The sequence below is a fragment of the Sporomusa acidovorans genome (assembly GCF_900101845.1).
Taxonomy (GTDB): domain Bacteria; phylum Bacillota; class Negativicutes; order Sporomusales; family Sporomusaceae; genus Sporomusa; species Sporomusa acidovorans.
Genome location: NZ_FNAM01000020.1, coordinates 1 through 57,671 on the forward strand (window position 1 = coordinate 1; position 57,671 = coordinate 57,671).

Annotated in this window: 68 protein-coding genes (1 of these 68 running past the window's edge); 6 read left to right on the top strand and 62 right to left on the bottom strand. The window is 45.0% G+C overall.

The annotated features are described in order from the left end of the window. Positions 1–463 precede the first annotated feature (463 nt). The 3 genes from BLR65_RS14410 (at position 464) to BLR65_RS14420 (ending at position 3,536) form a co-directional block, all read left to right on the top strand. Entirely contained in the window at positions 464–1,051 is a 588-nt protein-coding gene (locus BLR65_RS14410; protein ID WP_245692795.1) for a YqaA family protein, read from the top strand. Between the two features lie 175 nt (positions 1,052–1,226). Beyond that, positions 1,227–2,561, top strand: a complete 1,335-nt coding sequence (locus BLR65_RS14415) for a hemolysin family protein (protein ID WP_093794893.1) — start codon at positions 1,227–1,229, stop codon at positions 2,559–2,561. A 102-nt stretch (positions 2,562–2,663) separates the two neighbouring features. Beyond that, positions 2,664–3,536 (top strand): DMT family transporter, encoded by an 873-nt coding sequence (locus BLR65_RS14420; protein WP_093794983.1) that lies wholly within the window; start codon positions 2,664–2,666, stop codon positions 3,534–3,536. 50 nt (positions 3,537–3,586) lie between these two features. Here the strand turns inward: BLR65_RS14420 and BLR65_RS14425 are convergent, their stop codons facing one another. Further along, a complete protein-coding gene (locus BLR65_RS14425) occupies positions 3,587–3,775 on the bottom strand; it encodes a hypothetical protein (protein WP_093794894.1) in 189 nt (62 codons plus the stop codon). A 143-nt stretch (positions 3,776–3,918) separates the two neighbouring features. Here BLR65_RS14425 and BLR65_RS14430 point away from each other — a divergent pair, with 143 nt between their 5' ends. Both BLR65_RS14430 and BLR65_RS31445 read left to right on the top strand, forming a co-directional pair. Next, positions 3,919–4,119 carry a hypothetical protein gene (locus BLR65_RS14430; protein ID WP_093794895.1) on the top strand — a complete coding sequence of 67 codons (201 nt, stop codon included), beginning with the start codon at positions 3,919–3,921 and terminating at the stop codon, positions 4,117–4,119. Positions 4,120–4,175: 56 nt separating this feature from the next. After that, positions 4,176–4,310: a hypothetical protein gene (locus tag BLR65_RS31445; protein ID WP_281241543.1), complete on the top strand. Its 135-nt coding sequence runs from the start codon at positions 4,176–4,178 to the stop codon at positions 4,308–4,310. A gap of 23 nt (positions 4,311–4,333) precedes the next feature. On the opposite strand, the gene BLR65_RS14435 is transcribed toward BLR65_RS31445, so the two are convergent. The 24 genes from BLR65_RS14435 to minC all read right to left on the bottom strand — a co-directional run bounded on the left by BLR65_RS14435 (position 4,334) and on the right by minC (position 23,330). Then, complete coding sequence (locus BLR65_RS14435; protein ID WP_093794896.1) at positions 4,334–5,215, bottom strand: CvfB family protein; 882 nt, start codon at positions 5,213–5,215, stop codon at positions 4,334–4,336. Positions 5,216–5,223: 8 nt separating this feature from the next. Then, positions 5,224–5,574, bottom strand: a complete 351-nt coding sequence (rsfS, locus tag BLR65_RS14440; RefSeq protein WP_093794897.1) for a ribosome silencing factor — start codon at positions 5,572–5,574, stop codon at positions 5,224–5,226. Positions 5,575–5,700: 126 nt separating this feature from the next. After that, complete coding sequence (locus tag BLR65_RS14445) at positions 5,701–6,708, bottom strand: LCP family protein (RefSeq protein WP_093794898.1); 1,008 nt, start codon at positions 6,706–6,708, stop codon at positions 5,701–5,703. 48 nt (positions 6,709–6,756) lie between these two features. Continuing rightward, complete coding sequence (yqeK, locus tag BLR65_RS14450) at positions 6,757–7,326, bottom strand: bis(5'-nucleosyl)-tetraphosphatase (symmetrical) YqeK (protein ID WP_093794899.1); 570 nt, start codon at positions 7,324–7,326, stop codon at positions 6,757–6,759. A gap of 151 nt (positions 7,327–7,477) precedes the next feature. After that, positions 7,478–7,729, bottom strand: a complete 252-nt coding sequence (locus BLR65_RS14455) for an RNA recognition motif domain-containing protein (RefSeq protein WP_093794900.1) — start codon at positions 7,727–7,729, stop codon at positions 7,478–7,480. A 124-nt stretch (positions 7,730–7,853) separates the two neighbouring features. Continuing rightward, a complete protein-coding gene (gene nadD / locus BLR65_RS14460) occupies positions 7,854–8,468 on the bottom strand; it encodes a nicotinate-nucleotide adenylyltransferase (protein WP_093794901.1) in 615 nt (204 codons plus the stop codon). Positions 8,469–8,543: 75 nt separating this feature from the next. Continuing rightward, entirely contained in the window at positions 8,544–8,711 is a 168-nt protein-coding gene (locus BLR65_RS29835) for a hypothetical protein (protein ID WP_176772745.1), read from the bottom strand. 12 nt (positions 8,712–8,723) lie between these two features. Then, on the bottom strand, positions 8,724–9,977 hold the full coding sequence (locus BLR65_RS14465) for a glutamate-5-semialdehyde dehydrogenase (RefSeq protein ID WP_093794902.1): 1,254 nt from the start codon (positions 9,975–9,977) through the stop codon (positions 8,724–8,726). 14 nt (positions 9,978–9,991) lie between these two features. Beyond that, complete coding sequence (gene proB / locus BLR65_RS14470; RefSeq protein ID WP_093794903.1) at positions 9,992–11,119, bottom strand: glutamate 5-kinase; 1,128 nt, start codon at positions 11,117–11,119, stop codon at positions 9,992–9,994. A gap of 19 nt (positions 11,120–11,138) precedes the next feature. Next, entirely contained in the window at positions 11,139–11,450 is a 312-nt protein-coding gene (gene yhbY / locus BLR65_RS14475) for a ribosome assembly RNA-binding protein YhbY (protein WP_093794904.1), read from the bottom strand. Between the two features lie 9 nt (positions 11,451–11,459). Next, positions 11,460–12,731 (bottom strand): GTPase ObgE, encoded by a 1,272-nt coding sequence (gene obgE / locus BLR65_RS14480; RefSeq protein ID WP_093794905.1) that lies wholly within the window; start codon positions 12,729–12,731, stop codon positions 11,460–11,462. A 79-nt stretch (positions 12,732–12,810) separates the two neighbouring features. Beyond that, positions 12,811–13,026: a Spo0B domain-containing protein gene (locus BLR65_RS14485; protein ID WP_093794906.1), complete on the bottom strand. Its 216-nt coding sequence runs from the start codon at positions 13,024–13,026 to the stop codon at positions 12,811–12,813. A 230-nt stretch (positions 13,027–13,256) separates the two neighbouring features. Continuing rightward, positions 13,257–13,565, bottom strand: a complete 309-nt coding sequence (gene rpmA, locus BLR65_RS14490) for a 50S ribosomal protein L27 (RefSeq protein ID WP_373657670.1) — start codon at positions 13,563–13,565, stop codon at positions 13,257–13,259. Between the two features lie 7 nt (positions 13,566–13,572). Next, positions 13,573–13,893 carry a ribosomal-processing cysteine protease Prp gene (locus tag BLR65_RS14495; RefSeq protein ID WP_093794907.1) on the bottom strand — a complete coding sequence of 107 codons (321 nt, stop codon included), beginning with the start codon at positions 13,891–13,893 and terminating at the stop codon, positions 13,573–13,575. A gap of 8 nt (positions 13,894–13,901) precedes the next feature. Beyond that, positions 13,902–14,213: a 50S ribosomal protein L21 gene (gene rplU, locus BLR65_RS14500; RefSeq protein ID WP_093794908.1), complete on the bottom strand. Its 312-nt coding sequence runs from the start codon at positions 14,211–14,213 to the stop codon at positions 13,902–13,904. A 175-nt stretch (positions 14,214–14,388) separates the two neighbouring features. Beyond that, positions 14,389–15,825, bottom strand: coding sequence for an Rne/Rng family ribonuclease (locus BLR65_RS14505; protein WP_093794909.1), 1,437 nt, complete (start codon positions 15,823–15,825; stop codon positions 14,389–14,391). Positions 15,826–15,851: 26 nt separating this feature from the next. After that, positions 15,852–16,556 (bottom strand): TIGR03936 family radical SAM-associated protein, encoded by a 705-nt coding sequence (locus BLR65_RS14510; protein ID WP_093794910.1) that lies wholly within the window; start codon positions 16,554–16,556, stop codon positions 15,852–15,854. Further along, a complete protein-coding gene (locus tag BLR65_RS14515) occupies positions 16,556–18,406 on the bottom strand; it encodes a TIGR03960 family B12-binding radical SAM protein (RefSeq protein ID WP_093794985.1) in 1,851 nt (616 codons plus the stop codon). Before BLR65_RS14515 ends, BLR65_RS14510 begins: the two co-directional genes overlap by 1 nt. A 143-nt stretch (positions 18,407–18,549) precedes the next feature. Next, positions 18,550–19,422 carry a M50 family metallopeptidase gene (locus tag BLR65_RS14520; protein ID WP_093794911.1) on the bottom strand — a complete coding sequence of 291 codons (873 nt, stop codon included), beginning with the start codon at positions 19,420–19,422 and terminating at the stop codon, positions 18,550–18,552. 12 nt (positions 19,423–19,434) lie between these two features. Next, the gene (locus tag BLR65_RS14525; RefSeq protein ID WP_093794912.1) at positions 19,435–20,184 is read right to left on the bottom strand and encodes a M23 family metallopeptidase; all 750 of its coding nucleotides are present in this window, start codon (positions 20,182–20,184) and stop codon (positions 19,435–19,437) included. Between the two features lie 150 nt (positions 20,185–20,334). Further along, positions 20,335–21,441, bottom strand: coding sequence for a rod shape-determining protein RodA (gene rodA, locus BLR65_RS14530; protein WP_093794913.1), 1,107 nt, complete (start codon positions 21,439–21,441; stop codon positions 20,335–20,337). 117 nt (positions 21,442–21,558) lie between these two features. Next, a complete protein-coding gene (gene minE, locus BLR65_RS14535) occupies positions 21,559–21,837 on the bottom strand; it encodes a cell division topological specificity factor MinE (protein WP_093794914.1) in 279 nt (92 codons plus the stop codon). Positions 21,838–21,865: 28 nt separating this feature from the next. After that, positions 21,866–22,657 (bottom strand): septum site-determining protein MinD, encoded by a 792-nt coding sequence (gene minD / locus BLR65_RS14540; RefSeq protein WP_093794915.1) that lies wholly within the window; start codon positions 22,655–22,657, stop codon positions 21,866–21,868. Positions 22,658–22,679: 22 nt separating this feature from the next. Beyond that, positions 22,680–23,330: a septum site-determining protein MinC gene (gene minC / locus BLR65_RS14545; protein ID WP_093794916.1), complete on the bottom strand. Its 651-nt coding sequence runs from the start codon at positions 23,328–23,330 to the stop codon at positions 22,680–22,682. Between the two features lie 170 nt (positions 23,331–23,500). Here minC and BLR65_RS14550 point away from each other — a divergent pair, with 170 nt between their 5' ends. After that, complete coding sequence (locus BLR65_RS14550) at positions 23,501–24,463, top strand: bile acid:sodium symporter family protein (RefSeq protein WP_245692800.1); 963 nt, start codon at positions 23,501–23,503, stop codon at positions 24,461–24,463. A 68-nt stretch (positions 24,464–24,531) separates the two neighbouring features. Here BLR65_RS14550 and mrdA read toward each other — a convergent pair whose 3' ends face one another. From mrdA to BLR65_RS14730, 37 genes are all read right to left on the bottom strand, one after another. Next, the gene (gene mrdA, locus BLR65_RS14555) at positions 24,532–26,343 is read right to left on the bottom strand and encodes a penicillin-binding protein 2 (RefSeq protein WP_093794917.1); all 1,812 of its coding nucleotides are present in this window, start codon (positions 26,341–26,343) and stop codon (positions 24,532–24,534) included. Between the two features lie 33 nt (positions 26,344–26,376). Further along, the gene (mreD, locus tag BLR65_RS14560; RefSeq protein WP_093794918.1) at positions 26,377–26,871 is read right to left on the bottom strand and encodes a rod shape-determining protein MreD; all 495 of its coding nucleotides are present in this window, start codon (positions 26,869–26,871) and stop codon (positions 26,377–26,379) included. Then, positions 26,868–27,785, bottom strand: coding sequence for a rod shape-determining protein MreC (gene mreC / locus BLR65_RS14565; RefSeq protein ID WP_093794919.1), 918 nt, complete (start codon positions 27,783–27,785; stop codon positions 26,868–26,870). The genes mreD and mreC overlap by 4 nt, the downstream gene beginning before the upstream one ends. 21 nt (positions 27,786–27,806) lie before the next feature. After that, positions 27,807–28,841: a rod shape-determining protein gene (locus BLR65_RS14570; protein ID WP_093794920.1), complete on the bottom strand. Its 1,035-nt coding sequence runs from the start codon at positions 28,839–28,841 to the stop codon at positions 27,807–27,809. Between the two features lie 29 nt (positions 28,842–28,870). After that, a complete protein-coding gene (radC, locus tag BLR65_RS14575) occupies positions 28,871–29,560 on the bottom strand; it encodes a RadC family protein (RefSeq protein ID WP_093794921.1) in 690 nt (229 codons plus the stop codon). Further along, the gene (locus BLR65_RS14580; RefSeq protein WP_093794922.1) at positions 29,557–30,129 is read right to left on the bottom strand and encodes a Maf family protein; all 573 of its coding nucleotides are present in this window, start codon (positions 30,127–30,129) and stop codon (positions 29,557–29,559) included. Before BLR65_RS14580 ends, radC begins: the two co-directional genes overlap by 4 nt. A 15-nt stretch (positions 30,130–30,144) precedes the next feature. Further along, on the bottom strand, positions 30,145–30,435 hold the full coding sequence (locus tag BLR65_RS14585) for a DUF4321 domain-containing protein (protein ID WP_245692802.1): 291 nt from the start codon (positions 30,433–30,435) through the stop codon (positions 30,145–30,147). 89 nt (positions 30,436–30,524) lie between these two features. Next, a complete protein-coding gene (locus BLR65_RS14590) occupies positions 30,525–31,055 on the bottom strand; it encodes a Gx transporter family protein (RefSeq protein WP_093794923.1) in 531 nt (176 codons plus the stop codon). Positions 31,056–31,057: 2 nt separating this feature from the next. Beyond that, entirely contained in the window at positions 31,058–31,441 is a 384-nt protein-coding gene (locus BLR65_RS14595) for a NusG domain II-containing protein (protein ID WP_093794924.1), read from the bottom strand. Positions 31,442–31,582: 141 nt separating this feature from the next. Further along, positions 31,583–32,440 carry an RnfABCDGE type electron transport complex subunit B gene (rnfB, locus tag BLR65_RS14600; protein ID WP_093794925.1) on the bottom strand — a complete coding sequence of 286 codons (858 nt, stop codon included), beginning with the start codon at positions 32,438–32,440 and terminating at the stop codon, positions 31,583–31,585. Positions 32,441–32,470: 30 nt separating this feature from the next. Continuing rightward, on the bottom strand, positions 32,471–33,052 hold the full coding sequence (locus BLR65_RS14605) for an electron transport complex protein RnfA (protein ID WP_093794926.1): 582 nt from the start codon (positions 33,050–33,052) through the stop codon (positions 32,471–32,473). Beyond that, the gene (rsxE, locus tag BLR65_RS14610) at positions 33,049–33,729 is read right to left on the bottom strand and encodes an electron transport complex subunit RsxE (protein ID WP_093794927.1); all 681 of its coding nucleotides are present in this window, start codon (positions 33,727–33,729) and stop codon (positions 33,049–33,051) included. The genes BLR65_RS14605 and rsxE overlap by 4 nt, the downstream gene beginning before the upstream one ends. Before the next feature lie 11 nt (positions 33,730–33,740). Next, complete coding sequence (locus tag BLR65_RS14615; protein ID WP_093794928.1) at positions 33,741–34,316, bottom strand: RnfABCDGE type electron transport complex subunit G; 576 nt, start codon at positions 34,314–34,316, stop codon at positions 33,741–33,743. 5 nt (positions 34,317–34,321) lie between these two features. Next, positions 34,322–35,296, bottom strand: coding sequence for an RnfABCDGE type electron transport complex subunit D (locus tag BLR65_RS14620; RefSeq protein WP_093794929.1), 975 nt, complete (start codon positions 35,294–35,296; stop codon positions 34,322–34,324). 12 nt (positions 35,297–35,308) lie between these two features. After that, complete coding sequence (rsxC, locus tag BLR65_RS14625; RefSeq protein WP_093794930.1) at positions 35,309–36,634, bottom strand: electron transport complex subunit RsxC; 1,326 nt, start codon at positions 36,632–36,634, stop codon at positions 35,309–35,311. 48 nt (positions 36,635–36,682) lie between these two features. Further along, positions 36,683–37,108 (bottom strand): SoxR reducing system RseC family protein, encoded by a 426-nt coding sequence (locus BLR65_RS14630; RefSeq protein WP_245692804.1) that lies wholly within the window; start codon positions 37,106–37,108, stop codon positions 36,683–36,685. A gap of 347 nt (positions 37,109–37,455) precedes the next feature. Further along, a complete protein-coding gene (locus BLR65_RS14635; protein ID WP_093794932.1) occupies positions 37,456–38,010 on the bottom strand; it encodes a hypothetical protein in 555 nt (184 codons plus the stop codon). A gap of 217 nt (positions 38,011–38,227) precedes the next feature. Then, positions 38,228–39,583 carry an SLC13 family permease gene (locus tag BLR65_RS14640; RefSeq protein WP_093794933.1) on the bottom strand — a complete coding sequence of 452 codons (1,356 nt, stop codon included), beginning with the start codon at positions 39,581–39,583 and terminating at the stop codon, positions 38,228–38,230. Between the two features lie 323 nt (positions 39,584–39,906). Then, positions 39,907–41,208 carry an SLC13 family permease gene (locus BLR65_RS14645; RefSeq protein WP_093794934.1) on the bottom strand — a complete coding sequence of 434 codons (1,302 nt, stop codon included), beginning with the start codon at positions 41,206–41,208 and terminating at the stop codon, positions 39,907–39,909. Positions 41,209–41,327: 119 nt separating this feature from the next. Next, a complete protein-coding gene (locus BLR65_RS29840; RefSeq protein ID WP_169716765.1) occupies positions 41,328–41,486 on the bottom strand; it encodes a hypothetical protein in 159 nt (52 codons plus the stop codon). 15 nt (positions 41,487–41,501) lie between these two features. Then, positions 41,502–42,659, bottom strand: a complete 1,158-nt coding sequence (locus BLR65_RS14650) for a sodium ion-translocating decarboxylase subunit beta (RefSeq protein ID WP_093794935.1) — start codon at positions 42,657–42,659, stop codon at positions 41,502–41,504. 134 nt (positions 42,660–42,793) lie between these two features. Then, positions 42,794–43,192, bottom strand: a complete 399-nt coding sequence (locus tag BLR65_RS14655) for a biotin/lipoyl-containing protein (RefSeq protein ID WP_093794936.1) — start codon at positions 43,190–43,192, stop codon at positions 42,794–42,796. 40 nt (positions 43,193–43,232) lie between these two features. Next, positions 43,233–43,505, bottom strand: a complete 273-nt coding sequence (locus tag BLR65_RS14660) for an OadG family transporter subunit (protein WP_093794937.1) — start codon at positions 43,503–43,505, stop codon at positions 43,233–43,235. 46 nt (positions 43,506–43,551) lie between these two features. Beyond that, positions 43,552–45,081, bottom strand: a complete 1,530-nt coding sequence (mmdA, locus tag BLR65_RS14665; protein WP_093794938.1) for a methylmalonyl-CoA decarboxylase subunit alpha — start codon at positions 45,079–45,081, stop codon at positions 43,552–43,554. A 26-nt stretch (positions 45,082–45,107) separates the two neighbouring features. Continuing rightward, the gene (mce, locus tag BLR65_RS14670; RefSeq protein ID WP_093794939.1) at positions 45,108–45,533 is read right to left on the bottom strand and encodes a methylmalonyl-CoA epimerase; all 426 of its coding nucleotides are present in this window, start codon (positions 45,531–45,533) and stop codon (positions 45,108–45,110) included. Between the two features lie 102 nt (positions 45,534–45,635). Next, a complete protein-coding gene (gene meaB / locus BLR65_RS14675) occupies positions 45,636–46,574 on the bottom strand; it encodes a methylmalonyl Co-A mutase-associated GTPase MeaB (RefSeq protein ID WP_093794940.1) in 939 nt (312 codons plus the stop codon). Between the two features lie 33 nt (positions 46,575–46,607). Further along, a complete protein-coding gene (locus BLR65_RS14680; protein WP_093794941.1) occupies positions 46,608–47,000 on the bottom strand; it encodes a cobalamin B12-binding domain-containing protein in 393 nt (130 codons plus the stop codon). Positions 47,001–47,021: 21 nt separating this feature from the next. Then, entirely contained in the window at positions 47,022–48,662 is a 1,641-nt protein-coding gene (locus BLR65_RS14685) for an acyl-CoA mutase large subunit family protein (RefSeq protein ID WP_373657751.1), read from the bottom strand. A gap of 84 nt (positions 48,663–48,746) precedes the next feature. Then, positions 48,747–50,255 carry a succinyl-CoA:acetate CoA-transferase ScpC gene (gene scpC / locus BLR65_RS14690; RefSeq protein WP_093794943.1) on the bottom strand — a complete coding sequence of 503 codons (1,509 nt, stop codon included), beginning with the start codon at positions 50,253–50,255 and terminating at the stop codon, positions 48,747–48,749. A gap of 364 nt (positions 50,256–50,619) precedes the next feature. After that, complete coding sequence (locus BLR65_RS14695) at positions 50,620–51,264, bottom strand: redox-sensing transcriptional repressor Rex (RefSeq protein WP_093794944.1); 645 nt, start codon at positions 51,262–51,264, stop codon at positions 50,620–50,622. Between the two features lie 238 nt (positions 51,265–51,502). Then, a complete protein-coding gene (locus tag BLR65_RS14700; protein WP_093794945.1) occupies positions 51,503–53,230 on the bottom strand; it encodes an NADH-dependent [FeFe] hydrogenase, group A6 in 1,728 nt (575 codons plus the stop codon). A gap of 74 nt (positions 53,231–53,304) precedes the next feature. After that, positions 53,305–55,095 carry an NADH-quinone oxidoreductase subunit NuoF gene (nuoF, locus tag BLR65_RS14705; protein ID WP_093794946.1) on the bottom strand — a complete coding sequence of 597 codons (1,791 nt, stop codon included), beginning with the start codon at positions 55,093–55,095 and terminating at the stop codon, positions 53,305–53,307. Positions 55,096–55,123: 28 nt separating this feature from the next. Then, positions 55,124–55,489 carry a (2Fe-2S) ferredoxin domain-containing protein gene (locus BLR65_RS14710; protein WP_093794947.1) on the bottom strand — a complete coding sequence of 122 codons (366 nt, stop codon included), beginning with the start codon at positions 55,487–55,489 and terminating at the stop codon, positions 55,124–55,126. Further along, positions 55,476–56,039 carry an ATP-binding protein gene (locus BLR65_RS14715; protein WP_093794948.1) on the bottom strand — a complete coding sequence of 188 codons (564 nt, stop codon included), beginning with the start codon at positions 56,037–56,039 and terminating at the stop codon, positions 55,476–55,478. The genes BLR65_RS14710 and BLR65_RS14715 overlap by 14 nt, the downstream gene beginning before the upstream one ends. 9 nt (positions 56,040–56,048) lie before the next feature. Further along, complete coding sequence (nuoE, locus tag BLR65_RS14720) at positions 56,049–56,558, bottom strand: NADH-quinone oxidoreductase subunit NuoE (protein ID WP_093794949.1); 510 nt, start codon at positions 56,556–56,558, stop codon at positions 56,049–56,051. Positions 56,559–56,616: 58 nt separating this feature from the next. Then, positions 56,617–57,360: a PHP domain-containing protein gene (locus BLR65_RS14725; protein ID WP_245692805.1), complete on the bottom strand. Its 744-nt coding sequence runs from the start codon at positions 57,358–57,360 to the stop codon at positions 56,617–56,619. After that, on the bottom strand, positions 57,357–57,671 hold the 3' portion of the coding sequence (locus BLR65_RS14730; protein WP_093794951.1) for a DRTGG domain-containing protein. The gene runs 27 nt beyond the window's last position; only the last 315 of its 342 coding nucleotides appear in the window; its start codon lies off the right edge, out of view; its stop codon occupies positions 57,357–57,359. Before BLR65_RS14730 ends, BLR65_RS14725 begins: the two co-directional genes overlap by 4 nt.

The window sequence follows — 57,671 nt, forward strand, 5'->3', positions numbered from 1 at the left end:
TTGCGACAGCGGTAAAATGGGCGATTGGGTCATTATACTGTTTTTCCAACTCGTCAAGATAGCCGATGGATTGAATGGTCTTTGTTCTGGAAGAGCGGGTACTGGGATCATAGTAACCATGGACAATCGAAAGGTATGTACGTCCCGTTTTCTTATTAGTTGCTTTTCTGAGGAACATAGAAACAGTCCTTTTCCTTTTAGTATACACCAAAAAACAATAAAACGCAAGCAAAATATGACAAAAAATAAAATAAAAAAATGCTCAGAACGTTAGTAAACATCAATGATCTGAGCTCTAGATATTAAAAAGTGACTGCAAAACTATGGATGTTATCTTATAAGCGTTTATTTCTATTAACGATTCCTATTCGTTCTTGACTGAAACGCCGGATGTAAGATAAACTATTAGTACGGTTAATTGTAAATATACAGGGTTATATAAGCGAAGAGGGGAAGTGTGTTAGTGGAAGCACTGTTAGAAGTACTATTGGAGTGGGGGCTTGCCGGCCTCTTGCTTGCTGCTTTTACAGAGTCTTTTATCTCGCCAGTTCTGCCGGATATGATTCTCATACCTTTAGCACTGACTAACCCGCAAAACGCCGTCTACTATGGTTTAGCAACCACGTTTGCCTCTATTCTGGGTGGATTGGTCGGTTATCTGATTGGAATTAAAATCGGACTTCCGGCTACCCGCAAATTTATTCCTGCCAAATATTTAGATAAGATAACGCGTACGATCCAGGAAAACGCTGTATGGACAATATTTTTAGCCGCACTCTCACCGATTCCTTATAAGTTTATCAGCATTACGGCGGGAGCGCTGAAAATTAATATGCCTGTATTTTTAGTTATTTCCTTCCTGGGGCGGGCTAAGCGTTTTTTACTGGAGGGAATTTTGATTTACTACTTTGGACCACAAGCTGTGGAAATGTTTACACACCATAAACATGACACGTTGATTATTTCCCTGCTTGCTGTATTCGTCATAGGTATTGTTGCATATATAATAAAACGAAGCAAAAAAACAGATGCCGCACTGGATAAATTGTAAAAAATCCCGCCCGCTTGCTAACAGCCAGCGGGTACTTTCTTAGGAAGATTCCAAACGGTAAAAATTTTAGATATCATATCCGTTTGACACTAGTGACAAACGGATATGATATCATTGAAGCTAGGAAATCCAACAAAGATTAATTTTTAACCCAAAGGGAGCGTGCAATCACGATTTGGATACAGCCTCATTTAGTACTGAATTTATTATTATCTTAATTTTGATTTTAGCTAATGGATTATTTGCTATGACCGAAATGTCTATTGTCTCTTCCCGCAAAGCCCGGTTGGAAAATATGGCCGCCAGCGGCAGCAAAGGAGCTCAGGCCGCTTTAAAATTAGCGGAAGAACCTACTTCATTATTATCCGCTGTACAAATAGGTATTACGCTTATCGGCATCCTCACAGGCACTTTCGGCGGTGCCAAGCTATCCGGCTATCTTGCATCCTTTTTAAATACAATTCCTGTCTTGAAAGGGTATAGCGAAGCTATCAGCCTTACGCTGGTTGTAGGCGCCATTACTTATGTGTCACTTATTATTGGCGAACTTGTGCCCAAGAAACTGGCTCTCAATAACCCCGAGCCCATTGCGGCAGCTATTGCCAGACCGATGACCGCCTTTGTCCGTATCAACCGGCCACTCGTTCATTTGTTAAGTCTATCTACTGATATGGCTATGAGGCTTTTAGGTGTCAAACCACCGTCAGAACCACCTGTGACAGAAGAAGAGGTACGGGTACTTATCGGTCAGGGAGCCCAGCATGGCGTTTTTGAAAAAGCCGAACGGGAAATGCTGGAAAAAATTTTTATACTCGGCGACATGCGTGTAGGAGCGCTTATGACACCGCGTACTCAAATTAAATGGTTGGATCTTGAAGATAATGACCAATATAACCTGCGTATTATTCGCAATGCCAACCATTTGTTTTTTCCGGTAGCGCGTGGCAGCCTGGATGATATTGTGGGTGTGATCTACTCCAATGAAATCCTCGCTAATTATACTCCCGGCCGCCCTTTAGCCTTAGAAAAAGCTGCTCGTCAACCTTTGTTTATTCCTAAAAATACGCCGGCACTGACAGTCCTGGAAAATTTTAAAGATACCGGTAATTACGTCGCGCTGGTCGTTGATGAATATGGCGGTATGTCAGGTTTAATCAGCCTGTACGATATTGCTGAACACATTGTCGGCGATATGCCGTATCTAGGTGAAGATGAAGCTCCGGATGTAGTCGTCCGCGATGACGGATCCTGGCTCGTAGATGGTATGCTGCCGGCTGAAGAACTCAAGGATCTATTGGGTGTTGATCATTTTCCCAGTGAGGAAAGGGGCTATTTTCAGACATTGGGGGGATTTATTGTTTCCTATCTCGGACATATCCCGCATACCACCGAGAAATTTGAATGGAACGAATATATTTTTGAAATTGTTGATATGGATAAAGCGCGGGTGGACAAAGTCCTCATTACCCGTAAGACACCCCTGGTAGACGGTGATCACTCCCTCGACTAAAAATAAACCCTGCTACTTATGCAGGGTTTATTTCTTTACATAAAGCAAACTACTCCGACCCTTGAAGATCAAATTTATATTTATTATATTGAGGTGACTTATATGCGACAAGGTTTTAAAGGTGCATTCTATCTGTCTTTAGCCGCCAGTATCTGGGGCGGTCTGTATGTTGTCAGCAAATATGCTATGGAGATCGTTCCGCCGTTTACATTACTGTTTTTTCGTTATGTAGTTGCTTCAGCAACGCTTAGTATAGCCTGCCGGATTGTTAATGCTCCTATTTTTCCGGCTGTAAAACGCACTTCTTTACTTCAGGTCGGGTTCATTGGTTATTTCTTATCCATCAGTGCGCAGTTTATTGGTACCAATCTTTCATCAGCTCATATGGGAGCCGTGATTACTACTCTCTCGCCGATTTTCCAGTCAATATTCGCTATTCTGCTGCTCAAAGAGACAATGTCCCGCCGCGAAGGAATGGCAATGTTCATCGCCTTTGCCGGAGTATTAATCATTATCCTTACCGGAGGCGATAACAGCGACAGTACTTTATGGGGCAATCTTATACTACTGTTAGCTGCTGTTTTTTGGGGGTATCAGTCCGTTATTGCCCGCCAAGCCTCTTTTATCCATTCACCGCTTACAGTTACCACCGCCGGTGCCCTTGTGGCGGCATTTTTTACCGGCTTAGCCGCTTTGACCGAACTGGGACAGTGGAATTACCTGGCAATTACTACCTGGTCAATTGTCTTAAGTATTTTGTATATTGGTGTTGTATCTACAGCCGTAGCCTTTTTTGCCTGGAATAAGGGCCTGTCGCTCCTATCCACGCATCAGGCGGGCCCCTTCTTTTTCTTTCAGCCTGTAGTAGGCAGTCTGCTAGGTTGGGCAATGTTAGGTGAACAACTAACAATCGCTTTTTTTTGCGGTACAATACTCATTATTATTGGGGTCTATTATAGTTTTAAATGCAACTGAAATAAGAAAAACACTTGGCTTGTGCGTGAAAAAGCCACCTTACGGTGGCTCTAAAAAGTCCGCATCGACGGCGTACGTTTTTCATGAATTGTTTGGGCATAATCTTGAAGCTGAGTGTCTAAAGTACTGCTGGCTGTTATGATTTCCGCGTCAGCGGAGTTTGAATTCTGCATAAGTTCACTAAGCTGCTGTCTCAAAGCTTTAACCTGTAATGCTATCGTTTGCAATTGCTGATCCATACAATCCCTCCTTATTCTGTTTTTTAGTTTTTCCGGTAAATAAAAAATCATGTATGTAAATAATCGTTTACGACTAGCAATCATTGTCGCTCATGCTTATTCTTCGTACGGGAAAACTAATCACACTATAGGAGGTGAACATTTTGACAGGCAAAAAAACAGAATTCTGGAATGGCAAAAATTTTGCCGGTGAAACTCAGGTTGGTGCTAAGGGCTTACTTAGCGAAGGCCCGCGGACCAGTCTCACGCAGTCAAAATATCAGGTAAGCAATGACACGGTTTCCGCAGATGAACTCCAGTCTGATGCTCAATCCGCCAAAGAACTCACCAACCAAGGAGGCTGACCACCCCAAAAATAAGCAGTTGCTTGTCAGCACCAATATTTCTAGGAGGGATTGCTATGGCTACAAAAGATATGTTAGATTCCAATGCTGCTAAAAAAAGCAAAGCGGCGGCGACTATAACGAATACGAACGATCCAAACAAAGCAGAGCAAAAGAAACACATGCCCTGCAAAAATTCTTTGCCTACTTGATAGTAGTGGTAAAGAAGGTGGCTTTACTGGCCACCTTCCTTATTTTTTAAATAGGTCCAGCCCTCTTTTTGCTCAACAAGCTGTGTTTTAAGCAAACGCCCCATCGCGCGTTTAAACGCTGCTTTACTGATATTAAATTTTTCTTTAATGACTTCCGGGGGAGAAGCGTCGCTGTAAGGCATCTGACCACCGCGTCTGCGTAATACTTCCAGTATTTTTTCCGCATCAAGATCCATTGCATTTTCCTTAATCGGCCGCATGGAAACATTCAGGCGGCCGTCTTCTCTGATGTATGTGATCCGTGTGGTAAGTTCGGCGCCAACGCGAGGCCGTTCGGTCATTTCATCGTTATGCAGAAAAGCAATAAAACGGTCATTTGTAAAAATAAAAGCGCCCTGATCATTATAATTATATACGGAACCGGTAACCATATCGCCAACTTTTACCCCTTCAGCCGGGCGGGAAGCCTGTCTAAGTTCATCTTCGACTTCCATGGTGACAGCCGGGCGCCCTGACTTGTCCCGATACAATTTAACCCATACTTTTTCCCCGCGGCGCGGCATGCCTCTCCTGCCGGCGTGAGGCATGAATACTCCCCGTTCAGCGCCAATATTGACAAACGCTCCATCACGCGTCGTATTAATGACCTCCACTCGGGCCACTTGTCCTTCTTGCATTTGCGGTAAACGCATACTGGCCGTTAACCTGCCTTTAGGATCTTTATAAAGATACACCTTAACGGTCTGCCCGACCGCAATCTCCTCTGTCTGCTGGGCCTTATGCAATAAGATGTCATCATTGGTACGGCCTGTACCGGCATCTAAAAATACACCCAGGTCGCTTTTCCGGACAGCGGTTAATTCGACAACATCACCTGGTTTGTAATTATGTTTGGATTGATCCATGTTCGCACCTATCCTTGGTAAGATATTTGTTTGGCATCACCCCATAGACGTTCAAGGTTATAAAATTGGCGATCCTCATCTACAAAAATGTGGGCTACGCAATTGCCATAATCCATAAGGATCCAGCGGGCTTCGCGGTAGCCTTCCTTATGCAAGAGTTTAATGCCCTGCGCCTCGAGTTGTTCCTCCAGATGATCGGCTATTGCCTGAACCTGAGTCGTTGAATTAGCACTGCAAATAACAAAGTAATCCGTTACCGGGGAAATACCGGACAAATCCATTATAATAATATCATGTGCCTTTTTGTCGCTGGCGGCTTTGGCCATTATCTCGGCTAACTTGCTGTCGGTTTCGATCATCAATTAAAAATTACCTCCTGGGAACTCTTCAGTATAGCTTTTTCTTTCCGAATTTAATTTATTCGGACTATGTAGGCAAGTTTCCTGCAAAAAAGTAAAGCTTAATGAAAAGCTTTACTTTTCTAATCAATTTCGTTTAAGGTCTGTAGGCGCGTTTCCTTTAGAAACTCCCGTCACTTTCGTTGTCGATAAGAACATATTCTGGATTATCTGCTCAGTCTGCTCCTTATTAGGAACCCAGTAGCTTAACTGGTCAATTGTTGCAAAATCCCCAGGCAGCATCGCCGTGCTAAGGTTATTGGCATTAAAACTCTTGAGACTATTTCCTACCTTAATCATAGTCATTACTGACATATTTGTATCTATATACTGATTAAGCGCGCTGACCAGTGCAGGAACCTTAAAAATCGTGCTAACCTGCATCATTTCTTGGGCCATTGCTTTTAGAAAACGTTGCTGACGCTGCACCCTGCCGATATCCCCGAGTTCATCACTACGAAACCGTACATATTCGCCGGCTTTTTCTCCGTCCAGATGCTGATAGCCTTTATTAATGTGAATAGTAAGGTCTGCATAAGGGTCTTGATACTTCATATCATTTTCCACATAAAGATCCACACCGCCAAGGATATCAATGACCTTAATAAATGCCTGCCAGTCAATAACTACATAGTAATTGATTGGAATTTGCAAAAATTGTTCAACTGTGTTTTGCGCAAGCTGAGCTCCCCCATAAGCATAGGCGTGATTAATTTTGTCATAGCCCTTGCGCCCCGGAATAGCAACCCTGGTATCACGCGGAATCGACAATAAACTAACCGTGCCGTCCTCGGGGTTTATACTGGCCAGCATCATGGTATCAGATCGTCGTGCCAAATCAGCGGGATTCTCCCGGTCCCTGTCATCTATTCCCAAGAGGAGAATATTGACCCGATTTGTAAGAGTTTCCGGCGGACGCTCCTTAGTCTTAACAGTTTGTGCGGTCGCCGGAACCTGAACCATATTGAGGTAAGCATAAACAGTAGCTCCCGCTAAAGCCACTACTACAATCAGCAGCATAATAAGTAAAATGAAAACTCTGTCCCAACGAATTTTTCGCCGTCGTTGTCCGGCTTTATCTTGCACATTATTCATGGCATCATCTCCTCTCCCTAAAGAAAGATAATACCCTCCACTATAAAATTACTTGTTTATTTTCTGTAATAAATCATTGCGGCCCTCAACTGTAGCCGGGTGTATAAGCAACCCTAGCCCAATAACATAGTGAAGGGATTGATCAAAAGCAGCCAGCACTGCCTTGTCTAAATCGGCAAAAGCTAAACTGCGCAGCTTGTCTATACCGGGAAAATCCCGGCTTGGTTCTATACAGTCAGCCAAATAAATAATTTTATCTAATACAGTCATATCACGGCCGCCTGTTGTATGGAGCATGATTGCCCTGAAAATCTGAGGATCATCCACCCCATATTCATTTTTTGCCAAATAAGCACCTACCGGCGCATGCAACAGTGTTGGCTGGCAGCGTTCGACATCATTCACCACTATAGCAAAGGAAGCGGCCTTTTGCAACAGGGTACTGCTGGCTAGCCCCCGCGCGCAATCATGCAGCACGCCGGCAAATTTTGCCTTTTCGACATTCTCGCCAAAACGGTCTGCAAGCTGTGCAGCACTCTGGCTTACCCCCAGCGAATGCTGGAGCCGTTTAGTTGATAAAACAACGGACAGCTTATCTATGATTTGATTATAATCCACGATTTTACACCACCTGTCTTCCAGTACTAAAATTCTGCAGTTTTTGCAAATTTCCTCTTTTTATAGCAATAAAAAACCTCCTAATACTAGGAGGTGAATATTATACATAAGTAACCTATGTCTCAACTCAACCTAATCTATCCTGCATTATTTAACCTTGCCGCGGTTTAGCTTCATTAACAACAATCTGCCGGCCAGCAATTTGAGAACCGTTCATAGCTTCAATCATTTTATCAGCGTCATCATCTTCTACTTCTACAAATCCAAAGCCACGGGAACGGCCTGTTTCTTTGTCCGTAATTATTCTGCTCGAAATTACAGAACCGTGCGGACGAAAAGCATCGGCAAGAGTAGCGTCGTTTGTACTCCAAGGTAGATTACCAACATAGAGAGTTTTTGCCACAGAAAATCACCTCCGTTACATCAGGATACTTAAACCAAATTAAGTTTTACGTTAACATTATCTGCAAAACCGTAGGATTTATGCTTAATCGCGGCTGCCTTTATTTGGAACATTCCAGTATAAATTATCGGTATAATCCTTCTTTGTAAATATAGTCTTCAACACTTTCCGGTACAATATATTTTATGGAACGTCCCTTTTTTACCCGTTCACGAATATCTGTCGAGGATATTTCCAGCTCCGGTGTGGCCAACCGCTGGATACTTCGGCGTCCCTTTGCCCCAAACTGTTTGATCACTTGATCAATATAACTGATACAGCCAGGACGGGTGGCTGCTACAAAATAACATAAATCCAGGAGTTGATCGATATCATGCCAACTGGGTAATTCCTTCACCGCATCAGCACCGGTAATAAAATAGAACTCAGCACTGGCACCATAACAGTCAATTAGCGCTCTAACCGTATCAATGGTATAGGATAAGCCGTAACGCTCAAGTTCGATGCCAGATACAAAAAAGTGAGGATTAGAATAGGTAGCCATTATGGTCATGATATATCGATGAATTGCTGGCGTAACTATAGAACCCTGTTTATGAGGCGGGTTACTCGCAGGAATAAATAAAACTTTTTCTAGGTTATACTCAATCCGCACAGCTTCCGCTGTTACCAAATGACCGACATGAATCGGGTCAAAGGTTCCACCCATAATGCCAATTTTATTTTTTTTGTGCAACATACTATCTGCCTTTCAAGTATCCGAAAAATTCGAACTTATTTTCATTATAGCAAATGCCTGTCTCTGGGAAAAGGATTACATAGAAATCCACCGGGTCATGATCCATCCGAGCAAGGCGCTAATCCCCAGAATTATGGCAGCCGCCCGTGCATAATCAATTGCATCATGCCGCCCTTTAGGTGTATGCAGATAGTTACGAGCAGCATAATAGTAATCTACTAGATGATTTCTTTTATGCATCATTTATAATTTTACTTACCGGATTTGTCCTGTCCCGTTAACCAGGTATTTGACCGTTGTAAGTTCGGCCAGTCCCATAGGTCCGCGGGCGTGAAGCTTCTGGGTGCTGATACCGATTTCAGCACCAAAACCAAATTCAAACCCATCGGTAAAGCGGGTTGATGCGTTAACATAGACAGCCGCAGCATCTACTTCCCGTTGAAAACGCCGGGCATTATCATAATCACGGGTAATAATAGCCTCCGAATGGCGAGTACTATAGGCTGCTATGTGTTCAATCGCTTCTTCCAAGCCGCTTACAACCCGCACCGCCAGAATAAGGTCAAGAAATTCGGCGGCCCAGTCTTCGGTCGTTGCCGGTTTTACCGCCGGGTGATACTGCCTGGTTTGGTTGCAGCCTCTGATTTCAACCCCGGCTTTAAAATAACGTTCCAGCATGTCAGGTAAGAACTGCGCGGCTACCACCTCGTGAACAAGCAGCGTCTCCATCGCATTGCACACTCCCGGCCGGGATACTTTCGCATTGAAGGCAATATCCTGAGCCATACCAAGATCGGCGGTGGCATCAACAAAAGTATGACAAACACCGGTACCGGTTTCAATGACCGGCACCGTACTGTTTTCTACAACTGTCCTAATTAACCCGGCCCCGCCGCGGGGAATAATTACATCTACATATTCATTAAGCTTCAGCATGGCCGTAACAGCCTGTCTGTCAGTAGTCTCAACAAGCGCAATAGCGCCGGCCGGCACGCCGGCAGCATAGGCGGCCTCACCAATAATTTGCGTGATTACCTTATTAGAATCTATCGCTTCGGAACCACCGCGCAAGATAACGGCATTTCCTGCCTTTAGACACAAGCCGGCCGCATCAACAGTAACATTGGGGCGCGCCTCATAAATTATGCCGATAACCCCCAGTGGTACGCGGACTTTGATAATAGCCAGCCCGTTAGGTCGCTGCCAGCCGCTCACCGTCTCGCCGACAGGATCCGCTAAAACCGCAATCTGGCGCAAAGCATCCGCCATCGTTTTTATCCTGGCCTCATTCAATAACAGCCGGTCAATAAGCGGTTTGGGCATATTGTTTGCAACTGCTCTGTCAACATCTTTGGCATTTGCCGCGATAATAGCGTCTTGTTTCGCCGCTAAAGCGGCAGCCATCGCTACCAGTGCCTTATTTTTTACTGTTGCCGAGAGAATTGCCAGCTTACGGGCGGCCTGTTTTGCGGCTTTGCCTTTTGCCGTTAATTCGGTCATGTAATCCATTTGCGTCTGCCCTCCTACACCAACAAAACTAAATTATCACGATGTACAACCTCATCGTAGGGTTTCGATCCCAGTAACATGCTAATTTCATGGGTATGGGCCCCTTTGATTTTTTTTACATCGTCAGAGCTATAATTACTGATCCCGCGCGCCAACTCCTGGCCGCAAACGCTTACAATACTTATCGTATTACCTAATTCAAAGTTGCCTTCTACCGCCGTTATCCCTGCAGCCAGCAAACTGGACCCCTCTTTTAAGAGGGCCGCTTCGCAGCCTTTATCCACAATGACTCTGCCGCTTACGCGAACTCCGAAAGCCAGCCAGCGTTTGCGAATGTGCAGCCGGCTTTCTTTAGACATAAAGATCGTCCCCACCTTGCTTCCCCGGATAATGTCGCGTACTACTCCTTCACGTCCACCGGAAGCAATAACCATCGTAACCCCTGAGTTAACGGCAATTTTTGCCGCCTGAATCTTGGTATACATGCCGCCAGTCCCCCGTAATGTCCCCGGACCGCCGGCCATATCTTCAATAGCTGGGGTAATATCGGCAATTTCACTCACCAGCGCAGCCTGCGGATCTGTCTGGGGATTGGCGGTATAGACACCTTCTATATCAGAGAGAATGATCAGTAAATCCGCGTCAATAATGCTGGCAACCATGGCCGACAAGGTATCATTGTCACCAATTTTAAGCTCATCAATGGCTACCGCATCATTCTCATTAATAATGGGAATGACGCCCTGATTTAAGAGCGCCATGAGTGTGTTGCGAGAGTTCGTATAACGCTTGCGATTGACTGAATCGGCGCGGGTCAATAGCACCTGCGCAACTATTTGCCCGTATTCGCCAAACATTTTTTCGTAAATATGCAGCAAAATACCCTGCCCCACAGCAGCAGCAGCCTGCTTTTCAGGAATTGTCTTCGGTTTGTCCTTAAGTCCGAGACGATCCATGCCGGCGCCAACCGCTCCGGAACTTACCAGAATAATTTGTTTGCCTTGATTGGCAAGATCGGATAATTCGCGTGCCAGTTTTTCAATACGTAAGAGATTAAGTTTGCCTGTCGCATGAGTTAAGGTACTCGTACCAACCTTAATGACAATGCGTTTGGCACTGCTAAGATTTTCCCTGGTAAGCATACACTCTATTCCCCCATAATTATGGCAATTCTATCTTGGATTTCTCCTCATTTTTCTTATATAATAAGCCATTGCGGCCTATCACCTGCACTAATTCGGCACCAGTGGCCCTGGCGAGTGCAGCTATGACTGTTTTGGGTACTTCGGGACTATTTTGCAACACCCGGACCTTTATAATTTCACGGGCAGCCAGTGCCTGGCCGGCAGTTGCTATCACAGTATCTATTATACCGCTTTTGCCGATCTGCACAACAGGGTCAAGGGTACTGCCGAGAGCCCGCAAAAAACGTTTTTGCTTGCCTGTTAATATAGTTTGGGTTGCTTCTACCATTAGCGCCTCCTATGGTTTAAATTCAAATTCCATATCACGAATACGAACCGTATCTCCTTCTTGAATCCCGCGTTCCCGCAGTGCTTCGTCAATTTCCAGTCGCCGCCAAATGGCCTGGAAACGGCGTAACCCCTCTTCGTCATTAAATCTGGTCATCGCCACCAGTTTTTCAATTCCTGCACCTTCGACAACAAACGCGCCATCATCATCCCGCCTGATAGAATAGTCCTCTGTGGCTTTGGCTTCATATACTTTCGCTTCGGCGATTTCTTCCGGCTCTTCCACATATTCGGCCAAAAGCTGTGCGGCCCTTTGCATCAGGGCTGTCAACCCATCACCAGTTGCCGCTGAAACAGGATAAATCTCGTGGCCTAAACCAGTCATGTACGCGGCTACCCGTTGATAGTTTTCCTGAGCCTCAGGCAGATCCATTTTATTGGCGGCAATAATCTGTGGCCGTTTAAACAGTTTTTCGTTATATAATGTAAGCTCATTGTTGATTTTATGAAAATCTTCAATAGGATCACGTCCTTCAATGCCCGAAACGTCAAGAACGTGAATAAGCACTTTGGTCCTTTCAATATGGCGGAGAAAATCATGTCCAAGCCCGACACCTTCATGGGCCCCTTCAATCAGTCCGGGAATGTCTGCTAACACAAAATTTTGGCCTTCCGCAATGCTGACAACTCCCAATACCGGTGATAACGTTGTAAAATGGTAGGCGGCAATTTCCGGTTTAGCCGCCGAAACCATGGATAAGATGCTGGATTTTCCCACACTGGGATAGCCCAACAGGCCAACATCAGCCAGCAGCTTAAGTTCCAGCATAAGCGAACGTTCTTCTCCCGGTTCGCCTAATTCAGCAAAAGTTGGCGCCCGATGAACACTATTGACAAAACGGGCGTTACCGCGGCCGCCACGACCGCCTTTGGCTACAACAACGCGCTGGCCTGTTTCGGTAACATCGCCCAGTATTTGCCCGGTAGCCTCATCTTTAATAAGAGTACCTGGCGGCACCTTGATTAGGAGATCTTCCGCTCCGCGGCCGTGCATGTTGCTGGATTGGCCGTTCCCCCCATGGTCGGCCTTAAATATACGCTTATAACGAAAATCAACCAAGGTATTAAGATTAGCGTCCCCAATCAGTACGACATTGGCGCCACGGCCGCCGTCACCGCCGTTAGGACCGCCTTTGGGCACATACTTCTCCCGTCGAAAACTGGACATACCATTACCGCCGCTTCCAGCTTTAACAGTAATCTTAGCTCTGTCTATAAACATAGAAATCCCCTTGCGTTTTTATATGTAATATGTGCTTTTGCACTCATTTTTATCAGTTTTAGTAATAATCAAATTTACACTAACCGTTTTCTTTTTTGTACGCTGCCAGCACATTTTCAATCATTTCCGGGTCATGTGCCAACTTTTCAATATATTGCAGCGCTTTTTCGTTACGGCCTAATTGAATCAGCGCATGAATAACCTGCAAATGATTTAGAAAATCGTGGCGCTGAATGCGGAGCAATTTGATAACGTCCGGACATGATGCAACTTCAGAGCATGGTGTGCTTATCATAGTATCATCCTTCCAACATGTTGCAGAATTGGTATACCTTTCGCTCCCATCAGTCTAAATACCTGTCTAATTTCAACATTTTTACTCTAAAATTTAATAAGAAAAGACTTGGCTTGTGCCAAGTCCCTCAGGACGCCGGCAGAAGCCTTAGTCGTTCTTACTTATTATCAGAAGGTTATACTTTCTGGATGATGTAAAAAAACCTGCGGCTCGTAAGCCGCAGGCAATTCTTACATAGCTTCTTCAGCTGTAGGATACACACTAACTTGACGGTCATAACGGCCCTTACGCTCGAAAGCGACCTGACCGGGGATCATGGCAAACAGGGTATCATCCTTGCCGATGCCAACGTTATTACCGGGATGGAAATGTGTACCACGCTGGCGCACTAGGATGCTGCCTGCGGTGACAACTTCACCGGCGTGACGCTTAACGCCAAGGCGTTTAGCTTCGCTATCGCGACCGTTACGGGAGCTGCCCACACCTTTTTTATGAGCAAATAACTGTAAATCAAAAGAATTCAGTTTGAAATTTTCCATCTTGCTTTCACCTCCTGTGCTCTGTAATATGAACACTCTTAGGATATAGTTTGGCAATTTCAGTTAGCCCTAGTAGCATTGTTTCCAGAATTGCACCGGTAAGACTATCCGGCTGACCGATAAGACTCATGGTAAGACCTTGATTATCCTGTGCAAGATTAATATCCCGCCCGAGATGGCGTTCAATTCCCATAATGGCTGATTGTACAAGTGCCGATACTCCGGCACACACAATATCTTGTCCGTGAGGTGCAGTTTGGGCATGACCACTAATTGAAAAACCGGTGATTGCCTTGTTGTTATTGCGAGCTAATGCAACTGTAATCATATTTGTCCTTACGCATCAATCTTTGCAATGCGGACTTTAGTAAATGGCTGACGATGACCCTGGCGGCGACGGTAGTTAGCTTTAGCTTTGTATTTAAAAACTAAAATCTTCTTACCTTTGCCATGGGCTACCACTTCAGCAGTAACTTTAGCGTTAGCAACCAGCGGTTTGCCAATTACTACTTCGCCGTCTTTTACCACAGTCAGAACCCGGTCAAAGTCAACGGTTTGGCCTTCTGCTACATCGATTTTCTCAATCGTAAGCACATCGCCTTCGGTAACACGGTACTGCTTGCCACCTGTTTCAATAATAGCGTACATAAAAACTTGCACCTCCCCCATGTAAGGACTCGCCAGATACGGTACACTTTAAGTTGCTGACAAATACCTTTCAACCCGGATTTATCTGCATTTCCAAGTGTTTATCGAACCTCTCCGTGCGGTGAAGTAGACGAATGCCTACATCATCAAATTTTAGCATACTGCCGGTAGTTTGTCAATCTGGTTTCCAAAGAAGTGAAAACCTTTCCGGATTCATGTCGGCGACCGGTTCCACAGCAAGCGTTCTGGCTGTTTCCTGCTCAAGGCGCCTGACTTCATCCTGCCTTTTCAGCAAGTCGGCTACCTGGGGATGGACCTGAATTAACAGTCTTCCCCCCGGTCGGGAGCGTTTATTTAAGTTTCTCACTTCCCGCTTGATATCAATAATCACAGTCTCCGGTGATTTGATACGACCTTTTCCCCGGCAATGCGGGCAGGGGCTATAAAGCATGCCGCTTAGGTTCTGCCGGGCTTTTTTTCGCGTCATTTCCACCAATCCCAAACTGGTTATCCCTAATACATTTGACTTAGTACGATCTTTTTTTAAGGCCGTTTCCAGGCCGGTTAAGACAGCTGCCCGCTGTTCAGGTTTATCCATATCAATAAAATCAATAATAATGATGCCACCGATGTCTCTTAGCCTTAACTGCCTGGCGATTTCAACGGTTGCTTCCAGATTTGTCTGAAACACAGTCTCAGACAAATTGGTATTGCCAACAAATTTACCGGTATTGACATCGATGACTGTCAGGGCTTCCGTATGATCAATAACCAGATAGCCACCACATTTTAAATCAACCCGCCTGCTCTGCAGGCTTTCTAAGGCCACATCAAGATTATACCGGCTAAATACATCACCGGACTGGGCGTTTGATTCAAATAATGATACGCAATCCATCAACTCCGGTGATATGTAGCGCAATAAATCAACAACCCGATTGTAGGCTTCCTGACTATCGATCACAAACTGAGTGACGTCATTGGTCAGATAATCACGCACAATCCGCACAACAAGGTCAGCATCCTTGTAAATAAGTGCCGGTGCACTGGTACGTTTGGCTCTGGCACTCAAAGTTGACCACATGTTGACTAGATAGGCCATGTCTTTCATCAACTCGTCCTGACTCTTACCCTTTGCTACCGTTCGCACAATAACGCCCATACCGTCCGGGCGGATTTTATCAGCAAGCTGCCGTAAGCGATTGCGCTCTGCCTCATCCTCAATCCGTCGTGAAATGCCAATATAGTCCACTGTTGGCATAAGTACGATGTACCTTCCCGGCAGCGTCAGGCTAATCGTTGCCCTGGGGCCTTTGTCGCCCATGGCATCCTTGGCAATCTGCACCAGCACATCCTGACCGATTGTTAAGTGCCTGCCGGCGGCCTGCCGCCCGGCATCACCCATATATAAAAATGCATTTTTGTCCCGCCCGATATCAATAAAAGCAGCCTGCATTCCGGGAAGAACATTTTTTACTCTGCCTTTGTAAATGTTGCCAACTAAATGGCCGCTTTCACTGCGCTCGACGGAAATCTCCATGAGTTCACCGTCTTCAAGGACCGCTACCCGGGTCTCTTCCGGCATAACGTTGGTAATTATACTCTTATTCATTCTTTGTTCCTCAGCTCTTAAATATCTTACATATCAATAGGTGACCGCCGCACCTTTCGCTCTGTTATGAACAAACCTGTCCGGTTAATCAGGGCCGAATCCTTATCAACAGGCAGACCAAAGCTGTCCACTAGTACAGAAAGCACTTTAACCGGCTTAACACTGCCGCCTGGTGTGATTTTTATCGCAAGCTTTATGGTCACTTGCTGTTTACCCGGTATTTGTTTTACATGTATTGGTTCGGCCAGATATTCTTTGACGTCTATTTCCCGCTTACCTTTGGGAGTTTGTTTGATGAAGATGACTTCAACTTCCCGATTAAAACAATCGATGCCTGTCTCAACCGCCTGCCAAATCGCACCCGGCATTAGGGGAACAAAAATTTCATAGGTTGCCAGATCAACAACCGCCATTAGAGCCTTACTGGGCTGGGCGACATATTTTGCCGCTTTAAGTTCAATGCCGGCAGGCAACTGCCGCTTAAGCCTGTCTTCCAGAAAAGCAATATCCGCTTCCTCTGTTAGTTCAAGATCAAGATATTCCGCTTCACTGGTCACGCCCACAGCCAAGGCAGAAGCAAATGCCAGCTTCATATGCGGATTAAAGCCTTCTGAATATGCGGCCGGTAATTTTGCCCGTCGTACTGCCCGTTCAATGGCGCCGGCAAAATCCAGATGGGAAATATAGCGGATCGGCTCACCTTTGGTTACTTTAAGCCTTAATTTTGCCATTATGCCTGCCCCCAGTCAACAACTTTTACCCCAAGATCCTGGCAAACGCCGCAGGCCCCGCATACTTCATGGCGGCAATCAGGGGTAAAGGCTGCCTGTTGTGCAGCCTGCCACTCTTTTATCAGGAAAGCTTTGTCCACGCCAGCGGATAAATGTTCCCAGGGCAGAAGTTCATCAGGGATCCGGTCGCGTCTGGCATAAAAAACGGGGTCAATTCCTGCGGCGGCAAAGGCCTCCATCCAGACATCGTACTTAAAATGTTCAGACCAGCCGTCAAATTTTGCACCCTGCTGCCACGCCCGGAGCAACACTTTGCCCAGTCGTCTGTCGCCGCGGGCAAATACACCTTCCAGGAAACTCGTGCGGGCATCATGCCAGCTCAGCGAGATGCTGCGGTCTTTGATCAGCGACCGCAACAGTTTTTGTTTTCGTTCAATTTCTTCTATCGAGTCTTGTCCAAACCACTGAAAGGCCGTGTGCGGCTTGGGCACAAAAGAAGAAACACTGACAGTCACCTTGGCACCTTTCCGTCCCCTTACCTGTTTATACAGGTCGGTTACTCGCTGGGCCAGCCTGGCGATTCCGGCGACGTCTTCGTCGGTTTCAGTAGGCAAACCAATCATAAAATAAAGTTTGATGGTTGACCAGCCGGCTGAAAAAGCGGCAGTTACCGCTTCGGTAAGATTTTCTTCGGTTACACCCTTATTAATTACATCCCGCAGCCGCTGGGTACCGGCCTCCGGTGCAAACGTCAATCCGCTCTTTCTCACCTGCTGTACTTGCTTGGCTAAATCAATAGAAAAACTGTCAATTCTAAGTGAAGGCAAAGATACGCTGACTCCCTGTTGTTTAAACCGAGTAATCAATTCGGTAATTAAAGAACTCAAACAGGAATAGTCAGCCGAACTTAATGAGACCAGGGAAATTTCATTATACCCGGTATGATCCACAAGTTCTTGGACGTAGTTAATCAGTGTATCTATTTTTCGTTCCCGCACCGGACGATAAATTACCCCGGCCTGGCAAAAACGGCAGCCACGGGTACAGCCACGGAATAGCTCCAGCATAATGCGGTCATGTACAATTTCAATAAACGGCACAATCGGCTTGGTAGCAAACGGCACTTGATCCAAGTCATTGATTACCCGTTTAACGACAACCGTTTTCGCTTCCGGCACGATTGGACGTACGGCACCTATCCGGCTATCCCGGCTGTAATCTACTTCATAAAAACGTGGGATATAAATTCCCTGCAACCCCGCCAAGTTCCGTAAAAGGCCAGGTTTACCGCCAGGCTTGTTGTTTTTTTTCCAGCCGGCAATGGCGGCTGCAATTTCCCCGATTACCTCTTCGGCTTCGCCTAAAATAAAAAAATCAACAAAGTCGGCCATCGGCTCGGCGTTAAAAGCGCAGGGGCCACCGCATACGACAAGCGGCCCGTCTTCATCACGCTTAGCCGCCTCTACGGGAATACCGGCTAAATCAAGCATATTGAGCACATTACTGTAACTCAACTCATATTGCAGGGAAAAACCAACGATGTCACAGTCCGCAACCGGACGTTTTGTTTCCAAAGTATATAATTTTATATTGGCCGCTCTCATTTCGGCCTCCATATCCACCCAGGGGGCATAAACACGCTCGGCAAACGTATCAGGGCGGTCATTGAGTATCTGATAGAGTATTTTAAGCCCCAGATTGGACATACCAACTTCATAAACATCAGGCATCGCCAAAACAAAACGGACTAGCTCCGCATTATCATCCTTACGCACACTGTTCCATTCATGGCCAGTATAGCGCGCCGGCTTCATTACCCTGCTTAATATAGCAGGACTAACAGGGTCTATAGGCTGCATAGTTACCTCCAAATTATAGCTATAAAAATTATTATGTATTTTTTGGATGGAAATATCAAGACTTATTTTTTCCATTTACCACTAATTTGAACCCTGACAGATGAGATATATACAACGTACTGAAGATTATTTTTTTACAGAAACTCATTTATTTTTGAATTTATTCCCTTTTTCAGCAAACCTTCCCATACCTCGGTCTCAGTTAAAGCTCCACACAATTTAAAGTTTTGATCCACAATGTGTACAATATTATATTCTTCCGCGCCAAATAAACGAACGATGTCGTGTAAGGCCGCATTTTCCATAGCGGTAAGATGCTGTGCAGGCATAATCCCGCGGGCAAGCAGTTGCGCTTTTTTATGGGCCAGAATCCGCATAGTCCGAAATCCAGCCAAAGTATTTTCCGTCCGGGCAGTAAGCAGCAAAAACGCGGCGGCAACCAGCAGGGTTAAATTGACCGTACGATGCAGCCAGTAGCTGATCCCTGCCAAAATAACCAACAAACCGGTAATACCATAACTAATCATAACCACAATGGCTGTGGCACTGCGGTAATCGCGCCTTAAACTTAAGACTGCCCGCAAAATCCGCCCCCCATCAAGCGGCAAAGCAGGCAGCAGATTAAAAAGAGCCAGCATAAGATTAACTTCACCATAAAATTTGAACACGTCCTGCCAGTTACTTACCTCATTCCATTCGGTATAACATAAAGCCGCCAGACCGAAGCTTGCCAATGGCCCGGCGGCGGCTATCATTATCTCACTTGTTGCCCCTGCATCAGCAAGACGTTCCACACGGGCAACAGCCCCAAAAGGCAGGAGTTCGATCTGCCTTACTTTGTAACCTAACCCCATAGCCATTAACATATGCGCCAATTCATGCCATAAAACAGCACTAAAAACCAATAGTACTTTACTCACCAGGCCACATAGTGCAAAAAAGGCGATAAGCCCAATAAACCAGTTATTTACTAGTAGCTCAACCCCTGCAAACTTCCCAGCCCGCATAATCCACATCCCTTACTTGGCAGAATCACTTTTCATTCTGGTTAACGGATCAACCGCTTTACCGTTTTCCCGCAGTTCAAAATAGAGCCCGGGCGCCGCGTTGCCAACTTTAGCGATGCGGGCAATCACTTGTCCCTGACTCACAATATCGGCTTCCTTCACCAGAATATCTCCTAACCGTCCATATATTGTTTCAATACCCTGCCCATGATCAATAATCAGCATTTTTCCCAATTGAGAACTGTCGGTAATAATTTTGACCTTGCCGGTAGCGGCGGCCTGAACACTTGTCCCTGTAGGAGCAGCAATATCAATTCCCTCTTGCAGAATACCTTGTTTTGCCGCCTGATCGGCCTGCCCCCCGTATTGCTTCGCTATCGTTCCCTCTACCGGCTTGGTCATATAGCGCAAAGGATCAGCAGGATGTGAAATGGTTGACTGAACCTGCTTTAAAACCGGAATGCTGGCCAAATTAGCCGCATTCGGCCAATGTGTATTAACGTATTCGACCGTACTTGCCGTATAGTAAGCAACATCTGTTTGATACTCCAAGATTTGTCGGACCCCTCCCGTAACTTCCTGTCCAATTCGAGTATCTGACACCTGAGCACCATACACAACCGCAAATAGACCTAAAGCAATGGCCGTTTTTTTCAACCATGAATAGTCGGGTTCTTCTTCATAATAAGATTGCCAATTCTTTTCCTGATTGTGAAAACTAAACTGCCAGTGCTTTTTAAAATGATTCCATAGCTTTGTCATCGTAAGCCCTCCATAACATTACCGTGGAGTATTCTTATGGAATATATATGACAAAACTACAAAAATATAACTGTGCACACAGCGATGGCTTAACAAAAAAGAGACAAACGCTTTGAAAAAAATCACGGCATTTGTCTCATGGATTGTGAATCAAAATAATATCTTTTGTCGTCGCATATAAATATTAAGTAATATCCCGATACTAACGAGATTAGTAGTTAATGCACTTACACCATAGCTCATAAGCGGCAGTGGAATCCCGGTAACAGGCATAATGCCCGCCGTCATGCCAACATTTACCAGCAAGTGGAAGGCTAGCATGGATGTAATGCCGGTAGCTAAAAGTGTACCAAAATTATCGCGGGAAGCACCTGCAATTTTAATACCACGATAAAGCAAAATAAGATACAGCAAAAGAATTAATGTTGCACCAATAAAGCCCAGTTCTTCCCCAATAACAGCAAAGATAAAATCTGTATGATTTTCCGGCAGGAAATTTAACTGGCTTTGTGTGCCGTTAAATAACCCTTTACCAAATAACATGCCCGAACCAATAGCAATCTTAGACTGAATAATATGATACCCGGATCCCAGTGGATCAACATTCGGATCAATAAACACAGTTAACCGCTTTTTTTGATAGTCTTTCAAAAAATGCCAAAAAATCGGCAAAAAAGCAAGACCGGCGCCAACGATTACCGCCAAATGCCTTAAACTGATGCCGGCGACAAAAATCATACCAAAGACTATGGCAAGAAATACCAGTGAAGTACCCAAATCAGGCTGTTTCAATACCAGGATAAAGGGTATGCCAACATAAATAAAGACGGGAATTATTTCCCTAAAAGTGTTCAGTTTACCCACACGCTTGTCGAGGATTTGCGCCAAAGCGATAATCATAATAATCTTGGAAAACTCAGACGGCTGCAGACTAATGGGACCAATTTGTATCCAGCGCTGCGCTCCCAATGCCGAGTGGCCAACAAACATAACGGCCAATAACATAACTAAGTTAAGGACATACAAAAATCCGGATAATCGTTTCAGTGATTTGTAATCAAAGTTTAACATAAAAAACACAATCAGGATATTGACTACAGCAAATAGCCCTTGCCGTTGCACATACCAGTAGCGGTCATCGCTCGGATTATTGATATGAGTTGCACTGCCAATAATCACCAGACTAATAAGAACAATTAAAACAGTAACGCCAATAAGAACAAAATCTAAATTCCGCAAGAGGCGCTGGTTAAACATACCCGACTAACCTTCTCTCTAACAATGTCTTATATATTATAATAGTATTTCCCTCTTACGTCCAGTATTGACAAATAAAAAGAAAGGCAGAGCAAGTTTCCCGACTCTGCACAATAACTATTCATTTAGCAAATTTGTGCGTTTCATGCGGTTAACCGGAATATTAGCCACTAACGCTACCTGAGTATTGCTTTTTGTCAGATTTATTTCCATTTCAGTTTCATTAATATCCATATAATTCGAGATAACTTTAATCATATCGTCCTTGATAGCCTCCATGTACTGCGGTGACACATTAACACGGTCGTGAACCAGTACAAACCGGAGGCGTTCTTTGGCAATATTTTTTGAACCTTGCGGTTCTTTTCCAAACAACTTTTGAATAAGGTCAAACATCTTGCTATCCCTCCTAAAGTACTAGTCTTTACAAGCCTAATACTTTTTTAAATTTACCCCAAAGGCTTTCATTGGTTTCAAATGTCATTAACGGAACATTCTCGCCCATCAGCCGCCGGACAATATTTCTGTAAGCCTGACTTGCCAGGGCCGAGTTATTGGCAACTGCCGGCTCACCCCGGTTAGTAGAAATAACAATATATTCATCCTCGGGAATAATTCCCAATAAATCTACCGCCAAAATTTCAATGATATCATCAATATCCATCATATCACCTTTTTTTACCATAAGCGGACGAATACGATTAACAATTAATTTGGGATTATGCTTACCTTCCGATTCTAATAAACCAATAATCCGGTCCGCATCGCGAACGGCAGATACCTCCGGGGTAGTTACAATAATCGCACGATCAGCGCCGGCAATCGCATTTTTAAAGCCTTGTTCAATACCAGCCGGGCAGTCAATAATAACATAGTCAAACTCCTCGGCCAAATCTTTGCACAATTGCTGCATCTGGTCAGGTGTAACCGCATTTTTATCTCTGGTCTGAGCCGCCGGCAGTAGATAAAGAGTTTCATAACGCTTGTCCCTGATGAGTGCCTGTTTTAACCGGCAGTTACCTTCGGTGACATCGACTAAATCATAGACAATTCGATTTTCCAGGCCCATAACAACATCCAGATTTCTTAAACCGATATCGGCATCAACTAATACCACCTTTTTTCCCTGAAGGGCAAAACCGGTACCAAGATTGGCGGTTGTCGTCGTTTTACCCACTCCACCTTTGCCTGACGTAATGACAATTACTTCTCCCATCCATGTACCTCCTATTTATCAATCATGCCGGTTCAATAATAACAATACCATTAGCAATACGGGCTATTTCACGACACATAGGTTCATCCTGATGATCGGGAGCCCTGGCAATTAAGCCAGCAATTCTTAGCTGGCCGGCCATTAGTTTATCAGCGGTAATGGTAGCCGTTTGGTCGCCGTTGACGCCAGCGTGAGCCACACCACGGCATGTGCCCTGAACAACAATATTGCCACTGGCAATGACTTCGGCTCCCGGATTGACATCTCCCATAATAATAACCGAACCGTTAAATACAACTTTCTGACCGCTGCGCAACATTCTCGAAACAATAAGTGTCTGCCCGCCTTCCGCTTCCTGAAAATATTCAATAGGACTATCGCCAACACGAATGTCCTTTGTCTGAACAAATTCCGGCAAGAGGGAGTTTGAATCGGGATGCTCGTGCAGGGCTAATCCATAGTCAGCTAACAGATTAATCAATTGACGCCGTTCATCACCAGTTAGCTTATTTGTACCGGAAATTACTCTAACACCGGAATTGCCGGTAAAAAAGTGAGCCGCTGATTCCAATTTATCCTTTAGTTGCTCCAGGATAGCAGTAAAATCAGCTGATTGGTTTATCACCAGTTCGAGGCCGCCTTTACTTCCTTTGAATAATACATCCTCCCGCATATCTTCTCCTAAATTTTACCACAAATAATTATCTATATGTTAACTAAAATTCGCCTCTCTTACTAATTTTCCTGCAGAATATCCAGCCTTCTTTATATAAATTGGTGAAAGAGGTATCATGGTATCATGAGGAATATGTTATTTTTAAATTTGCTATTGGGGGCTTTACTGTGATTAGCTACTTGGCAAAACTTACCGTGTGGCTGGGGCAACATATGTTTTATATCGTATTATCCGGCCTCTTATTCGGTTTTTTATTACCAATCCCTGACTCACCGGCAGTAAGAACGATAGCAGTAGGCGCTTTTGCCTATATGACGCTTATTACCGCACTGAATACAAGTTTAAGAGAATTTCTACAAATACTAAAAAAACCGGTTATTCCACTATGGATACTTATACTTATTCATGTTGTGACGCCATTTATAGGCTGGCTGACGGGGCTTGTTCTGTTTACCGGTGATCACAATACCCAATTAGGGTATTTAGTTGCTACGTCAACTCCCATTGGCGTAACCTCTATTATCTGGAGTTCAATAACAGGCGGAAGCGTCTCAATTGCCCTGGTTGCGGTCACTCTTGACACCCTCATTGTTCCCGCAATACTTCCCCTTTTTTTTAAAATGATCATTGGTCAAGTACTGCAAATCAATTACGGGCAGATGATGCTGCAATTGCTAAGCATGATTACCCTTCCCAGTATTATCGGTATGCTAATCCATGATTACGGTCCGAAAAACTTTGCGCCTCATTCGCTTAAAGTTGTCGGTAATTTTTTGGCAAGAGTAGCTTTCTTCATTGTAATATTTATTAATGCCGCCATTGTAAGTCCCGACATTTCCTGGGATTTATCAACACTTAAAATCATCCTGGCCACTATGCTTCTGGTAGCTGCAGGCTACTTGTTAGGTTATTTAGGCTCTTTTATCTTTAAGAATCGCTCAAGAGAAATCGCTTGGGCAATGATCTACTGTGTCGGCTTGCGAAACGCCAGTTTCGGTATCGTATTGGCTTTGACCTTTTTTCCTCATACAGTCGCCATACCGGCAACCATGACCATTTTATACCAGCAACCGCTTGCGGCCATTATTCCTTATTTTTTTCGGCAGTCAAAACAAAAGAATAAAAACTAGAAAAATATATTTTTAAATAAAACGGAGTCAGGCTTCTTCAACCTGACTCCGTTGTTATAAAATTAACGTTATAAAGCTGTGTGGGGCCGATAAATTTTTGCTGATTCAGAAGGTGGCTGATTAATATTAAAAGCAGCTTCTAAAATCTTTTTAGCAATAGGCACAGCAGAGGTAGATCCAAACCCGCCCTGTTCGACAATGACAGCTACTGTAACTCGTGGATCCTCATAAGGCCCATAGGCAACAAACCAGCCATGATCTTTTCCATGTGGATTTTCTGCCGTACCGGTTTTTCCGGCAATCGTAACCGGAAAATCCTGAAAAGCAGCGGCGGCTGTACCGCCTGGCTGTGCTACCTCGCGCAACGCTTCACGAATAAGCGTTAACGTACCCTCAGTAATGGTTACACTTCCTACCTCTTCCGGAGTAAATGTTTTTATGACTTCACCATTAGGACTAGTTATCCGGCTGACAAGGTTGGGTTTATAGCGATGACCGCCATTAGCGACTTCACTCATGACCACAGCCATTTGCAGGGGCGTTGCCAGTTGAAATCCCTGCCCAATTGCCGCGTCAAAGGTCTCCGATAAATACCATTCTTCGCCATATGCTTTTTCTTTATAGCGGCGATTAGCTACCAGCCCGTCGGATTCTCCGGGCAAATTAATGCCGGTAACAGCCCCCAGACCAAACATGCGCGCATATTTTTCTAAATTATCAATACCTAAACGATTACCCATTTCATAAAAATATACATTGTCCGACTTGGATAATGCTTCCCGAAAATTGATCCAGCCTAAAGCCTCTCCTTCAGAATTGCCCTTAGGAATAATCCAGTGAGTCCCGGTATCAAGTATTTTCTCTTCCGGGGTTACCTTGCCAAGCTCCAAAGCTGCAGTACCCGTAATAATCTTAAAAGTTGACCCGGGTGGATATTCGCCGGCAATAGCCTTGTTATCCATAGGATGGAAGGGGTTATCATTGAGTTGTTTCCAATCCTTCGAAGAAATTCCCCCATTAAACAAATTGGGGTTAAAGGCTGGCCGGCTCACCATTGCCAGAACTTCACCTGTCTTAGGATTGAGGACAACAGCAGCCGCTGCTTTGGTTGTAAGGTTGGCTAGCTGTTCGTCCAGCGCGGCTTCCGTTGCTTTTTGAATTCTTGCATCAATTGTTAATATTAAATTATGCCCCGGGATCGGATCCTTTTTGCCAATTACCTGTATAGGACGGCCATTAACGTCAACCTCAACCTGGTTGCCGCCGTCAGCACCGCGAATTTCCTTATCATATAATTTTTCCAAACCAAACTTACCAACAATATCTCCGGGTTTATACCCATCTGCCTTACGATTTTCCAGTTCAACGTCGTTAATTTCACTTACATAACCAAATATGTGAGCTCCTAATTCATTGTTAACGTAATTTCTAAGTGGTTGAATCTCAATAACTACTCCCGGCAATTCTGAGCGTCGTTCTTCAATTTTGGTTACAATATCCGGCCCGACGTCAGTTTTGACTCTGATAGGCTCAAAAGAGCCGTTATGCTGTGCCAGCTTGCCTTTTATTTCTTCCACGTTCATTCCGAGGATAGTGGCAAGTTTAAGCACTGCCTCTTCGGGAACAGGGCCCGTTATCGGCAATACCGATACGGTAAAGCCAGGACGGTTGGACACGAGTGTTACGCCATTGCGATCATAAAAAATGCCGCGAGGAGCCATAATGGGAATCAGTCTGATCCGGTTGCCGTCGGCAAGACGACCATAGTATTGACCTTGTGCCATTTGTAAATAGCCGAGACGGCTTACCAGAACAAAAAATATAACTACAATGATCAGGCCCAACACTTCCAGCCGGCCATTCGATCGTTTCACAAGCATACGGCAACCTCCTTTCTTCAAAATCAAATCCAGTTAAAATTGACTGTTATTACCAAATGTAATCCGGTATACCAGTCGGTGAACCGGTATACAAAATAAAATATTATACCCGAGGGAAAGCAATACCTGATAACTAAAAGTAGATATCATTGCAACCTTATACCCCAAAATAAAAAGTAATGCCTGCATCAGCACATTATTAAACAAAGCGGCTAGAACTATCGCTAAAACCGGCAACAGGATGCTCTCTTTAAACACTTTACGTTCAAACAAGCCCGCCGTATAACCTGTTGCCATTTTCGACAGCGTATTTAGTCCAAAGACATTGCCTGAGGCAAAATCCTGAAGCAGTCCGGCAAAAAAACCTATGCCGATAGCTCGTTCCTTACCAGCCAGCAAGCCACACGCCACCACGATAATCAATAGTATATCCGGCTTAGTCCCGGGGGTAAATATAAATGGTAGTAAAACGGCCTGAACAGCAACAGTAACAAGCAGCAATCCGATCCAGACAAGTGTTGTTCTCATCGGCCTGCCCCTTTCGGCTGAATAGGCTGCTGCTGTCCCGGCTGCATCGCTTTTCCTGGAACGGCCGGCGTAACCGCCTCTGGCAATGGTTCACGTGAACGCACAATAACCAGAACCTCTTCCAGTCTATCAAAATCAACAGCAGGCTTCAAGACAGCATACTTTAACAATCCGCCTTCATCATTGACGATGTCGAGAACCTCGCCAACCAACAGCCCCTTAGGAAATATTCCGCCAAAGCCGGAAGTAATAATTTTATCCCCTTTGATAATATCAGCGTCCCGGGCAATATTCACCATATGGGGTGTCTGTTGATTAGCGGAACTTCCTTCAACAATACCAGCTACCCGCGACTCCGGCCGCTGCACCAGGCAGCCGACAGCACTCCGCGGGTCTAAAATTAGCTGTACTTTGGCTGAATTATTATACACACTGATAACATTACCAACAAGTCCCTGCGCCGTTACTACCGTCATATCCTTGGCAATTCCGTCTGAGGCACCTCTGTTTATCATAATAATGCTTGTCCATGTTCCCGGATCACGGGCAATAACTTGTGCAGTAACAAAATCAAACTGCGGAGCCCCTTTTTTATAATCTAGCATGGCCCGCAGTCTTGCATTCTCAGCCAGAATTTCAGTCGTATTAACATTATTTTGGCGGAGTTCCGCTATTTCAGCTTGAAGTGCCTGATTATCGCGATATACAGTCATTATGTCACTGGTAAAAGAACCAGCATGGCGTATTCCATAACCAATTTTCCCCAACACATATTCAACTGGCGTTAATAATGTAGTTACTACATGTTCCATAAAAACAAACCGATATTTTCCCTGGGCAATTGTAGTTGCCAGCAAAAAGACGGTTAACACCGCCACTATGAGGATAACCGCCTTTTTGTGAATGAATCGCACTTTCTGGGCCCCTTCCTTACCTTAATTAAGTTTTTTGGGAGTCATAAGTACCCGTTTTAATAAATCAATACTTTCTAAAGCGCCGCCAGTACCTGCCGCCACACAAGACAGAGCATCTTCCGCAATATGCACCGGCATACCCGTTTCCTTGTTGAGCAGAATATCCAGCCCTCGCAGCAAAGACCCGCCACCGGTCATGACAATCCCCCGGTCCATAATATCTGAGGCTAATTCCGGTGGTGTTTTTTCCAGAGTTACTTTTACTGCTTCAATAATTCCCGCAACCGGCTCACTGAGCGCTAATTGCACTTCACTTGCTTTGATTGTCAAGGTTTTGGGCAACCCGGTCACCAAATCACGGCCACGAACATCAAACTGTTCGTCCGCCTTAAGCAATATGGCTGAGCCAATTTTAATCTTTACTTCTTCGGCTGTCCGTTCGCCAATCATTAAATTATAAGTCCGTTTGATATACTGAACAATGGCCTCATCCATCTCGTCCCCGCCAATGCGAATCGAACGGCTGGTAACAATGCCCCCTAATGAGATAACTGCTACCTCGGTAGTGCCACCACCAATATCAACAACCATATTACCGGTTGGTTCATGTACAGGCAACCCGGCGCCGATAGCAGCCGCCATTGGTTCTTCAATCAAATAGGCTTCTCTGGCTCCGGCCTGGATTGTCGCATCAATAACTGCCCTTTTTTCAACCTCCGTTACCCCGGAAGGAACACCGACGACAACCCGGGGCCGAATAAAAGACTTTGAATCCATTGCTTTTCTAATAAAGTATTTAAGCATTGCCTGCGTTACGTCAAAATCGGCTATAACACCGTCTTTAAGTGGACGGATGGCCACAATATTTCCTGGTGTGCGGCCAATCATTTGCTTAGCTTCTTCACCAACAGCCAAAACTTCGCCAGTATCACGCTGAATAGCTACAACTGACGGCTCTCTTAACACAATCCCCCTGCCCTTCACATGGACTAATGTATTGGCAGTACCCAGGTCTATACCCATGTCACGCGACAGTGAGCCAAATAAATTCAGCATAGACTTTAACCCCTTTCATTTACAACCTATTATATTATTCCCTTTTCCTTAAAACTAACATACTTACCGTCACCAATTATTACATGGTCAAGTACGAAAATAGCAAGCAAATTTCCTGCTTCTACCAATTGCTTTGTAAGGCTAATGTCTTCCTGACTTGGTGTTGGATCACCACTTGGATGATTATGTACCAAAATAACAGCAGCCGCACTATAACTAATGGCTTCACGGAACAATTCCCGCGGATGAACAATCGATGCATTTAAGCTGCCGACAGAGATAATTGCCCGGGCAATAACATGATTTTTGGTCGATAAAAGCAATGCCATAAAATGTTCTTTTGTTTGATACCTCAGCTCGGGCATTACTAAATCAGCAGCATCTTGAGGACTGCGAATAATGGGTCGTTGACCCGGTTCCCGCTGGTTTAAGCGACGCCCTAATTCAATACCGGCAACCAAAGTCACTGCTTTAACTAAGCCGATACCGGTAGTTTTACTTAATTCAGGCGGTGATATGCTGGCAAGCCCCGCTAATTCATATTTAGCCAAAAGTTGCTCAGCAAGCCGGTTAACTGGTATATTTTTTGTGCCAGTGCGGAGAAGTATCGCTAATAACTCAGCATTGCTTAATGCTTGCGCACCTTTTGCCAGCAATTTTTCCCGTGGTCTTTCCGCCGCTGGCAGTTCTTTCATCATTAACTGCTTGTCCATAGTCATAATAACTGCACTCCTACTTGTTCAAGCAGTTCAGAAAGTTTGACGAGAGGCAAACCTACAACATTATTGTAACAACCGGTAATCCCCTCAACCAATAAAGCGCCCCGCCCCTGAATAGCATATGCCCCTGCCTTATCCAGCGGTTCACCGGTATCAACATACCGTTTTATTTGGGCCAGTGACAAGGGTCTGAACTTAACGCTAGTTGTACTATAACCGCTAACAACTTGCTTACCCTTAACTACTGCCACTCCGGAAATCACAATATGTTCACGCCCGGCAAGGACAGTCAGCATTTGAACTGCGTCATGATAATCTTGGGGTTTACCAAATACCCTGCCATCAATAACAACAATCGTATCGGCACCAATAACAACGGCATTTTCAGAAGCAATTCTCTTACTGACATCAATTGCTTTATTCATCGCCTGGACCATCGCCAGTTCCTCAGGGCGCATGTCTTTAGTATTATCTTCTTCAAATTCGCTGACTTCTACTGCAAAATCAAGGCCAATTAATTCCAAAAGGTGCCGCCGTCTCGGTGATGCTGACGCTAAGATTATTTTCATAACCCATTTTTCCTCCTAGAAACGTCTAAAAAGTAGAATAGCGGCAATGATTCCCAGTACACTCATCAAATTGGGATATAAAGCAAAACCAATAACGAATTTAATCACATACAGATTAATCGCTACCGGCGGCAAATCAAATACCGGGAATGGCTTGATAAGATAAGGCGCGACTCCTGACAGCAAACTGGAACTGGCGGCAAGTTCGCCTAAAATACCGCCGACTATGGCTCCCGTAACTAAAAATAACACCATCATTCCCATACTTTTACCGGCAGAACTGGTTCTTCTCGTGCCAGCTCCCATTTTACTCCCCTCCTTGGGACGAAAATAAGAAAAGACTTGGCTTGTGCCAAGTCCTTCAGGACGCAGGCAGAAGCCTTAGCCATTCTCACTTACTCTATATTCCTAAACTTGAGCCCATATTTTTCAGGTACTTTAGCTAGACAATAGTTAGCCGCCAAACCAGTAAACAGGCCTGTTGGAATAGCGAATATAAGCAAATATGGCGCATACCAAAGCAACCCTGCACTATGAACTAGGATAGCTGCCAAAACTACTTGGGTAATATTATGGATAGCTGCGCCAAATAAACTGACGCCAGCCAGCGAAAATAACCCTAAGTAATGATTGCAGATATAAACCATACTAAAAATGCTTGCAAATGCTCCACCCATACTCATAATAAAGGCCGGCCCCAACAATGAACCACCAAACAAAGAGCCTAACAGAATGCGGGCAACAGCGACATAAACAGCATCCCGCCAGCCAAGCATAACAATGGCAAGCAATGAAATGGCGTTGGCCAGACCTAGCTTGGCACCGGGTATCGGTACCGGAAGTGGCAACTGGCTTTCCACTACATGAAGAGTAGCTGCCATAGCGACTAGCAAAGCTAATACAACCAGACGTTTTGTTTTACCCACAGCTACCTCACAATATCATCAATATCAGCAGGGTTGTCTGATATCACTTTTACAACAACGCGATTAGGCAAACATACAATTTGCTGCGGCGGAATGCTTATCCAGCCTTGTTGCACACAGATTTGGTCAGGACAATCCGCTTCCTTCATGCGCACGCGGCCACCCTGATATTCAATAATATTATAGCCATCATGCCCGTCAATTCTATATTCTCCTACATAACCCTGACGTAACGGAAAAGTCTTAACTGTTTTACCAGCAACAGTTACCACAATGCTGCGTGCTTGACCACTAACACTTGACATATAATGCAGGTTTAAACCAATACCTGTGATTGATAGTGTTGTTAGTGCAACAATCAGCCATTTGTCAGCTTTTGTCAACATTAGTTTGCCACCCTGCTCACATTCTATTATATTTTACATTAAAATATAGGTTAATGCAATTAATACCCGGCTAAAAATTAACACAAACCCATAATAAAAGAGGAGGGTTTTCCCCTCCTCTTTTTACCGGGAAAATTCTTATTAAGCTACTGTGTCCTCGCTGCCAGGCACTACGCCGAGCACGGCCTGTTTAATAGCTTTTGTCGGACATTTAGCTAAACAAACAGGGTTCGTACATTTTTCCATACACACTTTAGCATCAACAACAGCCAGATTCTTATCCATCTTAATGGCACCGTGCGGGCATTCCTTCATGCATAATGTGCAGCCAATGCAGGCAGAACTGCAAGCTTTTTTAGCCACAGCGCCTTTATCGTGTGAATTGCAGTTAACCCGGACATGAGCTCCGATCGGCATCATAGTAATAACGCTTTTCGGACAGAGAGTCTCACATTTGCCGCAGCCGGTACATTTATCCGGATCAATAACCGGCAAACCATCTTCACTCATGGTCATCGCCCCAAATGGGCAAGCTTTTACACAAGTTCCCAAGCCTAGACAGCCATATTTACAGCTTTTGGGGCCGCCGAACAACAGGTTAGCAGCGACACAATCCTGAACACCTTGATATTCATTGGCTTTAACTGCCTTAGCACGGCTGCCGGCACAACGAACTTGAGCAATGCGCGGCTCAACCTCAGCCGCCGCCTTGCCAGTTAGTTGACCAACCAGCTTAGCTACCGCAGCTTTGCCAGGAATACATAAATTAGGCGGTACATCAGGATTCGTTACTACCGCCTCAGCATAGGCCATACAGCCGGCAAAGCCACAGGCCCCACATTGTCCCTTAGGCAATACATCTTCAACAACGTGAATCAGCGGATTAACCTCAATAGCCAGTTTTTTATTCGCATAAGCGAGAACTAAGCCAAAAATAACACCCAGACTTGTCATAATGACAAGGATTATTATGGAATGTTGAACAAGCGAATGTTCCATTTAACTCCCACGCCCCTTTCAATACCAGCATTATAACGGAATCATGCCTGAAAAACCTAAGAAGGACAACGCAAGCATACCTGCCAATATGAAGGCAATCCCTAGGCCTTGCAACGATTTGGGCACATCAGCATACTGCAGTTTCTCACGCAAACTGGCCATGAGAATAATTGCCAGGGCAAAACCGGTCCCGGAACCAAACGCATTGACTACACTCTTAAGGAAATTGTAATTTGCAGATGCGTTAATTAGTGGTACACCCAAAACGACACAGTTAGTTGCAATTAAAACAAGGTAAATACCCCACATTTCATATAAAGCAGGGGCGAACCGCTTAATTGCAATTTCTAAAAACTGCACAAAGCAAGCTATCAGCACAACAAAAACGACAATTTTTAAGAATACCAGATCATAGGGGATCAAAACAAAATTGTAAACCACCCAGGCGAGAGCCGATGATACGGTAAGAATGGAAGCTACAGCCATGCCCATCCCGATAGAAGCATTTAAACTTTTGGAAACACCGAAGAAAATACACAAACCCAGAAACCTGGTCAGTACAAAGTTATTAACGATTACCGCACCCATAAACAAGGTAAAATACTCCATCATACAGCTTCACTCCTCTGCACTGCAAGTTGCTGGCTGGCCTTTGCTTGAGCTTTGGCCTTTGCGGCTTGTTTATCCTGATATTCGCCAATAACGTTAAACATACCGATCATTAAGCCGATTGCCAGGAATGCGCCAGGCGCAAGGATCATAATCATCGGACCATTATAAGACTCGGGAAATACGTGGAATGCAAGGGAAGTGCCTCCCAAAAGCATCCCCGTGCCAAATAGTTCGCGTACAACACCGATAAACAGCATCGCTACTGTAAAACCGGCTCCCATACCCAACCCATCAAAGAAAGAAGGAATTACGCCGTTTTTCATAGCGAATACTTCTGCTCTGGCCAAGATTATGGCAAACACAACGATCAATTCAAGGTACAGTCCCAATTCCCTATAAACGGCAGGGAAATATGCCTCCAATGTCAGAATAATTAATGTAACAATTGTTGCAATGATGGTAATAAATACAGGTACACGAACCTTGGGGTTAACTAATTTCTTGATGATGGAAACAACAACATTATTTGCTGTTATAACTACTAAAACGCACATTCCCATACCAAATGCATTAAATACGGTAGAGGTAACCGCCAGCGCCGGGCAAAGACTTAACGCAAGGCGGAATATGGGGTTCATTTCAAAAATGCCTTTTTTAAATATTTCCCAATAATTCATATTCGCACACCTCACTTCTTCTGGGTAGCCGAATAAGCGGCAACCGCTTCTACAGCTTCTTTTATGCCTTTTGTGACGGCCCGGGAGGTAATGGTCGCGCCAGTCAGCGCCTGGATGTTCTTATCGGTCGGAACTTTTACAACTTCCATATCATTCGCAGTTTTATTGGCAAACTGCTTGCGGAACTTAGGTTCCACCATTTTATCACCTAAGCCGGGAGTTTCATTATGCTTGAGTACTTTGTAATCCATTGCTTTGCCGTCGGGCGTTACGGCCGCCAGCATTTCAATAGCACCGCCATATCCCTTGCTGCTGGCAGGCACCACATAGGCAACGACTTTACCGCCTTTCATTGCACCGTACCAACCGTCCTTGCCATCAATAGGGTTAAATGATTCGGCATCTTTTACCAGTTCTCTCATGGCATCGTTTTTAGCTTTGACGCGTTGTTCAGCAGCAGCTGGTTCGGTGATAGCAAAAGTAGTAGCAATAATGGCTCCTGAAATAAAACAGGTAATCGCCAAATTCATAGCAATTTTAAAAACGCTATTATTCTTATCCTCATGGGTGTGTTCATCATGTGCCATGGTTACTACCTCCTTGCCCCAAATTTTGCAGGCTTAATCCACAGGTCAATCAGCGGTGTCACGCAGTTCATCAGCAATATTGCATAACAAACCCCCTCCGGATAACCGCCAAGCAACCGGATTAATACAGTAAGCATACCAGCGCCGATGGCAAATATGATTTGACCTTTTATCGTAATAGGAATGGTAACCATATCAGTAGCCATAAAGAAAGCACCTAAAATGAGTCCGCCTGACATCATATGCATAATGGGATCCTGCCCGAAGACTGCAGTTAAAACGCCCACAGTACCAATCATACATACCGGAATCTGCCAGTTGATGTACCCACGATAAATAAGGAATAAGCCGCCTAAAATTAAAAGCAGTGCCGAAGTCTCTCCCATGCTGCCACTGCGGGAACCTACAAAGAGCGATTGATACATGGTAACCTTGTCACCAAAAATCTCAACAAGTTTCTCATAGCCTTGCAATTTCAAGATGCCTAACGGGGTAGCGGAAGTAACGCCGTCAATTTTGCTTGCCATCTGCGGCCAGGTGGTCATGGCAACCGGCCAGGAAGCCAGCAATACGGCGCGTCCTACAAGTGCCGGATTGAAAATGTTGTAACCCAGACCGCCCATCGTATGTTTGGCAACAGCAATCGCTACCACCGTGCCAAAAACGGGCATATACCATGGCAATGTTGCGGGAATATTCATAGCCAGTAAGAGGCCTGTCAAAAATGCGCTGCCATCATTAATAGTAATCGGTTTGTTTTGCCATTTTTGAATCAGATATTCTGTTGCCACGGCAACAGCAATACAAAGAATCATGGTTGTCAATGCCGGCATACCAAAACGATATACCGAAAAAAGAGCTGCCGGCGCTAATGCCAGATTAACCGCCCACATAATCTTGGCAATTGACTCATCGCACCTGATGTGCGGCGATGCCGAAACTGTCAATGTACCCACGTCAAGTTTTACTTCTGCACTCATACCGCCCACCTCCTATTTTTTCTGCGCAGCCGCTGCTGCTGCGTTTTGCGCTTTGGACAATTTAATATAATGAACAATATTGCGTTTAGCCGGACATGCATAGACACAGGACCCGCACTCGACGCAATCTAAAAGATTGTACTCTTCCTTGGCGGCAGAATACGCTCCCCGTTCACCAAGAATACTTAACATACTGGGAATCAGCCCCATCGGACAAGCCTCAACACAGCGGCCACAGCGAATGCACGGACGCTCCGGCCCTACGTTGACATCGGCTTCGCTCAGGGTCAATATGCCGGAAGTACCTTTTATAACAGGCACATCCAATGTACGCTGCGCCATTCCCATCATCGGGCCGCCCATAATAACCTTAACCGGTTGTTCTTTAAATCCACCGCACATAGCTACGGCTTGAGCAAACGTAGACCCTATCCTTAGCAGAATATTTTTAGGTTCCGCGATAGCACCACCGGTAACGGTCGCGACGCGCTCAATGAGCGGAATGCCTTTTTCTACGGCATCAGCTATTGCCACTAAAGTGCCGACATTTTGTACAACGACGCCAACATCCATAGGCAGTCCGCCTGAGGGCACTTCTCTATCGAGAATTACTTTAATTAGCGTTTTTTCTGCACCCTGCGGATATTTAGTTTTAAGAGGCACAACTTCGATGCCGGCATCGGTACAGGCTTTACGCATGACTTCAATAGCATCCGGTTTGTTTTCTTCAATCCCAACAAACCCTTTGCTTACACCGAGAATCTTCATGGCAATTTTCATACCGGTAACAATACGTCCGGTTTGCTCTAGCATGACCCGATGATCAGCTGTCAGGTAGGGTTCGCATTCAGCTCCGTTAAGAATAAAGGCATCAATAGGCTTTTCCGGCGGCGGCGACATTTTTACATGGGTAGGAAAAGTAGCACCCCCCATACCGACAAGACCCGCCAACCGTACGATTTCTTTAAGTTCTTTAGCGTCCATGGACTGCCAGTCCCGGCTTAGCGGTAATCCTGGAGCCCACTCATCCTGACCATCACTTTCAATAACTACGGCTTGACAAGTGCCAAAGACAGGATGAGGGTATTCGGCAATTTCAACTACCTTACCTGAAGTTGAAGCATGGATAGGACTGGCAACAAAGGCCTGAGCCTCGGCTATGACCTGTCCCTTCTTGACCAAATCACCTACCTTGACTACCGGTGCGCAAGGCGCGCCAATATGCTGCCTGGTAGGAATAATGACTTTTTGCGGTATAGGGGCCACTTCTATTGGTTTAGCAGCTGTATACCGTTTGCGGTCATCAGGATGAACTCCCCCGCGAAAGCTTTTTGCCATATTTTCACTCCTTTTGCTTGTACAATTTAATCGCTATGGTAAGCCAGCCTATGACAAAATGCGGGTTATGACTGGACGCATATTATCGTTGGTCCTGGCACTGCGATCAAAATACTTAATATAAAGCATGGATAATCCAAAAGCAGCAACCCCGCCGGCAATCTGATACATGAGTGAGTCGGCCGCCTGCTGGGCGACTGCCAGGTACGTCCCGGCAAATACTCCCGCAGCAGCAGCAATAAGTGGTAATATATAGACAATAAAAGCGGCTTTTAGCATATTCACTTCTTTTATTTCAAAGGCTACCCGCTGGCCTTGCTGCGCACCGACAGGGTTAAGCGCCTCCACTACTATAGCCTTATTGCCTGGGCAGCTGCCGCAGTTTTCACAATCACTATGACGGCTGGCTTTCACTTTGGCCAATCCGTCAAACACTTCCAAAACTATGCCTTCTTGCTGCTTTTCCAATGCCATCCCCCCTTTCTTGATGGATAATTTTAGGTTACATATTGTGTATCTAAACTTGTAATACATTCGCTTTAGTACGGATATTTACCTGCACAATTGCTATAAATTACTTTTTTCACAACTGTTTCATAGGCTTTCACTATATTTTAAAAATTCTAACTGTATTTACAATAGCAGATTTTAAGAAAAAATACTATAGTTTTTTTGTGAAATTTTGTACAAAATTTTAAATTACATGTTTCCAGCAAAAATTCCTTCCAAACAGACATATTGTAATGTTCAGAAGGAATTTATTGGAATTCTTATAGAGATTGGTGAGTAATAGTTACAGCTACTAAACTAATGGATTTTCATTATCGCGGTTCCTGTTTTTCTGCTTTTGTCAGCACATCTTTTATAATCTGTTCTTCCGGCATAACTTTTTCGGGTAACTTTGCCCGCAGTGCGGCCAATAACTGATCACCCGGCTTGAGATAAAAACGTCTATTCTCCATTTTTCCCCGGAAGCCCGGAGCTGTATAGACCAGTGTCCAAACATCCCGTCTGTCAAGCGCCGAGTTAAAACGGTACGTTCGCCGAAACTTTAAAACGCTGATTAATTGCGGTTTATAGCGATAAACTCCAAAGATATCGCGATAGGGAACTTCGTGGGTTATTTTTCCCAGCAGCCCGTATTTTGTCAGTCTGATTACCTTTTTATCCATTGCGTAGGTGTAGCGGGCAGACATGCGTTCAATCAAAACAAGCAGGACCAACGCTTCCGCCATTAATTCCAAAGGCTGAAAAATACCAAGCACAAACCATTTGTATAACGAGAAAATGACAAGAGCTGCAAAAGCCGTTACGGCGATTGCCATAATAATCAAGTTCTTTCTATCCGCCTCAGATCGCACCACCAAATTTTCCAAGTTGTTTGAATCCTCCATTATACTTACATTCTTAACAAAATTTCATTCTAGCAAGTATAATTCTCTTTGTAACTGCCAGATTCCTACATTAGCTTGGGAATTAACTGCTAGTTTTGCTGATATAAAGTTCGCCAGTTACATCTTCTCTATTTGTATTGGGCAGATAAGAGAAAAAGTAATAGGCCGGGTATATCCCGGCCCACGCTTGTACCACCAATTAGAATCCGAGCAATCCGAAGAAAATATAGCAGACAATAGCGCCGACAACTGACATGGATAGTCCCCAAATTAAGAGGTTGCGGAATAATTTTGCTTTATCCTCATGCTCGCCGGCACAGGCAATACACAGTGCACCTAACGTGGAAAGCGGGGAAGTATCTACAAGATGAGAGCCAATGTTGATGGATGAAATCATCGCAACTGGATTGCCCCCCCCAATTTCCTGTACCAAACCGGGAACCATTGGCAGGAACATTGGCATAACTACCCCTGATGAACTGGAATATGCCGAGATAATACCGGGGATAAGACCCAACCAAAAGTTGATACTGATAGGATTCGAAATCGCCCCAATCATTTTAACCATTGCTTTTAACCCGCCGGCCTGATCCATTACATCAATAAGCACCGATACACCACACACCATCATGATAACGCCCCATGGCATTACTTTAACCGCAGCTTTACTATCGCCAGAACCTGTAAGCATCAGTATACCGGAAAGAACAAAAGCAACGGAACCGACATTAGAGAGCATATTGGCAAGCCAGACATTCGCTTTGAAGAAACCCTTCATGGCTGGCAAACCAGGAAGAACCACCATTAAAATCAACACAAATACCATTGCTAACGTCAGCCATTGGTGCTTATTAAAGGGCTCAGGTTTAGGAGCCAATTCGTCAATATCGAGACTTGTGCCGCGCTGTTTTTGAATCCAGGCCCAGCCTCCCAGAACAAAGAAACCACCAATATTAACGAGTCCCTGTGCCAATTCAGAATTAAAATGAATCTTCCATGCTAAACTGTTGAGTTGGTCAGGCGAAATTCCTAAGCCGGGAGCCATTTTTGCAATAATTCCATTTGAAATAATACCTGTAGGTGCAAAAGGTGAAAAAGCTGCGCCGTTTGCGGCACCAACCACAATAAGAGTCATCAAAAAAGCAGGCATTCCTACACGAGCAGCAATCGCCATCGCAACAGGCGCCATCAGGGCGCAGCCTGCAATATTACCAGGCCCGATTGTTGTGACAAAAGTCGTTAGCAGATAAACAATGAGCGGAATAAGAGCAGTGTTTCCCTTACAAAGGCGCACCGAATACGATGTTAATTTCTCCATAGTTCCGTTGGTTTGCGCCATTCCAAATAGGAAGGTGACACCAACCAAAATCATAAATAAGCTAAGTGGGAACGAACCCATGACTTTCGCACCAGTTAGACCACCCCAGATGCCGCCGACAATAATCGCAAAGCCAATGCTGAGGAAGCCTACGTTCAAATCTTCGTTCACACAGCTAATGATTACGACAATGACCAGAGCGACCATCGACATTATTGCTGCTATGGATATTTCCATTTACTATTCCTCCTCGCGTTCTAAAGTCGTTTGCTCGTGATTTTCTGCAACTTGTAAGCGTCTTTTATAATATTCCACACTAAGCTGGGCTCAATACCCCCTTTCGGAAAAAAATACTGGTTTCAGAACAATATCGCAAATTACATTGTTCTGAAAATATAGATTTTTTTAAAAAAATACATTTCCTTAGTGCACAAGTTTTATTCGACAATAAAAGATATATTTCTTCTTAATTTGATAAAATTCGATATTTTTTGTATGAAACTAGCGTAAAATAATAAGACGGAAGAGGGAGAAGCCTCCCCCGTCTTGTTTATTCTACTTTATAACCCTAAGATTCCGAATGCTACATAGCAAACAACCGCACCTACCACTGCCATCGACAATCCCCAAAGCATAAGGTTTCTAAACAGCTTTGCTTTATCTTCATGGTTAGCAGCGCAAGCGATGCAAAGCGCACCTAGAGTTGAGAGCGGTGACGTATCCACAATATGTGAGCCGATATTGATTGATGAAATAAGGGCTACCGGGTTACCGCCACCAATTTGTTGAATAATGCCGGGAACCATCGGCAGGAACATCGGCATTACCACACCAGACGAACTTGAATAGGCTGATATCAGGCCGGTAATAAAGCCTAACACACCATTAACTGTAGTCGGATTCGAAACAACAGCAATCATTTTAACCAAAGCATTGAGACCGCCTGCTTGATCCATAATATCAATCAAGACAGACATGCCACAAACCATAAGGATTACACCCCAAGGCATCGCCTTAACAGCCTTGGCGTCATCCGCAATGCCAAACAGCATAAAAATCGAACCAATACCGAAAGCGACCGCACCAACGTCCCATTTTAGAACAATAACGGAAAGCACTAATGCAGCAATACCAGCCAAAGTGGCAAGTTGTTTTGAATTAAAGGGTTCCGGCTTAGGCGCAATTTCATCAATATTAAGAGCCGATGACCCGCGCTGTTTGCGCATCCAAGCCAACCCCCCCAATAAGAAGAAACCGCCAAAATTTACAACACCTTGAACAATTTCTGAATTAAAATGAACTTTCCACGCTAAACTATTAAGTTGACCGGCGGGTATCCCAAGACCTGGAGCCATCTTGGCGATAATGCCGTTGGAGATAATACCAGTTGGGGCAAACGGCGAGAATGCGGCACCGTTTGCTGCACCTACTACTAACAGTGTCATGGCAAAAGCCGGGAGACCGATACGGCCGGCAATAGCCATAGCGACCGGCGCCATAAGGGCGGTAGCGGCGATGTTACCAGGGCCAATTGTTGTAACAATAGTAATAAGCAGGAACAGAATAATAGGAATCAAGGCTGTATTGCCTTTTGCCAGTCGAACAGCGTAGGCACTAAACTTTTCCATCGTGCCGTTAACTTGAGCACAAGCAAACATAAAAGTAACGCCAATCAAAATCATGAACAAGCCGACCGGCCAGCCTTTGAAAACAGCCGCAACTTTCATACCAGAGAACAGTATCCCCACAAGTAATGCTGAAGCAATACCCAAGATGCCAACATTCATTTCCTTAAAGCAGGAAATGAGAACTACAATGGCCAGCGCTATAATGGAGGCCAATGCGGCGGTACTGATTTCCATATTCTTTTTCCTCTCCCTAATGCATATAATGGTTTAGTTCAGCTATGTCGTTTTTTTATAATTTTGAATTGCAACTTCAATTGATAGCATAAAATTACTGGTATATTTATCTCTCTATTTTATTCTTCCTCGTCGTCTTCTTCATCTTCGTCTTCTACTGGCGCCGGAAACGCGGCATGAAGCGCTTTTGTCGCCAGAATAAACACGCCGATAACAGCAAACATGGTAGGCAAAGCGACTGTCATCATGGTTACAGCTTTAGAGAATGCACTTTCCATTATTTTTCTCCTCCCCTATTTCGCCAGTGCCGGAATCAGGGCAAGTACCAAACCGCCAGCCACAACAGAAGCAACCTGTCCGGCCACATTTACCCCGATAGCATGCTGGATAATGAAGTTAGTAGGATCTTCTTTAAGTGCCATTTTGGCAATTACCCGGCCGGACATTGGGAACGCTGAAATTCCGCAAGCACCGATCATGGGGTTTATTTTGGTTGGGCTAAACATATTTAAGAGTTTGGCAAAAAGCACACCGCCAACAGTATCAAATACGAAGGCTACGGCACCCAGGCCCATAATCAGAAGAACCTCAAAATTCAGGAAACGCTCCGCAGACATCGTGCCGCCGATGGTGATGCCAAGTACCAGGGTAACAAGGTTGGCAAGCTCATTTTGTGCGGCATTGGAAAGGTTCTCAACCACACCGCTCTCTTTTAACAGATTACCAAACATCAGACTGCCGATAAGAGCCACTGAAATCGGCGCAACAATACCTGCGATAATCACAATCATAATAGGAAAAAGGAATTTAGTGGTTTGAGAAACAGGTTCTTCCCCTTCAAATCCCATTTTTATTTTACGTTCACTTGCAGTAGTAACCGCTTTAATAACCGGCGGTTGAATAACCGGAACCAGGGACATATAACAATATGCGGCAACAGACAGAGGGCCTAGCAATTCTTGGGCAAAACGGCTGGCTACATAAATGGTAGTCGGACCGTCAGCGGCGCCAATGATACCAATGGAGGCGGCATGCTCGAAAGAGAAACCCAGCAAGGTTGCCCCGATTGCAGTAGCAAAAATACCGAACTGAGCGGCAGCAGCGAACAGCATGACCGATGGACGGCGGATTAGCGGCGTAAAGTCACACATCGCGCCAATGGCAATAAAGATAAGTACAGGGAACAATTCGTTAGCGATACCCGCGTTATAGAGAACAATAAGGAATCCTTCTTCGCCGGGAACATTGGACACGGCTGAGGAATGAGGAATATTGGCCAAAATAGCACCAAAGCCAATCGGTAACAGCAGAGACGGTTCATAGTCATGTTTTACGGCAAGATAAATCAAAAGTGCACCGATAGCCCACATGACCACATGCTTCCATGAAAGACCAAGAAAACCCATAAGTAGTTCGTCAAGCCAAGGATACTGGTGAATCAATGCTTCCATGTGTGTGTTTTACCTCCTACTATATATTAGTGAAAAGCATCCCTCTTATGATAGCAAAGTTTACATAACCAATCATCAAGATACATTTGGAATTAGTGCGGCTAACTTGCCGCACTAATTCCTCCTTGACCAGATTATCCGAGAACAGCCATAACCTCGCCCGGCTTAACACTTTGACCGGGAGTTACATTGACGGACTTAACAGTACCGTCAGCTGGAGCACCAATTTCATTTTGCATTTTCATAGCTTCGAGTATGAGAATGATATCGCCTTTTTTAACCTTTTGTCCGGCCTTAGCCACTACTTTAGTTACCTTGCCGGGCATTGGCGCCGTTACAGGGGTATCCCCGGCCGCAACTTGAGCCGGAGCTGCTGCCGGAGCTGCCGGTTTGGGAGCCGGGGCTGCTGCCGGTGCAGCAGTTGGAGCTGCTGGAGCGGCCGCCGGACGCGGTTGAGCGGAAACAGCGCCACCTACTTCTTCTACTTCGACCTCGTAGGTATTGCCATTGACTGTTACATTAAACTTTTTCATACTATCGGACCCTCCATTCATTGATGGTGTTCGTATTCGATTAGGCAAACTGGCGGCTATCCATAATTTTTTGCCGTCCAACCTGTGCCCACTGATTACCATGCCTGGTAATCCTGATGGCAAGCTTGCCAGTCCCCATCATTGCATAAACACTGGCAGTAATGACGGCAATTACTTCAGGACTGATACCCTCTGCCTCTACAGCCACAGACGAATCAGGTGAAGTTTCAGTTGCCGCCGCTACCGGTTTTTTCTTCTTTTTCTTATGTTTCGGTGGTTCGGGCTTGCCGAACAAGGAGTCTAAAAAGCCCACGTTAACTATCCCCTTTCTTTCCAATACGGAAGTTTAAGCGAGCAAATTACAGCGGAATATTACCGTGTTTTTTGGCCGGACGCTGCTCGCGCTTACTTGCGAGCATATTGAGCGCATTAATAATGCTTGGCCGGGTTTCCTTAGGTTCAATAACCTGGTCAACAAAACCGCGTTCTGCCGCTTTGTAAGGAGTAGCGAATTCTTCTACATATTCTGCAGTTTTCGCTTCCGCATCAGCATCGCCGCGGAAAATAATATTAGCAGCCCCGGCTGGTCCCATAACAGCAATTTCTGCAGATGGCCAGGCCAATACCTGATCGGCACCCAAGTCTTGGGAGCACATAGCCAAATAAGAACCACCATATGCTTTACGGGTAATAACGGTAACTTTGGGAACAGTTGCTTCGCAATAAGCATACAACATTTTGGCACCATGGCGAATAATACCGCCATACTCCTGATCAGTACCAGGCAGAAAGCCAGGAACGTCAACAAGGTTAACTAATGGCAGATTGAATGCATCACAAAAACGTATGAAGCGGGAAGATTTGTCAGAAGCATTGATATCAAGGCATCCTGCCATATTATTAGGCTGGTTGGCAATAATACCCACAGGTTGTCCATCAAATCTGGCAAAACAGGTAATAATGTTTTGTGCATAATGGCCATGCACTTCATAAAATTCACCATTATCCACAACTGATTTGATAACATCTTTCATGTTGTACGGCTGATTAGGGTTGTCCGGCAGCAAAGTATTAAGACCCTCATCCATCCGATTAGGATCATCGCCGTTATCGACAACCGGAGCATCATCCAAATTATTACTGGGCAAAAAGCTTAACAGATAACGAACCTGCTGCATGCAGTCGTCATCATTTTCGGTGGCAAAATGAGCTACGCCGGAAGTTGCATTATGAGTCATCGCCCCACCCAATTGCTCAGCAGTTACCTCCTCAGCGGTAACAGACTTAATAACTTGCGGGCCGGTGATAAACATTTGACTAGTATTTTTTACCATAAAAACAAAATCTGTAAGTGCCGGCGAATATACCGCGCCACCGGCACATGGTCCCATAATCACGGAGATTTGGGGAATAACACCTGATGCCCGGGTATTCTCGTAAAAAATCTTTCCATAGCCGGACAAAGCATCCACGGCTTCCTGAATGCGGGCACCGCCGGAATCATTAATGCCAATTAATGGCGCTCCCATTTTAAGAGCCAGTTTTTGTACTTTGACGATTTTGTTGGCATGCATTTCACCTAAAGAGCCACCGATTACGGTAAAATCTTGTGCAAATACATATACCAGACGGCCGTCAATCGTACCATAACCTGTTACGACACCTTCTCCCGGCGACTCTACTTTTTCCATACCAAAGTTTGTGCAGCGGTGAGCCACAAATTGATCCAACTCGACAAAAGTACCTGGATCTAGCAATTTCTCCACACGCTCCCGGGCTGTTAATTTGCCGCTGGCGTGTTGTTTATCAATACGTTTTTGGCCACCGCCTAATTTAATCTTTTCCTGGCGTTTTTTCAGATCTTGAATTTTTTCCTGGATTGTAGCCATAGAAAAACACCTCCATTACTTGGGGATTACTTTCGTTCCGAAAGTTCGAGCAAGATGCCACCGGTAGCCTTGGGATGAATAAAAGCAATACTAGCCCCGCCAGCACCATAACGCGGTGATTCATCGATGAGCCGAACACCTTGCTCTTTAAGGTCAGCCAGCGCAGCTTCAATGTTATCAACACGCAAGGCCACGTGTTGGATGCCTTCGCCGTTCTTTTCGATAAATTTGGCAACCGGACCGTCGGGAGAAGTTGATTCAAGCAACTCAACTTCGCTATCGCCAGAAGGAATGAAGCAAACTTTAACCTTTTGCTGTTCGATCACTTCTTCACCCATAGCCGTCATGCCAAGAACATCTGTATAGAACTTTTTGGCTTGTTCCATATCTTTTACCGCAACACCGATGTGGTCAACTCTAAGCACTTTGAATTTGCGAGCATTTACGGACATGTTATACCTCCTGCAACGTATTAGATTGATTTTTCAATCCCTATCAATAATACCATATTTTAATAGCTGGTACTATATTTTCTGTTAAATAAATACAAATATTTAGCGCAATACTTGTTGCAATAAATCGGCAACAACTGTGTACGGATCTTTTTCCCGTCTTTCAACAGCAGTCACTAAGGCATCAAATTGCCCGTCGGCAGTAATATTTTTCAGTATATACCGGCCAATCTGCTCATCAAGCAAAGCCAAAAGTTCATTTTGGGTTCGTTTAGTGCGGCGAATTGCCAGTTGCCCTGACTGCTCAAGATAGTTAATATGATCTTCCACAGCAGTTATTAGCTCATGAATGCCTTCGTCCTTACTGGCAACGGTCCGTTTGACCGGTGGTCGCCATTCAACTTTGATTTGATCCAGATCCAGCATCATTTCAATTTCCGTGTTTAACCGCTCAACGCCATCCCGATCCGCCTTATTGATGGCAAATACATCAGCAATTTCTAAAATACCGGCTTTGATTGCCTGAATGTCATCACCAAGCCCGGGGACTAAAACAACAACTGTCGTATCTGCCGCTTTAATAACATCCACTTCCGACTGACCAACCCCTACTGTTTCAACAAAGATGACATCTTTCCCTGAGGCATCCAATATCTTTACAGCTTCCGCCGTTTTCCGGGACAACCCCCCTAAACTGCCTCTTGTTCCCATACTGCGAATAAAAACGCCTTCATCCAGCGTTAACTCATTCATCCGAATACGGTCACCTAAAATTGCACCACCGGAAAAAGGGCTTGTTGGGTCAACAGCAATGATACCGACAGTCTTGCCTTGACGACGATATTCTTTTGCCAGTTTGTCGGTAAGCGTACTCTTACCCGCACCAGGGGACCCGGTAATTCCAATAACATGAGCCTTGCCTGTATGGGGATAGAGTTTCTGCATAATTTCGGCCGCTTCGTCATATTCATTTTCCACTGTGGTGATGGCACGGGCCAGGGCCCGTTTGGACCCAGCCAGTACTTGCTCAACGATATTCATCTTTATCACCTGCACATCTAACAATCAGCTTTATTATTTGACGTTAGCTTTAATGAATTCAACGATATTACCTGTCGGTGTACCGGGAGTAAATACTTCAGCCACACCGGCGGCTTTTAATCCAGGAATATCAGCATCAGGAATAACGCCGCCACCGATAATCAGAACATCATTCATCTCTTTTTGCCTGCACATCTCAACAATGCGCGGGAACAGGTGATTATGCGCGCCAGACAATAAACTTAAGGCCACAACATTTACGTCTTCCTGCAACGCCGCTTCCACAATTTGTTCCGGAGTCTGGCGAAGGCCAGTATAAATTACCTCAAAACCGGCATCGCGGAGAGCGCGGGCTACGACTTTGGCGCCGCGGTCGTGACCGTCCAGGCCAGGCTTTGCTACCAATACTCTAATACGTTTTTCCATCGTTGTCCCTCCTACTTAAGCTTATAGGCTTACATGCGCTTCGTATTCACCGAATACTTTACGCATTACGCCACAGATTTCTCCCAAAGTCGCATAGGCTTTAACAGCATCCAGAATAAGCGGCATAAGATTAGTGTTTTCATCTTTGCAGCCTGCTTTCAGTTGGGCAAGAGCTCTTTGTACCGCATTACTATCACGGCGAGCGCGAAGATCTGCCAGTTTTTTCTTCTGAAGTTCACCGACAGAAGCATCTACGCGGAGTAACCCCTCAACCGGTTTTTCTTCAATCTGGAACTGATTAACACCAACAATAATCCGTTGTTTGTTCTCCACTTCCATTTGCCATTTGTAGGCACTTTCTTGAATTTCCCGCTGAATATAGCCTTTTTCAATAGCCACAACAGCGCCACCCATACTATCAATCTTTTCAATATATTCCCAAGCTTCTTTTTCGATTTGATTGGTAAGAGCTTCAATGTAATACGAACCAGCCAAAGGATCGACTACGTCCGCCAGACCACTTTCATAGGCGACTATTTGCTGAGTTCGGAGCGCAATACGTACCGAGTCCTCAGTAGGCAGTGCCAAAGCCTCGTCCTTGGAGTTGGTATGCAGGGATTGCGTACCGCCAAGTACGGCTGCCGCCGTTTGCAGAGCTACACGGACAATGTTGTTGTCAGGCTGCTGCGCGGTAAGCATGGAACCAGCCGTTTGCGTATGTACCCGCAGCATCCAGGATTTGGGATTTGTGGCACCGAAACGTTCCTTCATTACTTTTGCCCAAACACGACGGGACGCCCGGAATTTAGCTACTTCTTCCAGCACATTGTTGTGAGCGTTCCAGAAGAAGGACAAGCGTCCGGCAAAATCGTCAACATTTAAGCCGGCTTTAATGGCGGCGTCAACATAGGCAATCCCATCGGCAATGGTAAAGGCAATTTCCTGGGAAGCAGTAGAACCTGCTTCGCGGATATGGTACCCTGAGATTGAAATTGTATTCCAGTGGGGAACATTTTTCGAGCAGTATTCGAAGATATTCGTGATAAGCCGCATGGAGGGCTTGGGCGGGAAGATGTATGTGCCGCGGGCGGCATATTCTTTCAGAATATCGTTTTGAATGGTGCCGTTTAATTTATCCGGGCTAACCCCTTGTTTCTCGGCAACGGCAATATACATAGCAAGCAGTACCGAAGCCGGGGCATTAATTGTCATTGAAGTGGACACTTTACCAAGGTCAATACTGTCAAACAGAATTTCCATGTCCGCCAGTGAGTCAATGGCAACGCCTACTTTACCAACTTCACCCTCGGAAATGGGATCATCGGAATCGTAACCGATCTGGGTCGGCAGGTCAAATGCGCAGGATAGGCCAGTGCCACCGGATTCTAAGAGATAGCGGTACCGTTTGTTGGATTCCTCGGCTGTTGAAAAACCGGCATACATACGCATGGTCCAAAAACGGCCACGGTACATCGTCGGCTGAACCCCACGGGTAAAAGGATATTGACCAGGAAAGCCAAGATCTTCTTCATAATCAAGCCCCTGAATGTCAAGTGGCGTATAGACCCTGTTTTGAGGCAGGTTTTTGCGTTCTGGGAATTTGGCCAGCGCTTTTTCCACCTTACCGGTGTACTCAGCCATCTTTTTTTTCAAGCTATCCATGTTAGCTGTGCACATGTTCTAAAAGTCCTCCTTATAAGTATGTATTTGTAGTGCAGGCGAAAGAGAGGTTATAACCCTTTCTTTCTATTTTATTTTCATACTGCCTGTTTCCAGGAAGCGAGTATGCCAGGAAAGCGCCTCACTGATAATATGCGGCGTATGTGCGTAACCTGTAGCTTTCACAGCCCTTTCAAAATAATCTAGCAGCATGGGCTGATAATCAGGATGAGCACAATTATTTATGATAACCCGTGCCCGCTCTTTAGGACTTAAACCACGGACATCGGCAACACCACGTTCGGTAATAAAAACATCAATATCATGTTCTGTATGATCGAAATGCGAGCACATCGGCACAATAGAAGAAATATCACCTTTCTTAGCCACTGAGCTTGAGAAGAAAATGGTCAAATAGGCATTACGGGAAAAATCCCCTGAGCCGCCAATGCCGTTCATCATTTTTGTCCCCATGATGTGACTGGAGTTAACGTGTCCATATAGATCAAACTCAATTGCCGTGTTCATGGCAATTACCCCGATACGCCGGGCAATTTCCGGACTGTTGGCAATTTCCTGCGGGCGCAGAAGTATCCTCTTACGATATTCGCTAATATTTGCATATAACCTTTTTAAGCCGTCCGGTGACGCAGTTATGGAAGTTCCTGAAGCAAAGGTTAATTTTCCGGCATCAATAAGATCAAACATGCCGTCTTGAATAACTTCCGTATATACAGTAAGGTCTTCAAAATCTGAATTAGCAAGTCCGGCAACAACAGCATTCGCTACTGAGCCTACCCCGGATTGCAAAGGGAGAAGGTTTTTAGGCATACGGCCGGCTTTAATTTCCTGTTTAAGGAAATCAATAAGATGTCCTGTCATCGCTCGGGCATCATCATCAATAGCGGCCAGCGGCCGGGCATCATCTTTAATATCACAAGGAACAATATAGGCAATTCTATCCACACCGCAGGGAATGTAGGGAGTGCCAATACGGTCATCGACCTTTACCAGCGGTATAGGTTGGCGATGCGGCGGATCAAGAGGCACATATATATCATGCATCCCTTCAAGCTCCAGCGGTTGACTGGTATTGACCTCAACAATAACAAAATCAGCACTTTGCACAAAGGAAGCAGCATTTCCCACCGAAGTCGTCGGTATAATATGCCCCTCTTCGGTAATAGCACAAGCCTCTACAATAGCCACGTCCACTTTTCCGCCGAAAAACCCATAACGGGACATTTGCGCCACATGGCTAAGATGCAGGTCAGTATATTGAATCTCGCCATTATTAATGGCAGTTCTCATCGCGTTGTTCGTTTGGTAAGGAAGTCGTTTAGCAATACCTTTTACCTCGGCTAAAGCACCATCAAGTTCTTTGCCTACCGAGGCGCCGGTCCAAAGATTCACCTTAAATTTTTCTTGTTCCATTCTCTTGGCTAAAGCAAGCGGCACCGCTTTAGGATAACCTGCAGGTGTAAAACCGCTGGTGGCAATATTCATCCCATCCTTAATACTGGCAGCTGCTTCTTCTGCGCTCACAATTTTAGCATGCAGTTCTTTGTTGCGGACACGGTCTTTAATGTTAATCACTGTGCACTCTCCCTTCGGAATTAAGCCCGATGTACTGGTAGATATAATTACTGTTATTGTTAGGAAAATAGCAAAAAATATTCTAACCTATCTATACCAAACCACTAAAACAACAAAAAAGCACCTTGGGTTTATTTTGTGTGTCAACAAAACAAGCCTAGGTGCGCGCTTATTATATATCCTCTACGGGGATACGTATCAGATCATAAGAGCGTAATGGTTTGTGTTTATACTTTTCGATAGCAACATTGCTACCTGTCTGTATAATATAAGTATTATGAATATTGTTTGTTATTACATAGTATTCTATGTCGATCAACAAATCCCTGCTGCATTTTGCTAAAATAGTACTTTTTTTTATAAATTAGTTGTTTTGTCGCGAAAGATAATATGATATGCTGTTTAATCCAACTGATAAATCTTCACTAACAACATGAATATTGTCAGGAACATCGAGTTTTATGGGTGCAAAGTTCCAAATCCCTTTAATGCCAGCCTCAACAAGACGCATTGCCGTACTCTGAGCATGCTGGGCAGGTACCGTGATAATGCCTATTTCAATATTACGACTCTGAACAATGTCTTTTATTTCATCGATATGAAAGATTTGGACTTCATTAATATAGCGACCAATTTTTTCATCATCAACGTCAAAGATTGCCTGCAGTTGAAATCCCTGCGAAGAAAAATTGGCGTAATTAGCCAAAGCCCACCCCAGATGTCCAACACCTACGATAGCGATATTCCATTTGCGGTTGAGTCCAAGTATTTCACCAATATTGCGCATAAGTTCCCGCACATAATAACCTACACCCTTTTTACCGAACTCACCGAATGCGGAAAGATCTTTGCGTATCTGTTCAGGAGTAACCCCAATCTTTCGGCCTAACTCATCGGAGGATATAATCTCGATACCTTCTTCTTGACTGATTTTTAGAGTACGGTAGTAAAGCGGCAATCGATCTATTGTGGCTTTCGAGATTACAACATTTTCCTTGTTTTCTTTCATAACTAACTCTCCTAGAAGTACCAGCGCCTACAGAGGCGGCGTATACTTTTTATGAAATAATCATCGTTCATTTATTATTACGTTTTCTAGTAGTATATAGTAATGTATAGAATTGGTATTGTTATGTCATTTCACAATCTTATCACAATTAGCCAAAAAAATAAAGGGGTTACTGCAAAATAGTTTTAAATAAAACGAAAAGCCGCCTCAATGGTATTGAGACGGCCAGCATGGGATCTTAACATTTATTTTGTGGATGATAGTGCGTGTGCAGCAGATGATGCGATTTTTCTCCTAATGGCTTTCCGAGCCAGGTATCATAAAGTTCTTTAATGGCCGGATTATCATGTGATTTCCGTATGGCGGAACAACGATCACACTCATAAATAGCATCCAGACGTTTTTGCCGTTTTTCAGCCGACGTAATAATCGGCTGTCCGCCACCACCTGAGCAGCCACCGGGGCAAGCCATGATTTCAATGAAATGATAATCGGCCTCGCCGGCACGAATCTTATCAAGAAGTATACGGGCGTTAGCCAGCGTATGGGCTATGGCCACTTTCGCAGTTAATCCTTCTTTTAACTGAACCGAAGCCTCTTTGATACCGGTCATACCGCGAACAGCTTCAAATTCAATGTTATCAAGTTCTTTGCCTGACACCATTTTGGCAACTGTCCGGAGAGCAGCTTCCATGACACCACCGGTAGCGCCAAAGATCATACCAGCACCTGAGCCAACACCAAGTGGTGCGTCAAATTCAGCTTCAGGTAAATTCGCAAAGGTTATACCGGCTTCACGGATCATGCGAGCCAATTCACGGGTTGTCAATACATAATCGACATCCTGATAACCACTGGAGTTCATTTCGGGTCGGGCCGCTTCCGCCTTTTTCGCGGTACAAGGCATAATAGATACGGAAACAATATCTTTCGGATCAATACCCGCTTTTTCCGCATAGTAGGTCTTAGCCAAAGCCCCAAACATTTGCTGCGGCGATTTCGCAGTTGATAAATGATCTAAAAGATCCGGGTATTTAAGTTCAATGAAGTTAACCCAGCCTGGACTGCAAGAAGTGATCATCGGCAATGTCCCGCCATTTGTCAGGCGGTCAATCAATTCTGATCCCTCTTCCCAGATGGTAAGGTCGGCACTAAAGTTAGTGTCAAACACTTTATCAAAACCCAAGCGTTTTAATGAGGCTACCATTTTGCCGGTTACAATCGAACCATTAGGCAAGCCGAGAGCTTCCCCCAAAGCAACGCGAACAGCAGGAGCCGTTTGAACAATAACATGTTTGGCCGGATCACTCAGGGCGTTCCACACTGCCTCAGTATCGTCTTTTTCCACGATAGCCCCAGTCGGGCATACGGCGGCACATTGGCCGCAAAATGTACAGGCGACCTGATCCAAGCCTAAATTAAACGCCGGCACAACAGTTGTATTGAAACCACGGTTAGCAAAACTATAGACATGCACACCCTGACGTTCACTGCAAGCGCGGATACAGCGACCGCACAAAATACATTTACTTTGGTCACGAACCAATGACGGGTTGCTGTTATCCAGCGGATAGCTTTTCTTTTCGCCATCGAAACGGATTTCCCGAACACCCAGGTCGGCAGCGATATTTTGCAATTCGCAATTTAAATTACGTTGACAGGATAAACAGTCGGTCGGATGGTTGGCCAACAATAATTCTACTACTGTCTTACGAGCTTCGCGGACAGCAGCGGTATTTGTGTGAACAACCATGCCTTCATTTACCGGATAAACGCAAGATGCCACCAAGCTACGGGCACCTTCTACCTCAACCATGCAAACCCTGCAGGCACCTTCTACACGCAGCTCAGGATGATAGCACAAAGTCGGAACTTTGATTCCGAGCGATGTTGCTGCTTCCAAAACGGTCGATGTCTTCGGTACGGCTACCTTCTGGCCATCGATTGTTATATTAACCATTTCCATCGTCGTGTCACCCTCTCTTCACCCAACATTATTATACCTCTGGATAGGTTTTCACCGGCCGTTAGCCGGCGATTTTAGCCTTTAAGAATTGCTTTAAACGGGCATTTTTCGAAGCAAGCGCCGCATTTAATGCATTTTGCGGAATCAATTTCGTGCTGCGCTTTCTTTTCACCGCTAATCGCCTCAGCCGGGCATGCTTTTTTGCACAGGCCGCAGCCTTTGCAGGCATCAGTAATGCTATAGAGCAGTAAATTCGAACAGGCGCCGGCCGGACAGCGTTTTTCCTTGATATGGGCTTCATATTCGTCCCGGAAATAATGTAAAGTGGAAAGTACAGGATTCGGTGCCGTTTGACCAAGGCCACACAGTGCCGTAGCTTTAATATTTTTCGCCAAAGATTCTAAGAGTTCAATATCTCCCTGACGACCATTTCCTTCTGTAATACGGGTTAGAATTTCCAGCATGCGTTTCGTGCCTTCACGGCACGGCGTACATTTACCGCAAGACTCTGCCTGGGTGAAGTTAAGGAAAAATTTAGCAACATCGACCATACAAGTAGTTTCATCCATGACAACTAAGCCGCCAGATCCCATCATCGCCCCGGCTTTGATGAGTGAATCATAATCTACAGGCAAATCAAGCATGCTCTCAGGCAGACAGCCGCCGGACGGACCGCCGATCTGAACCGCTTTGAATTTTTTGCCGCCTTGAATACCGCCACCGATTTCGTAAATTATTTCACGCATCGTAATGCCCATAGGAACTTCTGCCAAACCGGTATTATTGATTCGGCCGGTAAGCGCAAACACTTTCGTCCCCTTACTGCGCTCGGTACCGATTGACGCGTACCAGTCGGCACCCTTATTGATAATTTGCGGTACATTAGCGAAAGTTTCCACATTATTAATATTAGTCGGCTTGCCCCACAAACCGGAAATCGCCGGGAATGGCGGGCGCGGACGCGGCATACCGCGTTTGCCTTCAATAGATGCTAACAGCGCTGTTTCCTCACCGCATACAAAAGCGCCGGCACCTTCCTTGATTTTTAATTTAAAGTTAAAACCGGAGCCTAAAATATTTTCGCCTAACAATCCCATTTCTTCGGCTTGCTTGATCGCTGTTTTTAAACGCTTAATAGCCAGTGGATATTCGGCCCGAACGTAGACATAGCCTTCGTCTGCCCCAATCGCATAGCCGCAGATAGCCATGCCTTCTATCACGCGATGCGGGTCGCCTTCGAGCACACTGCGATCCATAAACGCTCCCGGGTCACCTTCATCAGCGTTGCAAACCACATATTTTTTCGTACCGGGAGCATTACGGGTGAAGCCCCATTTCACACCGGTAGGGAACCCACCGCCCCCACGACCCCTGAGACCAGCCTTTTTAATTTCCTCAACTACCTCTTCCGATTTCATTTGGGTCAAAGCTTTGCCTAAGGCCTCATAACCGCCCTCAGCTATATATTCCTTGATATCTTCCGGATTGATATGCCCGCAGTTGGCCAATACATAGCGCATCTGTTTTTTATAAAACGCCAGTTCGTTATAATTGGGAATTTTCTCATGGGTAATAGGTTCTTTATACAGTAACCGTTCTACAATACGTCCCTTGTAAAGATGGGTTTCCACTAATTCAGGCACATCCGATTCCTGAACGCGAACATAGAACGTACCTTCAGGGTAGATGATAACTAACGGGCCCATTTCACAAAAGCCATGGCAGCCAGTTTCAATTATCTTTACTTCTTTATCTAAACCTTTTTTGACCAGTTCTTCTTTAAGTGCGGCTTCAACCTTTTTGGAGCCTGAAGACACGCAGCCAGTACCGGCGCAAATGAGTACATGCGCTCTTATATGTTCCATAGTATCCCCTCCTGTTACTCTACCATAATTATTCAGTTATTTTACCGATAGCAAGCTCTTGGACGATGCGACCGTTAACTACATGCTCGGCGATAATTTTGGGGACATCTGCCGGTTTAACTCTGCCGTAAGTAATCCGCGGTTCGCCAGGACGTACAACATCAACAAGTACTTCTTGTTCACACATACCGATACAACCTGTCTGACGAACTTTAACTTCTTCCAATTTTCTTTTAGCGATTTCCTCCAAGATAGCGGTCATAACTTGCCTTGCACCGGCAGCAATACCACAAGTACCCATGCCAACAATTATTTGCGTGCCACCTTCATGGCGTAAATTGTTTTGGTTCTTAAGCTGTTCCCGCAGGCGTTTCAAATCCTCAATTGTTTTCATCTTTAGCACCTCCGTACAAATTGGCTATGTGATCTGACAAATACCCGTTTAGCCAGACTAACACGTCAGGCTGTGTTAATGGAATACCATCCAAAGTATTAGCTAAATCCCGGGAGGAAACCGTAAACCTCCTGTCATTAACGGTATGATCATAGATAAAATCCAGTTCCGGATTGGCAACAAGAATGCTTTTAATTGTTTCCACCAGATTGCCCATAGGCGGCCGGTCCAAGTGACTGTGTTGATACATAGCCTCAACCACGGTTCCCTTTCCAGGCGTCGAGTCAACGTTTAAGTACCCACCGCAACGTTTAGTAGACATGTCCATTAATGGCAAGCCTAATCCTATCCGTCGAGTCGTACGAGTCGTTATAAAAGGATCTATCACTAACTGGCGAAGCTTTTCATCCATTCCCCGCCCATTGTCCGTAACCCGGATGATCATCTTATCACTATTTAAATTTTCATTGATTTCTAATTTGACTGAAGTCGCCCCTGCTTCGATTGAATTCTGAACTAAGTCCAGCAAATGAAGAGATATTTCACGCATTAGGTAAAATCAGGCGTACTTCGCCAGCAATTCAGGAATTATTTGAGGTGTCAGGCGACCATGGGTATCATCATTGACCATCATGACTGGCGCCAAACCACAGGCACCGATGCAAGCCACTGTTTCCAATGTGAATTTAAGATCCGGAGTTGTGCCGCCGGCTTTAATCTGCAGGTTATCTTCCAGTGCTTTAAGAATAGCTTTAGCCCCGCGCACGTGGCAGGCAGTCCCCTGGCAAACACGAACAATATTTTTTCCACGGGGATTAAGATGAAATTGAGAATAAAACGTAACCACACCATAGATCTGGCTAACTGGAATTGCCAGCTTTTCCGCAATAAACTGTATCACTTCTTTAGGCAGATACCCATACGCATTTTGCGCTTCTTGCAGCACCGGAATAAGAGCACCTTTTACCCCCTGGAATTTTGCTAATATTTCTTCCAGTTTGTCCATTGCCAGCTTGTTAACCTCTCCGCCGCCACCGCAGCAGCATTTCGTTTCCTTGTCGCTGTTCATGTTTACTCCTCCTTATGAAAAAATCACACTTATCCTTGTAAAGCGGTTTAACGACTAGCTAAACCACCACCTTTCGTAGATTTTGAGCTAACAAAGCCTGCCGGATTTCCCCTAATGTTGGCTCTTCGAGATAAAAATTTGTTTTAGGACCATCAATAAAATCACTCATTATATGGGCATCCGAGGCCGTTATTACGGGCAGGCGACCGATAGCGGGAATACGCTGCGGCGCCTGCGCGACACGCATACGTCTTGAAACTTCGACGGCTGTCAATTCAACATCAGGTGGAATAAAGCCCAGTTGTGAGATAATGCTGTAAGTTGGCCGGTCAACGTGACTGGCAATACAAATCCCGCCAATATTTTTAACTTGTTTAGAAATTTCCGCAACCCCTGCGGTCAGGGAAGCCAGCAACATTTCCGTTTTCTCAGCCACAAAATTGTCATCGGCATCAACAATAAATTGAGCCCCGAAACGTTCAGCATCATTTACTCGTCCGGACATATGCAGCTTGGTAAATTGTTCCCAGGCCTTAAGTTGACGCATTTTTTCGAATAAAACAAGCAAATGGACTTCCTCTTTACTTTCGACTTCCATCCCGGGAATTACGGTAACATCGGTTCCTTTCGCAGCCTCCAAAGCGGCAACTACATTATCACAAGCGTTATGATCAGTAATGGCGACTATATCAACTTTATGCTTTACAGCATTCATAACAATATTATGTGGTGTCATTTCAATTTCTGCACAAGGTGATAACAGAGTATGCACATGAAGGTCCGCCACGAACTGACGCATCATTCCCCCGTAATACCCAGCCCGTATAGCCGGCCAACTACTTCAAAGGAAGGAAGTGTTGTGGTCAAAAGGACGATGTCTTCCGATCCTGCTTTGCGAATCGCATCCTTATCAGGTTCTACGCCGCCGGTAACGATGATGGCGGCCAGACCGGCCAGTGATGCCACTGCCACAATATTCTGATGCCCCTGCATAGTAACCCAAATATTGCCGGAGCGCGCCTGCCCCATTACATTGCTTAGCAGATCGGAAACATAGCCACCGCTGATCTCCTTCGTTAGGTTAGACTGACCTGCTACAACACGTAGTGGTAA

Coding starts and splice junctions, on each gene's coding strand:
- BLR65_RS14685 (WP_373657751.1), bottom strand. CDS start 48,662: ATGGATAGCTTGAAAAAAAAGATGGCTGAGTACACCGGTAAGGTGGAA.
- BLR65_RS14595 (WP_093794924.1), bottom strand. CDS start 31,441: ATGTTGACAAAAGCTGACAAATGGCTGATTGTTGCACTAACAACACTA.
- BLR65_RS14435 (WP_093794896.1), bottom strand. CDS start 5,215: ATGGATCAATCCAAACATAATTACAAACCAGGTGATGTTGTCGAATTA.
- BLR65_RS14425 (WP_093794894.1), bottom strand. CDS start 3,775: ATGGATCAGCAATTGCAAACGATAGCATTACAGGTTAAAGCTTTGAGA.
- BLR65_RS14525 (WP_093794912.1), bottom strand. CDS start 20,184: ATGACAAAGCTATGGAATCATTTTAAAAAGCACTGGCAGTTTAGTTTT.
- rnfB (WP_093794925.1), bottom strand. CDS start 32,440: ATGGAACATTCGCTTGTTCAACATTCCATAATAATCCTTGTCATTATG.
- BLR65_RS31445 (WP_281241543.1), top strand. CDS start 4,176: ATGGCTACAAAAGATATGTTAGATTCCAATGCTGCTAAAAAAAGCAAA.
- BLR65_RS14605 (WP_093794926.1), bottom strand. CDS start 33,052: ATGATGGAGTATTTTACCTTGTTTATGGGTGCGGTAATCGTTAATAAC.
- mrdA (WP_093794917.1), bottom strand. CDS start 26,343: ATGCTTGTGAAACGATCGAATGGCCGGCTGGAAGTGTTGGGCCTGATC.
- BLR65_RS14580 (WP_093794922.1), bottom strand. CDS start 30,129: ATGAAAATAATCTTAGCGTCAGCATCACCGAGACGGCGGCACCTTTTG.
- BLR65_RS14510 (WP_093794910.1), bottom strand. CDS start 16,556: ATGGCAAAATTAAGGCTTAAAGTAACCAAAGGTGAGCCGATCCGCTAT.
- radC (WP_093794921.1), bottom strand. CDS start 29,560: ATGACTATGGACAAGCAGTTAATGATGAAAGAACTGCCAGCGGCGGAA.
- BLR65_RS14520 (WP_093794911.1), bottom strand. CDS start 19,422: ATGCGGGCTGGGAAGTTTGCAGGGGTTGAGCTACTAGTAAATAACTGG.
- mreD (WP_093794918.1), bottom strand. CDS start 26,871: ATGAGAACAACACTTGTCTGGATCGGATTGCTGCTTGTTACTGTTGCT.
- minC (WP_093794916.1), bottom strand. CDS start 23,330: ATGCGGGAGGATGTATTATTCAAAGGAAGTAAAGGCGGCCTCGAACTG.
- BLR65_RS14650 (WP_093794935.1), bottom strand. CDS start 42,659: ATGGAAGCATTGATTCACCAGTATCCTTGGCTTGACGAACTACTTATG.
- rsxC (WP_093794930.1), bottom strand. CDS start 36,634: ATGGCAAAAAGCTTTCGCGGGGGAGTTCATCCTGATGACCGCAAACGG.
- BLR65_RS29835 (WP_176772745.1), bottom strand. CDS start 8,711: ATGATGCATAAAAGAAATCATCTAGTAGATTACTATTATGCTGCTCGT.
- BLR65_RS14495 (WP_093794907.1), bottom strand. CDS start 13,893: ATGATTACAGTTGCATTAGCTCGCAATAACAACAAGGCAATCACCGGT.
- BLR65_RS14695 (WP_093794944.1), bottom strand. CDS start 51,264: ATGAAAGAAAACAAGGAAAATGTTGTAATCTCGAAAGCCACAATAGAT.
- BLR65_RS14620 (WP_093794929.1), bottom strand. CDS start 35,296: ATGAGTGCAGAAGTAAAACTTGACGTGGGTACATTGACAGTTTCGGCA.
- BLR65_RS14700 (WP_093794945.1), bottom strand. CDS start 53,230: ATGGAAATGGTTAATATAACAATCGATGGCCAGAAGGTAGCCGTACCG.
- rplU (WP_093794908.1), bottom strand. CDS start 14,213: ATGTACGCTATTATTGAAACAGGTGGCAAGCAGTACCGTGTTACCGAA.
- BLR65_RS14615 (WP_093794928.1), bottom strand. CDS start 34,316: ATGGCACATGATGAACACACCCATGAGGATAAGAATAATAGCGTTTTT.
- minE (WP_093794914.1), bottom strand. CDS start 21,837: ATGTTTGACCTTATTCAAAAGTTGTTTGGAAAAGAACCGCAAGGTTCA.
- BLR65_RS14640 (WP_093794933.1), bottom strand. CDS start 39,583: ATGGAAATATCCATAGCAGCAATAATGTCGATGGTCGCTCTGGTCATT.
- BLR65_RS14680 (WP_093794941.1), bottom strand. CDS start 47,000: ATGGAAAAACGTATTAGAGTATTGGTAGCAAAGCCTGGCCTGGACGGT.
- BLR65_RS14630 (WP_245692804.1), bottom strand. CDS start 37,108: ATGGCATTGGAAAAGCAGCAAGAAGGCATAGTTTTGGAAGTGTTTGAC.
- meaB (WP_093794940.1), bottom strand. CDS start 46,574: ATGAATATCGTTGAGCAAGTACTGGCTGGGTCCAAACGGGCCCTGGCC.
- rsxE (WP_093794927.1), bottom strand. CDS start 33,729: ATGAATTATTGGGAAATATTTAAAAAAGGCATTTTTGAAATGAACCCC.
- BLR65_RS14570 (WP_093794920.1), bottom strand. CDS start 28,841: ATGCTGAATTTATTTGGCTCACTGTCGCGTGACATGGGTATAGACCTG.
- nuoF (WP_093794946.1), bottom strand. CDS start 55,095: ATGGAACATATAAGAGCGCATGTACTCATTTGCGCCGGTACTGGCTGC.
- nadD (WP_093794901.1), bottom strand. CDS start 8,468: ATGTTGCACAAAAAAAATAAAATTGGCATTATGGGTGGAACCTTTGAC.
- BLR65_RS14445 (WP_093794898.1), bottom strand. CDS start 6,708: ATGAATAATGTGCAAGATAAAGCCGGACAACGACGGCGAAAAATTCGT.
- minD (WP_093794915.1), bottom strand. CDS start 22,657: ATGGGAGAAGTAATTGTCATTACGTCAGGCAAAGGTGGAGTGGGTAAA.
- rpmA (WP_373657670.1), bottom strand. CDS start 13,565: ATGGAAAATTTCAAACTGAATTCTTTTGATTTACAGTTATTTGCTCAT.
- BLR65_RS14710 (WP_093794947.1), bottom strand. CDS start 55,489: ATGAAAACAATTGAGGATTTGAAACGCCTGCGGGAACAGCTTAAGAAC.
- BLR65_RS29840 (WP_169716765.1), bottom strand. CDS start 41,486: ATGGAAAGTGCATTCTCTAAAGCTGTAACCATGATGACAGTCGCTTTG.
- rsfS (WP_093794897.1), bottom strand. CDS start 5,574: ATGATCGAAACCGACAGCAAGTTAGCCGAGATAATGGCCAAAGCCGCC.
- mce (WP_093794939.1), bottom strand. CDS start 45,533: ATGTCCGTAAATGCTCGCAAATTCAAAGTGCTTAGAGTTGACCACATC.
- BLR65_RS14585 (WP_245692802.1), bottom strand. CDS start 30,435: ATGGGAGCTGGCACGAGAAGAACCAGTTCTGCCGGTAAAAGTATGGGA.
- mmdA (WP_093794938.1), bottom strand. CDS start 45,081: ATGGCTACAATCCAGGAAAAAATTCAAGATCTGAAAAAACGCCAGGAA.
- BLR65_RS14465 (WP_093794902.1), bottom strand. CDS start 9,977: ATGGATTACATGACCGAATTAACGGCAAAAGGCAAAGCCGCAAAACAG.
- proB (WP_093794903.1), bottom strand. CDS start 11,119: ATGCTTACCAGGGAAAATCTTAGCAGTGCCAAACGCATTGTCATTAAG.
- BLR65_RS14485 (WP_093794906.1), bottom strand. CDS start 13,026: ATGATAAGCACACCATGCTCTGAAGTTGCATCATGTCCGGACGTTATC.
- obgE (WP_093794905.1), bottom strand. CDS start 12,731: ATGTTTATAGACAGAGCTAAGATTACTGTTAAAGCTGGAAGCGGCGGT.
- BLR65_RS14655 (WP_093794936.1), bottom strand. CDS start 43,192: ATGAAAAAGTTTAATGTAACAGTCAATGGCAATACCTACGAGGTCGAA.
- BLR65_RS14420 (WP_093794983.1), top strand. CDS start 2,664: ATGCGACAAGGTTTTAAAGGTGCATTCTATCTGTCTTTAGCCGCCAGT.
- BLR65_RS14645 (WP_093794934.1), bottom strand. CDS start 41,208: ATGGAAATCAGTACCGCCGCATTGGCCTCCATTATAGCGCTGGCCATT.
- BLR65_RS14725 (WP_245692805.1), bottom strand. CDS start 57,360: ATGATGCGTCAGTTCGTGGCGGACCTTCATGTGCATACTCTGTTATCA.
- BLR65_RS14715 (WP_093794948.1), bottom strand. CDS start 56,039: ATGCGTGAAATATCTCTTCATTTGCTGGACTTAGTTCAGAATTCAATC.
- nuoE (WP_093794949.1), bottom strand. CDS start 56,558: ATGAACAGCGACAAGGAAACGAAATGCTGCTGCGGTGGCGGCGGAGAG.
- rodA (WP_093794913.1), bottom strand. CDS start 21,441: ATGTTTAACCAGCGCCTCTTGCGGAATTTAGATTTTGTTCTTATTGGC.
- yhbY (WP_093794904.1), bottom strand. CDS start 11,450: ATGGTAGAAGCAACCCAAACTATATTAACAGGCAAGCAAAAACGTTTT.
- BLR65_RS14505 (WP_093794909.1), bottom strand. CDS start 15,825: ATGAATAAGAGTATAATTACCAACGTTATGCCGGAAGAGACCCGGGTA.